This is a genomic window from Bradyrhizobium sp. 45 (assembly GCF_023073155.1).
Taxonomy (GTDB): domain Bacteria; phylum Pseudomonadota; class Alphaproteobacteria; order Rhizobiales; family Xanthobacteraceae; genus Bradyrhizobium; species Bradyrhizobium canariense_D.
The window spans coordinates 1-49,561 of the sequence record NZ_JADPIX010000097.1 but is presented as its reverse complement, the minus strand read 5'-3'; the positions used below and the strand labels follow the sequence as shown (position 1 = coordinate 49,561).

39 protein-coding genes and 1 pseudogene are annotated in these 49,561 nt (G+C 63.9%); 23 read left to right on the top strand and 17 right to left on the bottom strand.

The window, feature by feature from the left end:
• On the bottom strand, positions 1 to 3,009 hold a 3,009-nt coding region (locus IVB42_RS14625), incomplete at its 3' end, for a FecR domain-containing protein (RefSeq protein ID WP_247470517.1).
• Positions 3,010 to 3,738: 729 nt separating this feature from the next.
• Between IVB42_RS14625 and IVB42_RS14620 the strand changes: the two genes are divergently transcribed.
• Positions 3,739 to 4,470 carry a transglutaminase-like cysteine peptidase gene (locus IVB42_RS14620; protein WP_018458192.1) on the top strand — a complete coding sequence of 244 codons (732 nt, stop codon included), beginning with the start codon at positions 3,739 to 3,741 and terminating at the stop codon, positions 4,468 to 4,470.
• A gap of 100 nt (positions 4,471 to 4,570) precedes the next feature.
• Positions 4,571 to 5,695 carry a lysozyme inhibitor LprI family protein gene (locus tag IVB42_RS14615; protein ID WP_018458191.1) on the top strand — a complete coding sequence of 375 codons (1,125 nt, stop codon included), beginning with the start codon at positions 4,571 to 4,573 and terminating at the stop codon, positions 5,693 to 5,695.
• A gap of 162 nt (positions 5,696 to 5,857) precedes the next feature.
• On the opposite strand, the gene IVB42_RS14610 is transcribed toward IVB42_RS14615, so the two are convergent.
• The 6 genes from IVB42_RS14610 to IVB42_RS14585 all read right to left on the bottom strand — a co-directional run bounded on the left by IVB42_RS14610 (position 5,858) and on the right by IVB42_RS14585 (position 12,680).
• Entirely contained in the window at positions 5,858 to 7,057 is a 1,200-nt protein-coding gene (locus tag IVB42_RS14610; RefSeq protein WP_026233521.1) for an ABC transporter substrate-binding protein, read from the bottom strand.
• Positions 7,058 to 7,136: 79 nt separating this feature from the next.
• The gene (locus tag IVB42_RS14605) at positions 7,137 to 8,975 is read right to left on the bottom strand and encodes an AMP-dependent synthetase/ligase (protein ID WP_018458189.1); all 1,839 of its coding nucleotides are present in this window, start codon (positions 8,973 to 8,975) and stop codon (positions 7,137 to 7,139) included.
• A 125-nt stretch (positions 8,976 to 9,100) separates the two neighbouring features.
• Entirely contained in the window at positions 9,101 to 9,889 is a 789-nt protein-coding gene (locus IVB42_RS14600; protein ID WP_018458188.1) for an ABC transporter ATP-binding protein, read from the bottom strand.
• 4 nt (positions 9,890 to 9,893) lie between these two features.
• Positions 9,894 to 10,652 carry an ABC transporter ATP-binding protein gene (locus IVB42_RS14595; RefSeq protein ID WP_018458187.1) on the bottom strand — a complete coding sequence of 253 codons (759 nt, stop codon included), beginning with the start codon at positions 10,650 to 10,652 and terminating at the stop codon, positions 9,894 to 9,896.
• A complete protein-coding gene (locus IVB42_RS14590; protein WP_018458186.1) occupies positions 10,649 to 11,800 on the bottom strand; it encodes a branched-chain amino acid ABC transporter permease in 1,152 nt (383 codons plus the stop codon). The genes IVB42_RS14595 and IVB42_RS14590 overlap by 4 nt, the downstream gene beginning before the upstream one ends.
• 4 nt (positions 11,801 to 11,804) lie before the next feature.
• On the bottom strand, positions 11,805 to 12,680 hold the full coding sequence (locus IVB42_RS14585) for a branched-chain amino acid ABC transporter permease (RefSeq protein ID WP_018458185.1): 876 nt from the start codon (positions 12,678 to 12,680) through the stop codon (positions 11,805 to 11,807).
• 263 nt (positions 12,681 to 12,943) lie between these two features.
• On the opposite strand from IVB42_RS14585, the gene IVB42_RS14580 reads away from it, so the two are divergent.
• The 5 genes from IVB42_RS14580 (at position 12,944) to IVB42_RS14560 (ending at position 17,900) form a co-directional block, all read left to right on the top strand.
• On the top strand, positions 12,944 to 13,693 hold the full coding sequence (locus IVB42_RS14580) for an ABC transporter ATP-binding protein (protein ID WP_026233520.1): 750 nt from the start codon (positions 12,944 to 12,946) through the stop codon (positions 13,691 to 13,693).
• Complete coding sequence (locus tag IVB42_RS14575; protein WP_018458183.1) at positions 13,690 to 15,216, top strand: hypothetical protein; 1,527 nt, start codon at positions 13,690 to 13,692, stop codon at positions 15,214 to 15,216. The genes IVB42_RS14580 and IVB42_RS14575 overlap by 4 nt, the downstream gene beginning before the upstream one ends.
• Positions 15,217 to 15,337: 121 nt before the next feature.
• Positions 15,338 to 16,150, top strand: coding sequence for an MBL fold metallo-hydrolase (locus tag IVB42_RS14570; protein WP_018458182.1), 813 nt, complete (start codon positions 15,338 to 15,340; stop codon positions 16,148 to 16,150).
• Positions 16,151 to 16,212: 62 nt separating this feature from the next.
• Positions 16,213 to 16,734 (top strand): hypothetical protein, encoded by a 522-nt coding sequence (locus IVB42_RS14565; protein WP_018458181.1) that lies wholly within the window; start codon positions 16,213 to 16,215, stop codon positions 16,732 to 16,734.
• Between the two features lie 116 nt (positions 16,735 to 16,850).
• Complete coding sequence (locus IVB42_RS14560; RefSeq protein ID WP_018458180.1) at positions 16,851 to 17,900, top strand: amidohydrolase family protein; 1,050 nt, start codon at positions 16,851 to 16,853, stop codon at positions 17,898 to 17,900.
• Between the two features lie 96 nt (positions 17,901 to 17,996).
• Here IVB42_RS14560 and IVB42_RS14555 read toward each other — a convergent pair whose 3' ends face one another.
• Positions 17,997 to 18,452, bottom strand: a complete 456-nt coding sequence (locus IVB42_RS14555) for a cupin domain-containing protein (RefSeq protein WP_018458179.1) — start codon at positions 18,450 to 18,452, stop codon at positions 17,997 to 17,999.
• Positions 18,453 to 18,686: 234 nt separating this feature from the next.
• Between IVB42_RS14555 and IVB42_RS14550 the strand changes: the two genes are divergently transcribed.
• The gene (locus IVB42_RS14550) at positions 18,687 to 19,079 is read left to right on the top strand and encodes a hypothetical protein (protein ID WP_026233519.1); all 393 of its coding nucleotides are present in this window, start codon (positions 18,687 to 18,689) and stop codon (positions 19,077 to 19,079) included.
• Here IVB42_RS14550 and IVB42_RS14545 read toward each other — a convergent pair whose 3' ends face one another.
• Together IVB42_RS14545 and IVB42_RS14540 are read right to left on the bottom strand one after the other, a co-directional pair.
• The gene (locus IVB42_RS14545; protein ID WP_018458177.1) at positions 19,080 to 20,336 is read right to left on the bottom strand and encodes an aminopeptidase; all 1,257 of its coding nucleotides are present in this window, start codon (positions 20,334 to 20,336) and stop codon (positions 19,080 to 19,082) included.
• Positions 20,337 to 20,449: 113 nt separating this feature from the next.
• Positions 20,450 to 21,811 (bottom strand): adenylosuccinate lyase family protein, encoded by a 1,362-nt coding sequence (locus IVB42_RS14540; RefSeq protein ID WP_018458176.1) that lies wholly within the window; start codon positions 21,809 to 21,811, stop codon positions 20,450 to 20,452.
• 420 nt (positions 21,812 to 22,231) lie between these two features.
• Here IVB42_RS14540 and IVB42_RS14535 point away from each other — a divergent pair, with 420 nt between their 5' ends.
• The gene (locus IVB42_RS14535) at positions 22,232 to 23,791 is read left to right on the top strand and encodes a winged helix-turn-helix domain-containing protein (RefSeq protein ID WP_018458174.1); all 1,560 of its coding nucleotides are present in this window, start codon (positions 22,232 to 22,234) and stop codon (positions 23,789 to 23,791) included.
• A gap of 43 nt (positions 23,792 to 23,834) precedes the next feature.
• On the opposite strand, the gene IVB42_RS14530 is transcribed toward IVB42_RS14535, so the two are convergent.
• Positions 23,835 to 24,257: a GFA family protein gene (locus IVB42_RS14530; protein ID WP_247399477.1), complete on the bottom strand. Its 423-nt coding sequence runs from the start codon at positions 24,255 to 24,257 to the stop codon at positions 23,835 to 23,837.
• 229 nt (positions 24,258 to 24,486) lie between these two features.
• Positions 24,487 to 25,272, bottom strand: coding sequence for a methanethiol S-methyltransferase (gene mddA, locus IVB42_RS14525; RefSeq protein ID WP_018458172.1), 786 nt, complete (start codon positions 25,270 to 25,272; stop codon positions 24,487 to 24,489).
• Positions 25,273 to 25,406: 134 nt separating this feature from the next.
• Between mddA and IVB42_RS14520 the strand changes: the two genes are divergently transcribed.
• The 5 genes from IVB42_RS14520 to IVB42_RS14500 all read left to right on the top strand — a co-directional run bounded on the left by IVB42_RS14520 (position 25,407) and on the right by IVB42_RS14500 (position 32,291).
• Positions 25,407 to 26,957 carry a winged helix-turn-helix domain-containing tetratricopeptide repeat protein gene (locus tag IVB42_RS14520; RefSeq protein ID WP_026233517.1) on the top strand — a complete coding sequence of 517 codons (1,551 nt, stop codon included), beginning with the start codon at positions 25,407 to 25,409 and terminating at the stop codon, positions 26,955 to 26,957.
• Between the two features lie 265 nt (positions 26,958 to 27,222).
• Entirely contained in the window at positions 27,223 to 28,773 is a 1,551-nt protein-coding gene (locus IVB42_RS14515; RefSeq protein ID WP_026233516.1) for an ABC transporter substrate-binding protein, read from the top strand.
• 91 nt (positions 28,774 to 28,864) lie between these two features.
• Complete coding sequence (locus tag IVB42_RS14510; RefSeq protein WP_018458169.1) at positions 28,865 to 29,836, top strand: ABC transporter permease; 972 nt, start codon at positions 28,865 to 28,867, stop codon at positions 29,834 to 29,836.
• A complete protein-coding gene (locus IVB42_RS14505) occupies positions 29,833 to 30,672 on the top strand; it encodes an ABC transporter permease (RefSeq protein WP_018458168.1) in 840 nt (279 codons plus the stop codon). The genes IVB42_RS14510 and IVB42_RS14505 overlap by 4 nt, the downstream gene beginning before the upstream one ends.
• 2 nt (positions 30,673 to 30,674) lie before the next feature.
• A complete protein-coding gene (locus tag IVB42_RS14500) occupies positions 30,675 to 32,291 on the top strand; it encodes an ABC transporter ATP-binding protein (protein WP_247296259.1) in 1,617 nt (538 codons plus the stop codon).
• Between the two features lie 18 nt (positions 32,292 to 32,309).
• Here IVB42_RS14500 and IVB42_RS14495 read toward each other — a convergent pair whose 3' ends face one another.
• Positions 32,310 to 32,579 (bottom strand): hypothetical protein, encoded by a 270-nt coding sequence (locus IVB42_RS14495; RefSeq protein WP_247470513.1) that lies wholly within the window; start codon positions 32,577 to 32,579, stop codon positions 32,310 to 32,312.
• Positions 32,580 to 32,925: 346 nt separating this feature from the next.
• Here IVB42_RS14495 and IVB42_RS14490 point away from each other — a divergent pair, with 346 nt between their 5' ends.
• Together IVB42_RS14490 and IVB42_RS14485 are read left to right on the top strand one after the other, a co-directional pair.
• A complete protein-coding gene (locus IVB42_RS14490) occupies positions 32,926 to 33,090 on the top strand; it encodes a hypothetical protein (protein ID WP_018458166.1) in 165 nt (54 codons plus the stop codon).
• Positions 33,087 to 33,296, top strand: a complete 210-nt coding sequence (locus IVB42_RS14485) for a hypothetical protein (protein WP_007605116.1) — start codon at positions 33,087 to 33,089, stop codon at positions 33,294 to 33,296. The genes IVB42_RS14490 and IVB42_RS14485 overlap by 4 nt, the downstream gene beginning before the upstream one ends.
• Positions 33,297 to 33,430: 134 nt before the next feature.
• Here the strand turns inward: IVB42_RS14485 and IVB42_RS14480 are convergent, their stop codons facing one another.
• Positions 33,431 to 33,721 carry a hypothetical protein gene (locus IVB42_RS14480; protein ID WP_018458165.1) on the bottom strand — a complete coding sequence of 97 codons (291 nt, stop codon included), beginning with the start codon at positions 33,719 to 33,721 and terminating at the stop codon, positions 33,431 to 33,433.
• 207 nt (positions 33,722 to 33,928) lie between these two features.
• On the opposite strand from IVB42_RS14480, the gene IVB42_RS14475 reads away from it, so the two are divergent.
• The 6 genes from IVB42_RS14475 (at position 33,929) to IVB42_RS14450 (ending at position 44,004) form a co-directional block, all read left to right on the top strand.
• Positions 33,929 to 34,249: a hypothetical protein gene (locus IVB42_RS14475; RefSeq protein ID WP_027570057.1), complete on the top strand. Its 321-nt coding sequence runs from the start codon at positions 33,929 to 33,931 to the stop codon at positions 34,247 to 34,249.
• A 222-nt stretch (positions 34,250 to 34,471) separates the two neighbouring features.
• The gene (locus IVB42_RS14470) at positions 34,472 to 35,197 is read left to right on the top strand and encodes an outer membrane beta-barrel protein (protein ID WP_018458163.1); all 726 of its coding nucleotides are present in this window, start codon (positions 34,472 to 34,474) and stop codon (positions 35,195 to 35,197) included.
• Positions 35,198 to 35,362: 165 nt separating this feature from the next.
• Positions 35,363 to 37,516 carry a methyl-accepting chemotaxis protein gene (locus tag IVB42_RS14465; protein ID WP_018458162.1) on the top strand — a complete coding sequence of 718 codons (2,154 nt, stop codon included), beginning with the start codon at positions 35,363 to 35,365 and terminating at the stop codon, positions 37,514 to 37,516.
• A gap of 95 nt (positions 37,517 to 37,611) precedes the next feature.
• Positions 37,612 to 38,673 carry an MBL fold metallo-hydrolase gene (locus IVB42_RS14460; RefSeq protein ID WP_018458161.1) on the top strand — a complete coding sequence of 354 codons (1,062 nt, stop codon included), beginning with the start codon at positions 37,612 to 37,614 and terminating at the stop codon, positions 38,671 to 38,673.
• A 201-nt stretch (positions 38,674 to 38,874) separates the two neighbouring features.
• A complete protein-coding gene (gene hemA / locus IVB42_RS14455) occupies positions 38,875 to 40,104 on the top strand; it encodes a 5-aminolevulinate synthase (RefSeq protein WP_018458160.1) in 1,230 nt (409 codons plus the stop codon).
• 390 nt (positions 40,105 to 40,494) lie between these two features.
• Complete coding sequence (locus IVB42_RS14450) at positions 40,495 to 44,004, top strand: hybrid sensor histidine kinase/response regulator (protein WP_026233515.1); 3,510 nt, start codon at positions 40,495 to 40,497, stop codon at positions 44,002 to 44,004.
• A 10-nt stretch (positions 44,005 to 44,014) separates the two neighbouring features.
• Here IVB42_RS14450 and IVB42_RS14445 read toward each other — a convergent pair whose 3' ends face one another.
• The 3 genes from IVB42_RS14445 to IVB42_RS14435 all read right to left on the bottom strand — a co-directional run bounded on the left by IVB42_RS14445 (position 44,015) and on the right by IVB42_RS14435 (position 46,125).
• Positions 44,015 to 44,518, bottom strand: coding sequence for a cytochrome P460 family protein (locus IVB42_RS14445; RefSeq protein WP_018458158.1), 504 nt, complete (start codon positions 44,516 to 44,518; stop codon positions 44,015 to 44,017).
• A gap of 119 nt (positions 44,519 to 44,637) precedes the next feature.
• Positions 44,638 to 45,669 carry an alpha/beta hydrolase gene (locus tag IVB42_RS14440; protein WP_018458157.1) on the bottom strand — a complete coding sequence of 344 codons (1,032 nt, stop codon included), beginning with the start codon at positions 45,667 to 45,669 and terminating at the stop codon, positions 44,638 to 44,640.
• Between the two features lie 36 nt (positions 45,670 to 45,705).
• Positions 45,706 to 46,125 carry an organic hydroperoxide resistance protein gene (locus tag IVB42_RS14435; RefSeq protein ID WP_018458156.1) on the bottom strand — a complete coding sequence of 140 codons (420 nt, stop codon included), beginning with the start codon at positions 46,123 to 46,125 and terminating at the stop codon, positions 45,706 to 45,708.
• Between the two features lie 197 nt (positions 46,126 to 46,322).
• Between IVB42_RS14435 and IVB42_RS14430 the strand changes: the two are divergent.
• A pseudogene (locus IVB42_RS14430) lies at positions 46,323 to 49,161 on the top strand (winged helix-turn-helix domain-containing protein).
• The last annotated feature ends 400 nt before the right edge of the window (positions 49,162 to 49,561 follow it).

Here is a 49,561-nt window from a genome sequence, read left to right as displayed (position 1 = left end):
GCTGAGCGTGGCGCCATTGACTGTCAGCTTGCCGTTGGCATCGACCGTGACGTTACCGGCATTCGCGACCGTCGAGCCCTGGTCGATCGTCAGCGCGCCGTTCGCCAGCACTTCGATCGTGCCGGTGCTCGCATTCGTGACCGTCTCGTGGTCCAGCACGTTGCCGGTGCCGCTGACCTTAAAGACCGCGTTGTTGTTCAGGATGCTGCCGCTCAGCACCGCAGCGCCGGTGAGATCAATCTCACCGTTGCCGGTGACCGTGCCGGTGCCGCTGATCGTGGCGCCGTTGACCGTCAGCTTGCCGGTGGCGTCCACCGTGACGTTGCCGGTGTTGGCGACGCCGGAGCCCTGGTCGATCGTCAGCCAGCCATTCGCCAGCACCTTGATCGTGCCGCCGGACGTGTTTGCGACGGTCTCGTGGGCGAAATCCGCCGTGCCCTTGACGTTGACCGCCCCTGAATTGTTCAGCGTGCCGTTCTTGAGGACGCTGCTGCCGTCGAGTTCCAGCGTGCCGGCGATGGTGACCGTGCCGCCGCTGATGGTGGCGGTGTCGACGATCAGCGTCGTGCCGGCATCGGCCTTCAGCGTGCCGCCGGCATTGTTAATTCCGGCGAGCGTCTTCAGCGTGCCGCCGAACAGCTCGATCGTGCCGGAATTGGTGATTGTGGTGCCGTTGGCGAAATCGCCGCCGCCCTTGAGCGTCAGGTAGCCGGCATTGGTGAGGACGCTGCTGTCCAGGAACTCAGCCTTGCCACCAACCGAGATCGTGCTTGCCGTGAAATTGGTGAGCTTCGAATCGGCCTTGAGGCTGATCTCGCCCGCAATCGTCAACGCACTCTTGTTGATGACTTCCGGCGCCTTGTGGCCGACCGCGGTGTCGTAGTCGTTCATCGTGATCGACTTGGCAAAGGCTGCCGTGTCGATCGTCACCGGATAGGACGGCGTCAGCCCATGCAGCTGGTCGGTGATGACGATGACGTCGTCATTGATGGTCGGGACCGTGCCGGTTGCCCAGTTGGCCGCATCCTTCCAGAAGCCGCCCGAGGGAGCGCCGGGCTTGTCGGTCGCGATCCACACCACGGCGGGAGCGTCGGTGCCGGTGATCGTGACGGTGATGGTCTGCTGCGAGGTGGCGCCTTGCGCGTCCTTGAGCGTCACGGTGTAGACCAGCGTCAGCACCTCACCCTTGGGGATGAAGTCGGCGAGATAGACCGGCAGGTCAGCCAGCGACCAGTTGATGGTGCCGGTGCCGTCTCCGGTGCTATCGGCGCCCGCCGCGATCGCGACCGACATCGCGCTCTGGAACGCCGCAAGCGGCCCCGGCGGAACGGTGCCGTCAGGCAGGGTCGCGCTGCTCAACGCCACCGACACCGTATGCTTGTCGGTGAGATCGACGTCGTCGAAGCTCAGCGTGCCCGACGTGGGAACATCGCTGGTGAGCGGGCCACCCGGCACGCTGGTGCCGCCTTCGAAGATGATGGTCGGAACGCTGGTGGTGATCACCGGCTTGTCGTTGGTGCCGGTGATCGTGATGGTGATGTCGATGGTCGACGTTTCGGGATTGACCGAGAAATTATTGTTGACGCGGACCTTGTAGGTCAGCGTCAACGTTTCGCCCGCCGCGAGGAAGTCGAAGACGTGGTCGGGAATCGTGTAGGTCCAGACCGCCGAGCCGTTGTTGTTGTTACCGGCGGCTGCGGCCACGCTGAGCTGGATCTGCGTTGCCGCGATGTCCTGCTTCTGGAGCGCAGAGAGCGCGCCGGTGACATCCTGCTGGCCGGCGTTCTTGTAGACAAAGTTCGGCGCATCGCCGAGGTCTATGCTCACCGTTGGCAGATCGGCCAGGTTTTGATCGACGAAGGTGATGCGACCGGAGATGGTATCGTAATGAGTTGTGTCGCCGGTCGTGCCCGCGCGCTCGATCATCTCGAACGCCGTCTTCACATTGCCGTTGAGATCGAGGCTTTGACGAACGGGCGGGCCGGGAATGCGGGTGCTGGTCGACGGATTATGGCCGGTCCCCTGCGATCCCGGCTCAGGGAGATGCGTGAAGGTCGCGGTCGCGGTGGCACCGGTATCCGTCTTGATGAAGACAATGTTGCCGGTCTGCGTGATCGAGTCGGTGAAGTTCTGGGTCAGCTTGGTGTTGCTGTTGTTGTCCGTGAACTTCAGCGTGAACACGTCCGTGATCAGCTTCTGGATGTCCGGCGACATCAGCGCATTGGAGATCGAGACGTTGCCGCCGCTGATCTGGATCATCTGGCCGGCCTGGTTGACCGTCGCGATCGGCAGCAGCGTGACCTTGTCGAACAGGATGTAGGAGCCCGTCGTGCCGTTCGGCTCGACCAGCACCTGGAAGCTTGCCTGCGGCTGCGGATCGCCGCCGCCAGCGGGAACGACGAAGTTGATCTGGCTCAGCACCGCCGTACCGCGGATGCCCATGGTGGCGACCGGCGTGTCGACCTTCATGTCGCCGTGCTTAGCGGTCTCACCGGCAACGAAAGTGATGGTGCCTGCGACCAGACTGAGCAGAGAGGAATTGTTCGACCCGTTGGGGTCGTAGACCATATCGTTCAGCACCATCCGCGCATTGGAGGACAGGCCGAACACCGTGCCGTCGATGAACGTAATGCCGAGCGTCGAGTCGCCGCCGGTCGAGACCACGTCGCCCTTCTCGACGTTGTCGCCATTGTTCAGGATGACGGAGACGCCGTTACGGACCGCGGTCGCGCTGCCGGAGAGCTTGGTGACGTGGCCGATGACCTGCGCGGCGGCAATGCCTGAGGCGGCCTGCGCGTATTGCACATGGCCGGTGAGTGCGTTGACGACGTCGCCGGTGAGGTGCGCGCCGTCGGGCGAGGCGATCGCCGCGCGCTTGTCGCCCCTGAAATAATCGTGAACGACGAAATCGTGCCCATCATGAGACAGCACGAGATCGAGACCGGCGCGCTTGAAATCGCCGTTGAAGATCAGGTTCGGGTCGGGAACCACGAATGCGCCATCGGGCACGTGGCCGTGTGCCTTCGCAGTAAAGGAATCGACATGGCCATCGGCGGGCGATCGGGAACCCAAGCCGTCCAAGGAAATCGCGGCGTCAAATTTGCCAGCGTAATTCAATCCGGGCACCAAAAAAGGAGTTAAAATCTAAGTAAGTATCGCTCGCCTAAACTTGCATATCATTACCAAGTCCTTAGCGAAACCACCTATTGCTTGTGTGATTTCGCATCACCAAGCGGTCGATGCTCTCGGACGGCTGGGCACCTGCAGGGAAGCCAAAGTAATCTTTCAAATACTCATAAGTAAAGTAGCGCTTATTTTCGCTCATTTTCAGTAACCTCATGTATTTTATTGCAGAAATCTGGCAATAGATACTTCTGTCATCTTTTGTTCGTGGTGCCCCGCACCACCCTGCGGCAAATACGGGGCCAAATCTGTGATCCAGCTAACAGAACTCACGAAATAGCCAGCCGTTAGCCATAAGGCGCAGAATCAGTTCCACAACAACTTCTGCCTGCAATTGGTCCCTCTTCGCGGCAACTGCCGCCCTCCTAGCCGGCGAATCGTAAAATTTTACGCAATATGAGCAGGCCCGTTTCAGCCTGTTGCCCGGTTTTGGGACCCCAGGCCGGGCGCGTTAAGCAGAACAAAACCGCCCGCCTCGCACTATCTCCGCGAAAGCAACAAAGCCCGGCACGTGCAGGTCGAGGGGGACCTGGCGAAGCCGGAAGGGGATGTCAGATGGAGACCGCTGCTCGTTCGCGCGCTTGGCGCGCTATCCTTGTGCTGTGCGGATTGATCCTACTCGGATCGGCCGCCGAGCTTCGCGCTGGCACGCTACTATCGCCGGGAGCCGGCGTCCTCGTGCGCAAATCCGCCGAGCCGTTCGGCGTGTTCGCCTTCGCCATCTCCGCCGGCAGCCTGCAACAGAAATGGCTCGCCCTGAGGTCCAGGCTCGACGATGACATGGTGCAGCTCGCCCTGTGCGACGGCGATCGGGACAATTGCGCTTCGCCCGCTGCGCTGAAACTGCTCGCGATCGTCGACCAGGCCCGCAGCCGTGACGGCCGCGCCCGGCTGGGCGAAACCAATCGCGCCATCAACCTCGGCATCCGCGCCGCCGATGACGGTTCTGAGGACGTCTGGAGCTCGCCGCTCGCGACCTTCGCGCGTGGCGCCGGGGATTGCGAGGACTATGCCATTGCCAAGCTCGCCGCTCTTAAGCTCGCGGGCATTGCCGCGGAAGATCTCCGCATCGTCGTGGTGCGCGACCTCAGGGCCGGCGAAGAGCATGCGATTGCCGCTGCACGGCTCGACGGCCACTGGCTGATGCTCGACAACCGTCGCATGGCAATGGTCGAGGACGACGCTGCACGGAGCTACCAGCCGCTGTTCGTGCTCTACCAGTCGGCCGTGTTGAAATATGTCGACGAGCCCGTGCGGTTCTCGATGATCGCCGCCGAGGCGCGTTGATCTTGTTGTAGCCCGGTATAAAGTACGCTTACCCCACAAAGTCATTTCGCCGCGCGATTCGGGACGCTAGCATGCCCGCGGCTATGCGGGGGCGACTGGAATGCGGTTCATCGTGCTGACTATGCTTGCGCTGCTGGCCTTGCCGGCGGCTCCAGGCTTCGCGCAATCCAGCCCGTCCGACCGCTCCGTCGCCGACAGGCTGCCGCTGTTCGCCAGGAACAACTGCCAGCAGATCCGCGATCCCGGCAATCAATTGTTCTGCGGTGATGCCGAGCTTGCCGCCGCCGCCGAGAAGCTGAGCACGGGAATCGAGGCGCGGCTTGCCCGCCTGCCCGATCGCCTGCCCGGGATCGAGGAGAACGCGATCTGGATCCGCCAGCGCAATCTCGGTTGCGGCATCGTCGGCCAGACCGCGATCCGCGCCGAAGATTTCGACCGGGTGAAGGCATGTCTTCTCAAGGTGACCGATGAGCGCGCAGCGATCGTACGCGATCCGGATTTCGACTGTCTCGCCGCCAACACCGCCGCGGGCGCGCTGATCTGTGCGGACCCGTCGCTGGCGCTGGCCGAGACTGAGTTGAACAGCCAGGTTCTCGGCCTGATCGGCAAGCTCGATCCGACCGCGGCGCGCTTTGCCTTCGCCGAATACGGCCGGTGGACGCGGGAGCGCGATCGCAAATGCAATCTGGTTGGCAAGGAGAACGTGCCGCTCGGGGAGCTCGAGTCCGCGGAGGACTGTCTCGCCGGCTATCTGAAGCACAAGGCTGACGAGATTGGCACGGCGAAAGGCGATCCGAAGAAGGTGTTCGGCCGGCAGGTCGCAGCCCACTCGCCCGACACCGATGCCGTCGATTTCTGCGCCGCGCGAATCCACGCGGCCAATTCCTGCGGCAACTTCCTCCGCATCAACCGCGTCTACGCACTCGACAGCCAGGTGGGCGAGCAGGAAGCGCAGGTCACGGGCGAGATCGAGATGGCCGTGCTGGCGCCCTTCGCCACCTGCAGCAAGATCGCCACGACCTGTACGGGCACCTGCTGGGATGCCAGAACGGGTCGTCCGCAGCCCGGCGTCGGCAACAAGGAGCGCTCCACGGACGCCTTCAACGTCACACGCCGCCTGCGGATCCAGCGCACGTTTGCATTTGTCAAAGCCGCCGATGGCTGGCGCTGCCGGGAAGACGAACTGGCCCCGGTGAATTCAGGCACCGCAGGTGGGGGATCGTAGGGCTGTGTGCTCTCCCTCTCCCCGCTCTTCGCAGGGAGAGGGTTGGGGTGAGCGGCTGCTTCAGCGAATCCGGTGACAGTTAGACTCGCGGAGAGCCCCCTCACCGGGAAATTTGCTGCGCAAATTCCCGCCTCTCCCCGCATGCGGGAAGAGGCGAAGAAATCAAAACATCAGATTGTCCTTCACCAGAACCCAGCGGCCGCCCTTGACCTGCTGCACCTGGGTGATGGTGTTGGCGAGGTGGTCGGTCTTGGAGAATTTGGTCGGCGGCGAGTTGAAGATGTCGAGGAACTTGTCGCCCGATTCCAGCGCGTCCAGCATCTTCTGGCCGGTCAGATCCTTGCCCGCCTTGTTGGCGTAAAACGCGAACGTCATCACCGCATTGTAGCCAATGATGGCCTGCGTGTTGGCATCGGTGCTGAACATCTTCTTGTAGTTGACCAGCCAGTCCTTCACCTTGCCCTTTGCGGTGTCCTCATAGGGAATCTCGAATCCGGACGCAGCATAGAGGCCTTCGACCGCCTCCTTGCCGAGCATGGGCACCTCCATCACGTTGGTCGGCGTCGCGCCGAGAAAGGTGACCTCCCAGCCGAGCTTCTTGGCTTCCGTCATCGCGCCGATGGGCTCACGGAGCACAGCGCCGAGCACAACGAGGTCGCAGCTGTCGGACTTCATCTTGGCGATCTGCGCGCTGAAGTCGGAGGCACCGCGCTTGTAGCTCGTGATCGAGGCCGGCTGCACCTTCATGGCAGTAAGCTGCTGGTTGAAGCCGTCGAGCACGTTCTTCCCGTACTCGTCGTCCTGATGCATGATGCAGGGTTTCTTGAAGTTCTTCCACTCCATCATGTATTTCAGCGCCGCCCGCGTACTCTCGACATAGGGCAGCAGATTGTTGAACTTCAGCCGCTCCTGCGGCTTGGCGGGATCGAACTTGAACGTGAACTCCGCCGCCGTCAGCGGGAAGAGCTGAAGCACGCCGGCGTCGAGCAGGATATCCTGCGCCGCCAGCACGGTCGGCGAGCCCATTGGCCCCACCATCGCGAAGATCTTGTCGCGCTCGATCAACTTCTGCGACGCGAGCACGGCCTTCTTCGGATCGTAGCCGCTGTCCTCGACGACAAGCCGAATCTTCCGCCCCTGGACGCCGCCGGCGGCGTTGATCTCCTCGACCGCCATCTTCATGCCGTTCGAGACTGGCACACCCCAGCCCTTGATCGGCCCCGACAGATCCTGATGGGTGCCGATGACGATCTCGGAGGCCGAGATGCCCTCATTGGTGACCTTGGTCTGCGCCGCGGCAGGCAGACAGGTGAGCACCACCGCGCCTGCCGCAAAGCCGAACGTTTTCAACGATCTCGACATTGAAGTCTCCTCTCCTTGGGGCCCTTATGATGCGAAGGGTGGGGCCTTCACTCCTTCCCTGTTATTCAAACAAGATTGTTCAAGCCACCGCCCGCGCCGGATACATCGCGTCGATCTCGGCGGCATAACGCTTGTTCACGAAGCCGCGCTTCAGCTTCATGGTTGGCGTCAGCTCTTCGTCCTCCGGGGTGAGCTGGCGTTCGATCAGATAGAATCTCTTGATGGTCTCGACGCGGGCGAAATTGGCATTGACCGTTTCGATTTCGCGCCAGATCAGGTCCTGGATCTCCGCCGCGCGGCACAGGCTGGCATAATTGGTGAAGGGGATGTCGTGGTCCTGCGCGAATTTCTCGACATTCTCCTGGTCGATCATCACGAGGCAGGTGAGGTATGGCCGCTTGTCGCCGATCACCACGGAATCCGAGATGTAGGGCGAGAATTTCAGTTGATTTTCGATTTCGGACGGCGTGATGTTCTTGCCCCCGGAGGTGATGATGATGTCCTTCATCCGGTCGGTGATGCGGACGAAGCCCTCATTGTCGATGGTGCCGACGTCGCCGGTATGCAGCCAACCGCGATGGTCGATGGTCTCGGCTGTCCTCTCCGGCTGGTTCAGGTAGCCCATGAACAGGAAGTCGCCCCTGATCAGGATTTCCCCCTCGGGTGACAGCGCGACTTCGCCCCAGGAAACCGCCTTGCCTACCGAGCCGAGCTTGATCCGCTCCGCCGGCATCATGGTGGCGACCCCGCAATTCTCGGTCTGGCCGTAGACCTCGTGAATGTCGATGCCGAGCGCGAGATACCAGCGGATCAGCTCCGGCGCGATTGGCGCCGCGCCGGTGAAGGCGATGCGGCAACGGTCGAGCCCGATCATGCGTCGGATGTTGCGGAAGACGACCCGGTAAGCGATGCCGTTGGCGAGCCGCAACGGCAGCGGCGGCGGCTTGCCTTCAATCCTGCAATCGACCATGCGATAGCCGATGTCGATGGCGCGGCGGTAGACCCATTGCTGCAACCGCGTCGCATCCTTCAGCGCGATGGTGATCGCGGAATAGAATTTCTCCCAGATCCGCGGCACCGCGAGGAAGATGGTCGGCTGCACCTCGCGCAGATTGTCCGGCACAGTCTCCGGACTCTCGGCAAAATTCATCACCGAGCCAAGCGCGACCGAGATGTAATAGCCGCCGATCCGTTCGGCGACGTGGCAAAGCGGCAGGAAGATCAGCCGGTCCTCGTTCTCGCGCGCCGGAATGAAATCGTTGGCGTGCCGCATCTGGTGCGTGACGCTACGGTTGGCGTGCATGGCGCCCTTGGGCGGACCCGTGGTGCCGGATGTATAGACGAGGACCGCGAGATCGCTTGCGCTACGACTGTCGACCATCTCCTGCCACAGCGCCTCGCGGCCGGCCATGTGGTTGCGCCCGAGCGCGCGAAACTCGTCGAGCGACATCACCATTTCATCGGAGAAGCCGCTGAGGCCCTCCATGTCGAACACGATGATCTTTCGCAGAGACGGGCAGCGTGCGCGACAGGCCAGGATCTTGTCGAGTTGCTCCTCGTCCTCGGCGAAGATCACCTTCGTCCGGGAATCGTTGACGAGATATTCGACTTGGGATGAGGCATCGGTCGGATAGATCCCGGAAGAGACGCCGCCGGCGCACAGAATGCCCATGTCGACATGGACCCATTCCGGCACGGCGTTGGCGATGATGGAAGCAACGTCGCCGGGCCTGAAGCCGATGGCATGCAGCGCGTAGGCGACCTCCTTCGAGATCTCCAGCCATTCGCGCCAGCTGGTCGGCTGCCAGATCCCGAATTTCTTCTCGCGTATAGCCGGCCTGTCGCCCCGCGTCTCCGCGGCGCGCAAAAAGCTTTTCGCGATCGTGTCAGCGACCGTCAGCACCGCCGGTCGGGCCATGCACGTCTCCTCCCTGTCGCGTTCCCCTCCGCTGCCTGCCTTGCCGGCGGTCTATATTGGCGGATGGGCTTTGGTATTTAAGGCTTTTTCTAACGCCAAGTCTTCCCTTAACGCCAAGTCTTCCTCTAACGCCAAGTCTTCTTCTTTTTCCAGCGCCGCTCGCCTCGTGCGCCCGCTTCCTTGGCGCCAAGGTAGAATTCCTGGATGTCCTTCGAATGCATCAAGCGGTCGCAGCTGTCGTTCATCACGATCCGGCCGGTCTCCAGTACATAGCCATAATGCGCCGTCTCCAGCGCCACCTTGGCGTTCTGCTCGACCAGCAGGATCGACATGCCCTGCTCCTCGTTGACGCGCCGGATGATCGCGAAGATTTCCTTCACCAGGATCGGCGACAGCCCAAGCGAGGGCTCGTCGAGCAGCAACAGAGTCGGCCGGTTCATCAGCGCGCGGCCGATCGCGAGCATCTGCTGCTCGCCGCCGGAGAGCTGTCCGGCCGGCTGGTTGATGCGCTCCTTCAGCCGCGGGAAATAGCCGTAGACGCGCTCCAGATCGTCCGCAACGCCGTTACGATCCTTGCGCGGATAGGCCCCCATCATCAGGTTCTCGCGCACGGAGAGGAACGGGAACACCTCGCGTCCCTCCGGCACGTGGCTGAGGCCCAGCCGCACGATCCTGTCCGCCTCCATGCGTTGAATCGACTTGCCCATGAACTCGATGGCGCCCTTCTGCGGATCGAGAATGCCCGAGATCGTCTTCAGCACCGTCGTCTTGCCGGCGCCGTTGGCGCCCAGCAGCGTGACGATGCGGCCGCGCGGCACTTCGAGCGAGATGCCGCGGATGGCCATGATCGGCCCGTAATAGCTCTCGATGTTGGAGAGTTTCAGGATGATGTCTGGTGTTACCACGGCATCCATCGCGTCAGGCTCCCAGATAGGCGGCAACGACATCGGGGTGCTGTTGCACTTCGGCGGGCGAGCCCATCGCCAGCACCCGGCCGTAGTTCAGGGCGATGACGCGGTCGGAGACGCGGTTGACCAGCGACATATCGTGCTCGACCATGAGCACGGTGACGCCGAGCTCGCTCTTCAGGTCGCGGATCCAGAACGACATGTCGTCGGTCTCCTCCACGTTGAGGCCGGAGGACGGCTCGTCGAGCAGGATCAGCTTCGGCTCCGAGCACAGCGCGCGGGCCAGCTCGATCACCTTGCGCACGCCGTAAGGCAGACCCGAGATCAGCTTGTCGCGGTAGGGCTCGAGATCGAGGAATTCGATGACCTGTTCGACCCTGCGGCGATGCACCTTCTCGTCGGCGCGCACGCCCGGCAGGAACAACAGCTCCTGCCAAAGCTGCGTGGTCGAATGCCGGTGGCGGCCGACCAACAGGTTCGACAACACCGTCGCATTCTCGAACAGTTCGATGTTCTGGAACGTGCGGGCGATGCCGAGCCTTGCGATGTCGTGGGGCGGCTGCTCCGTGATGTCCTGGTCTTCGAAGAAGATGCGACCCGAGGTCGGGCGGTAGATCCGCGAAATCAGGTTGAAAATCGAGCTCTTGCCGGCACCGTTGGGCCCGATGATCGAGAGGATCTCGCCCTTCTCGACCGCGAACGACACCGCATCGACGGCCTTCAGCCCACCGAAATGCAGGGACAAGTTCTCGGCGCGAAAATAGCTCATCGGTTGCGCTCCGACTTCACGTAGATCTTCTGCCGCTTGAAGGTGGCGCGCTTGTAGAGCGGGAACAGCTGGAAGAAGAGTTTGATCTTGAGCCAGCGGCCGTAAAGCCCGAGCGGCTCGAACAGCACGAACAATACGATGATGATGCCGTAGATCGCGCCTTTCAGGCCGTTGAGCGAGGCAAAGGCCGCGACCTTGGACTGGACATTGGCTGCGGCTTGCGTGCCCGCTCCGAAGGTCGCTGCAATGCCGGCGATGATGCCGGGCATGTCGTCCTTGAGGTAGGTCAGGAACGGATCGATCATCACGATGAAGATTGCCCCCAGCACCGCGCCGTGCAGGCTGAAGGTGCCGCCGATCAGGATTACGATGATGAACTCGATCGAGAGTTGGAGCGTGAACATCTCCGGCGAGATGAAGGAGAGCTTGTGCGCAAACAACACGCCGGCGAAGCCGGTGATCGCCGCGGAGATCGCAAAGGACTTCACCTTGTACAGCGCGACATTGACGCCCATGCTGCGCGCAGCGGTCTCGCTGTCGCGGATCGCGACGAAGGCGCGCCCGGTGGGCGAACGCAGCAGATTGAGCGTACCGACGATGGTCAGCACCAGCACGGCGAGGCAGAGGAAATAGAAAGTGGGGCTGTCGCGCGGCACCGCAACGCCGAGCAGCGACAGCGTCTTCACCCGCATGCCCTCGTTGCCGTGGGTCACGCTCTCCCAACGCGCCAGGATCTCCTCGACGATCAAGGCGAAGGAGATAGTGGCGATGACGAGGTAGATGCCCTGGAGCCGCAGCGCGGGAAAGCCGACCAACGCGCCAATGCAACCGGACAGAAGGCCTGCGGCGAGGAAGTAGACCGGGAACGGCACGTTGTACGTCTGCAAGTACGCCGCCGTGTAGGCGCCGATCGCGAGGAACGCCGCGTGCCCGAGCGAGGCCTGCCCGGTGAAACCGGTCAGGATCAGCAGCGCCACGCCGACGGTCGCATAGATGCAGACGAAGACGAGCTGGCTCATCAGATAGCTGGAGAGCACATAGGGCGCGATCAGCAGCACGGCCAGCAGGAGACCGTATGAGACGTAATAGCCCGAATGCGGAAACAGCCTGATGTCGTCCTCGTAGTCGGTCTTGAACAGGAAGCGCATGCGTTCAGACCTTCTTGCGGACGTGAAGGCCGAACAGGCCTTCGGGCTTGAGCAAGAGCACGGCGAGCAGCACGATGTAGGGCGCGACGTCCTTCCAGCCCTCGGCCAGATAGAAGCCCGCCATGCTCTCGATGACGCCGATCAGGACGCCGCCGACCACGGCGCCGGGGATCGAGCCGAAGCCGCCGAGCACGGCGGCCGGAAACGCCTTGAGGCCGAGCACGAGGCCGACATTGGAATGGATGAAGGTGATCGGCGCCAGCAGCACGCCGGCGCAGGTCGCGACCGCCGCGCTGATCGCCCAGACGATCGACACCACGCGCTTGACCGGAATGCCCATGTAATAGGCCGCGAGCATGTTCTCGGAACTGGCGCGCATCGCAGTGCCGAGCGTGGTCTTGTTGAAGAACAGATAGAGCAGCGTGCACAGGATCATGGTCGCCGCGATCACCGAGAGCTTGTCGTAGGCGAGCACCAGCGGGCCGATGCGCAGCACGCCCTGGCTAAACGGCGTCTCGATCTTCAGATCATCGGTCCCCCAGATCATGCCTGCGATCGAGCGCAGGAAATAGCCGAGCCCGATGGTGGCCATGATGATGGAGAATTGCGGATAGCCGAGGATCGGCCGCACCACCACGCGCTCGGCCAGCATGCCGAACAGCGCCATCGCCGCCACCGCACCGGCAAAGCCGATCCAGTAGTTCAGCCCCATCATGCCGATGAAGGTGAAGGCAAAGAAGCCGCCCAGCATCATCAAATCGCCCTGGGCGAAATTGACGACCTCGGTGGCTTTGTAGACAAGCACGAAGCCGAGCGCGATCAGGCCGTAGACGCAGCCGAGCGCAACACCGCTGACCAGCTGCTGAACGAAATCCAGCATCGTCGCGCATCCTCCCGATACAACCGGCGGTTCTTCCTGACCGCCTTGCCGCATCTTGTGTTCAGTCGCTACGCAGTCGTTTCGCTGCGTTCGCGCCATTCGTCCCTTCACCAATTCAGCCTGAACCGCCAAGCGCTGTCAACAAACGGTGACTTGCCATTAGTCCAATCCGGATGACGGAATTTGCGGCAGCGCGATTCACGGTGCCGAAACATCTTCGGGGCATGGTCGCGAGCGATGCAAAACCGCAAGGTGTGGCCGTGATGAAGCGGGACGACTCGGCGCTCGAAGTCATGGGGTTAACGAAGTGTTTTGACCGTCTGGCGGTCGATAACCTCGATCTCACCATCCATGCCGGCGAATTCTATGCGCTGGTCGGCCCCAACGGCGCCGGCAAGACCACCACTTTGCGCATGGTTGCAGGCCTTTTGCGGCCCGATGCCGGCTCGGTCTCCATCTTCGGCATCGATGCGCTCCAAAACCCCGTCGCCGCCAAGCAGGTGATGGCGTGGGTCTCCGACGAGCCCATGATCTATGACAAGCTCACGCCGCTCGAATATCTCGAGTTCGTAGCCGGTCTGTGGGGCATCGCACCATCGGCCTCGGAACCGGTCGCCGCGGAGCTCCTGAACTCGCTCGGGCTCGAGCCGCACCGGCACGAACGCTGCGAGGGCTTTTCCAAGGGCATGCGCCAGAAGGTCGCCCTCGCCGGCGCCCTGGTGCACGATCCCCGCCTCATCATCCTCGACGAGCCGCTGACGGGACTGGACGCCGTCTCCGCCCGCCATGTCAAGGGACTCCTGAGCGAGCGCGTCCGCGCCGGCTGCACCGTCATCATGACCACGCATATCCTCGAGGTCGCCGAACGCATGGCCGACCGCATCGGCGTGATCGCAGCCGGCCGCCTGGTTGCCGAGGGCACGCTGACTGAGCTCCGGCAGCAAAACGGGCACGCCGATACCAGCCTGGAAGATCTCTTCATCGCGCTGGTGACCCTCCAGGAAGCCGCATGAGCTCGGCCACCGCGCTGTCCTGGTTCGCCCGCCACGAGCTCCGGCTCGCCTGGCGCGAATGGCTCGCCATGATGACCGGCGGGCGGCGCAATCGAACGCGTGCCGCGGTGATCGGCCTGCTGTTCTTCGCGGCGCTGCTGCACGTCCCGGCCTGGGCGGTGATCGGCCGCTTCGCCGACCTGCAATTGCCGCTCGACAAATCCTCGCTGATCGTGATTTCGGCGACAATTTTTCTGGCCTGGACGCTGATGCTGTCACAGGCGATCGAATCGGTGACGCGGGTGTTCTACGCACGCGCCGATCTCGACCTCATCATGTCCTCACCCGCGACGCTGGCCAATCTGTTCTCGGTGCGCATCGCCGCGATCGCGCTCGCCATCACGGTGATGGCGCTGCTGTTCTCGACACCCTTCATCGACGTGCTGGTGTTCGGGGGCGGCGCGCGCTGGCTTGCAGCGTTCGGCGTCGTCGTCGCGATGGGCCTGTCGGCCGCAGCGATCGCGATCGCCGTCACCATCCTGCTGTTCCGCCTGATCGGTCCGGCGCGGACACGGTTCGTCGCCCAGATCCTCGCCGCCATCATCGGCGCCGGCTTCGTGATCGCGCTCCAGGTGGCGGCGATCATGTCCTACGGCACGCTGTCGCGCTTCACCATCCTGACCTCGGGTAGCTTGGCCGCTTACGCGCCCGATGCCGACAGCATCTGGTGGTGGCCGGCGCGGGCGGCGATGGGGGATGCCGAAGCGCTGCTGCTGCTCCTGGCGCTCGGCCTCGTGCTGCTCGGAGGCGTCATGGCGATCTTCTCGGGCCGCTTTGCGGACACGGCGATCGATGCCGCCGCCTATGGCGCGTCCGGCCGTCGCAGCGCGAAGGAGCGCCCGTTCCGCGGCGGATCGCGGCAGCATGCCCTACGGCGCAAGGAATTTTCGCTGCTCTGGCGCGATCCCTGGCTGATCTCGCAGACGCTGATGCAGCTGCTCTATCTGGTGCCGCCGGCATTGCTGCTCTGGCGCAACTTTGCCGACAGCTCCGCGGCGCTGACGCTGATCACGCCCGTCATCGTCATGGCGGCGGGACAACTCGCCGGCGGGCTTGCCTGGCTGACGCTCTCGGGCGAGGACGCGCCCGACCTGGTTGCGACCGCGCCATTGCCGCCGTCCAGCGTCATCCGCGCCAAGATAGAGGTGGTGCTGATCGCGATCGGCGTCATCTTCTGCCCGCTGATCGCGGCGCTCGCTTTCGCCTCGGCGTTCCAGGCCGCGGTCAGCGCCGGTGCGGTCATCGTCAGTGCGGCCTCCGCCACCGCAATCCAGCTCTGGTTCCGGGTGCAAGCCCGGCGCAGCCAATTCCGCCGCCGCCAGACCTCGTCGCGGCTTGCGACCTTTGCCGAGGCGTTCTCCTCGATCGGCTGGGCTGCCAGCGCCGCGCTGGTGCTCACGCTGCCCATCGTCGGCCTCGTCAGCAGCCTGATCACCGCGAGCCTCGTCGCCCTCACCTGGAAGTTCAGCCCGCGGCGGGAGTAGTAAAGGCGCGAATCATAGGGCGGCGTGACGGTGCGACACTGACGCGCTGTTGATCGCGCGCTGTTGGCCACGCGCTGCATTGCAAGCTAGACTTTCCCCTGAAGTCATCGGGGATGAATTCATGCGACGACTGGTTTCGGCCGCTCTGGCGCTGTTCGGCGCATTCCTCTCACCTGCCATCGCCCAGCAGTCGCAGCGCAGCGAATGCTTGGCGATGGCGAATGCTGCGCCGCGCCTCATGTCGGTCGCGTTCAGGCAGGCGGCGGCTGCGCCCGAGGTCGAGATCACCTATGCCGGCCATTCCACCTATTTCATCGACACGCCCGGCGGCTTACGCATCGCCACCGACTATAGCGGGGCCTACCAGGTGGGCCGGCTGCCCGATGTCGTCACCATGAACCGGGCCCACAGCACGCACTACTCTTTATATCCCGACAAGCGCATTCCTCGTGTGCTGCATGGCTGGGGCGAGGACGGCAAGCCGGCCATCGTGTCGGAGCGCATCGGCGACACCTTCATCCGCAACGTCACGACCGACATCCGTCGCTATTTCGGCGACGATGCCGGCGCCGACATGATCCGTGACGGCAACTCCATCTTCATCTTCGAGGTGGCGGGCCTCTGCATCGGCCATCTCGGCCATCTTCACCACAAGCTCGATGACAGCCACTTCGCCCAGATCGGGCGGCTCGACATCGTGATGGTGCCGATCGACGGCACCTACACCATGTCGCTCGACGGCGTCTCCGAGATCACCAAGCGGCTGCGCGCCTCGGTGGTGCTGCCGATGCACCGCTTCGCCACCCCGCTCGACGATTTCATGCAACGCATCGGCCAGCAGTTCGAGATCGACCGGCGCATGGAACGAAGTTTCCGGATGTCCCGAGATGCGTTGCCGTCGAAGCCGACGGTGATCATCCTCGACGGGGTGTGACGCAATTTTCTCCAAGTCGGCTGCCGGCCGGTCGTGCTGATCTCCCGCAAAGGGAGATCGACATGACCGACTTTGCGAGATTATTGCACGCGGACGGACCGAACCCCCAGCACGCGGCGGCACTCCAGCTTTATGGCCGCTTCGTCGGCGATTGGGACGCCGAGATCACCGCCCATGGACCCGATGGAACGAAACACACCGCGCCCGGCGAAATCCATTTCGGCTGGGTGCTGGAGGGCCGCGCCGTGCAAGACGTCTGGATCATTCCGCGCCCGGCCGGCAGCCCGGCCTTGCCGATCGCCGGCAATTGGTACGGCACGACGCTGCGGGTCTACGATCCGACCATCGATGCCTGGCGGATTTCATGGTTCGATCCCGGCCGCTGCATATTCCGCCAGCAGATCGGCCGTCCACGCGATGCCGACATCGTGCAGGAAGGCACGACCGAAGCTGGCGACCTGACGCGCTGGAGTTTTACGGAAGTCACCGAGGATTTCTTCCACTGGCTCGGCGAGGTCAAGCCGGCCACCGCAACCGATTGGCGGCTGGTGGTCGATGTGAGGGCGAAGCGGCGCAAGGGTTGACGCCGGCGCCGCTGTACCGCGATGACGGGCGCGATTGCGCAACGCGCGTTGGTGCATGCGAGGACGAGGTGCTAGGCTCCCAAAACAAGAAGCATACATCAAGGGAGCGCACGCCGATGGCTGCAAGCGGTTTGCCCGCCAACACGAGCGGGCTATTCGTCGAGCCGCGCGAGGACTGGCTCGCGCTGCATCAGGAGGAGATCATCGATCCCTCACGGCCGATCGTCGATCCCCATCACCATCTCTGGAATCGCGGGCACCGCTATCTGATCGAGGAGATGGCGGCAGATATCGCCTCCGGCCACAACGTCATCGCCACCGTCTATGTCGATTGCCGCTCGATGTATCGCGCGCACGGGCCGGAGGCGTTCCGGCCGGTGGGCGAAGTCGAGTTCGCCAATGGCGTCGCCGCGATGAGCGCCAGCGGCGGTTACGGCAAGGCCGCGATTTGCGCCGGCATCGTCAGCCACGTCAATCTGCTGCTCGGCGATGCCGCACAACCCGTGTTGGAGGCCGAGATCGCGGCGGGCAACGGTCGCTTCCGCGGCATCCGGCATTCCTCGGCCTGGGACCAGGATCCTGCTGTCGCCGGCATGTATGCGAGCCGGCCGCAGGGATTGCTGCAGGACCCGACCTTCCGCAAGGGCTTTGCCTGCCTCGCGCCGCTCAACCTGAGCTTCGACGCTCGGCTGTTCCATCCGCAAATCGGCGAGCTGACCGAGCTCGCCCGCGCATTTCCCGACACCAGGATCGTGCTCGACCATTGCGGCGGCCCGGCCGGAATCGGCCGCTTTGCGGGGCGACGCGAGGAGGTGTTTCCGCAATGGCGCGCCTCGATCCGGGAGATCGCCAAATGCGAGAACGTGGTGGTGAAGCTCGGCGGGCTCGCGATGTGCCTGCTCGGCTACGACTTCCATTTGCGCGCGAGTCCGCCATCATCCAAGGAGCTTGCCGCGGCGTGGCGGCCTTACATCGAAACCTGCATCGAGGCGTTTGGACCCGAGCGCGCGATGTTCGAGAGCAACTTCCCGCCGGACAAGGGCCAGTGCAGCTACCAGGTGATCTTCAACACGTTCAAGCGTATCGCGGCGCCCCTGAGCGAGACCGAGAAGACGGCGTTGTTCTCGCAGACCGCGAGCAATTTCTACCGGCTCGATTTGCCTTAAAGGGATTGGCACCATGACGAGAACAGGGGCCGGGATGTTGATCCCGGCCCCTGTTCCGTCGTGACCGCTGGGAAGCGTCCTTGAACTGTTTGAACTCTAATTTGCGCCCATCAGCGAGGCCGGACGGCGCTCGCCGGTGGCGACGAAGATCTTCTTGAGCTTGTTGACGACGCGGATCAGGAAGCCGATCATCACGGGATTGGTCTTGCGGCAGAAGGCGATCTTCTTGACGTGGCCTTCGACATGCCATTTGGCATGCGCGCCGTCGCGGAAGAAGATGACGTCGCCCGGGCCGTAGCGCTTCGGCGGCATGCCGTCGCTTTCGAGCACGATCGATCCTTCCATGATCATGATCGTCTCGTCGATATCGTAGTACCAGTTGAAGCGCCCTTCGGTGCAGGCCCAGATGATGGTCGAAGCGGTGCCGTCGGCGCTGGTGGACAGGATGTGCGAGCGCGACACCGGATTGCCTTCGATAATCCAGGACGGCTCGATCGGCCGCAGCTCGAGATCTACATTGCAATGACTGATTTCAATCAATGTGCGCGACATCTGTTTCCTCGGGGGATAAAATATGACCTGCCCGGATCTCGGCCCGGATTGTTCAAAGATGGCGGGAACGCTAGTAGCCGATTTTTAATTCTTTCTTACGCAGGGCCCGACAATCAGCCGCAAGTTGCAGACGCGAAACGGTTAACGTCGCAATTTCCCTGCAATTTCGAGCACATGAACCCTTCTTTTCCGGGGTGCGACAAAGTGCGCGAAGCATCTGAAGGAGCCATGCCGATGCCCCTCACCCCGGAGGTTCTCAAAGCTCATGGCGAGGTCGTCGCCTGGCTCGGCAGCCTCGATGTCTCCTTCGCAACCGAAGAGGAGCCCTGGTTCACCGTTGACGGCATCGAAAGCCCCGGGCAGATCGGCGGTGACCTCCATGAGATGCTTCGGGCGGCGGATGCGCTCGAGGCGACACTCGACGACGAGGACGACGTCAACGAGGCCCCCGAGCAAATCCGCAGGGGCCTCGACCTGCCCGAGGCGAATGATCCGGTCGGTGCGCTCTACGATGCGGTGGCGGCCTCCGACGCCGTCGTGCGGGCCACCGACGGCAGCCCGTTCACGACGTTGTTCAACCGCTTCAGCATCGACAACAGCCCGATGCTGCGCAACCCGGCTGCGTAGTTACTTCGCCCATTCGCCCTTGCGAAACACCGGCACTTTGCTGCCGTCGGCGAGAATGCCGTCGATGTCGGTCTCGGCCGAGCCGATCATCCAGTCGATATGGATCAGGCTCTGGTTGCCGCCTTGCGCGGCGATCTGCTGCGGCGTGAGCTGCGCGCCGTTGACGAAGCACTTCGAGTAGCACTGGCCAAGCGCGATGTGCGAGGCAGCGTTCTCGTCGAACAGCGTGTTGTAGAACAACAGTCCGCTCTGCGAGATCGGCGAGGAATGCGGCACCAGGGCCACCTCGCCGAGACGGCGCGCGCCCTCGTCGGTATCGAGCACCTTGTTCAGTACCTCCTCGCCGCGCGAAGCCTTCGCATCGACGATCCTGCCGTCCTCGAAACGCACCGCGATCTTGTCGATCAGCGTGCCCTGGTAGGACAGCGGCTTCGAGCTCACGACATGGCCGTAGACGCGCCGGCAATGCGGCGTGGTGAAGACCTCTTCGGTCGGGATATTGGCGTTGCAGCTGATGCCGTTCTTGGAGAGCGAAGCGCCGCCTTCCCATTCATGGCCGTCGGCGAGCCCGATGGTGAGGTCAGTGCCCGGTCCCGAGTACTGGAGCGCGCGGAAACGCTGGCCGTTGAGCCAGTTGGTGCGCTCGCGCAGCACCGCATTGTGGCTCGCCCAATTGGCCGGCGCGTCGTCGCGATCGACGCGGGACGCCGCGAAGATCGCGTCCGCGAGCTTGCCGATCGCGACCTCTTCAGGATCGTTCGGAAAGACTTGCTTTGCCCAGGATGGGCTTGGATACGCAATGATGTTCCAGTTGGTATCGAAATTGACGATCTTTTCCAGCGCCGGCTGATAGGCCATGGAATTGGCCTTGCTGGCGCGCGCGACCTTGGAAGCATCTTCGCCCGACAGCAGCATCGGATTGTCGCCGACGATGGCGAGACGGGCGGTGTTGTTGGAGAACGCCTTGGCCATGCCCTCGTAGAGCCAGTTGGCGGCGCGATCGAAGCTGTCGTCGTGGCCGTGGCGGTAGCGCGCCAGCGTCATCTCTTCGTCGGAGAGAATGGGCGTCACGATGCCGGCGCCGGCCTTGTAGGCATGCACGGCAATCCGCCGCACCAGCGGCAACGCGATCGCAGGTGCCGTCAAGAGCAGATCCTGGCCCGGCCGCAAGCCCAGGCCCACCTTCACCGCCACCTCGGCCAGCCGGTCGAGCTTCACGGGATCGATGGGAGTGGAGGTGATGCGTTGATCAGTCATGCCGGGTCCTCTGCCGAACGTCTCTTGCTCAATTTAAGTCTAGCATCGCGAGACACAAGTGCGCGAGTGCCTTGCGACACCCCAAAGATACGCAGTTTCGCGCATTTTGGTTTTCAACGCGTTGCCGATTTCAGCACCCGGTCGACCATGGCGGGAGCAAGGCCGAGGTAATTTTTCGGTGATGTCAGCGCCTCGATCGTGGCACGGTCGATTCTGACAGAGACGCGGGCGTCGGAAGACAGCGCGTCCGCCAGCGTAAGACCTTTCTCATTGGCGAGCCGGCAGGCATCATAGACCACGTCATGGGCCTCCTGCCGTCCGATCTGCGGCGCAAGCCCCATCATGACGGCTTCGGCCACGATCAGACCGCGGCTGACGGCGAGATTCTCGTTCATCTTGCTTTCATCCACGATGAGGCCGGCGAGCGCGAATTTCGCCTGGTGCAACGCGCCGGCGGTCAGCACGAAGCTCTCGGGGATCGCCATCCATTCGGCGTGCCAGGGCCCGGTGGCGCGCTCGAAATCCTGCACCATGGCATCCAGCATGAGGCCGGCATGCTGGCGCACCGCCTTGGACGCCGCGAGCATGAGTTCCGAGGAGATCGGGTTGCGCTTCTGCGGCATGGTCGAGGAAGCGCCGCGTCCCTTGACAAAGGGCTCATAGACCTCGGCGAATTCGGTCGAGGCCATGATCATGATGTCGAGCGCGATCTTGCCGAGCGAGCCGGTGACCAGCGCCAGGAAATTCACGGCCTCGGCAAAACCGTCGCGTGCGACGTGCCAGGTCGAAGCGGGGACGCCGAGCCTCAGTTCGGCGCAGAGCGCTTCCTGCACCTCGAACCCCTTGTCGCCGAGCGAGGCCAGCGTGCCGGCGGCACCGGCGAACTGACCGACCAGGACGCGCGGCTTCAACTCACTGATCCGCTCGGCGTGGCGGTCGAACATCGCGAGCCAGATCGCGGTCTTGTAGCCGAAGGTGACCGGCAGCGCCTGCTGGAGATGGGTGCGGCCCGCCATCGGCGTGTCGCGGTAGCGCCTCGATAGATCGGCGAGGATCTTGCGCAAGCCCGCGATGTCCCGTTCGACGATCTCAAGCCCTGCGCGCAGTTGCAACACCACGGCGGTGTCCATGATGTCCTGCGTGGTCGCACCCCAATGCACATAGCGGCCGGCATCGCCGCATTGCTTCACCATCTGATGCACCAGCGGCAGGATCGGATAGCCGACGACATCGGTCTCCTGCCGCAACAGGTCGAAATCCAGCGCGGCAACATCGGTCCGCGCGGCGATCTGATCGGCCGCGTCCTGCGGAATCACTCCGCATCTCGCTTCCGCCTTCGCCAGTGCCACCTCGACCTCGGCATAGCGCGCGACCGTCGCGATATCGGAAAACACCTCCCGCACCTGCGGCGTGCCGAAGGCATCGCGGAACAGCATGGAATCGAGCACGGTGGTCGAGGCATGAAAAGCGGGCATGGGCGTTTCTTCGTGGTTGGTGTTTTGTGTGAGGGCAGCTTACGCACACGGAACTGTTCGGCAATGGACATTCACTATTCGTCACACATTCGATGCCGTCGCGAAGGCCAGGACAACGTCGGCAGCTGCCGCACGCCATTGCCTCAACACCGTCATTGCGAGGAGCCCTTGCGACGAAGCAATCCACGCTGGCTCCGCGGCGGCAGGCTGGATTGCTCGCAACGACGTGAGGAAATCGCGACAATCCGGCCGAAACGGCTTTATTCTAATCCAGGTTGCATTCCTCCCCGTAAACTGCATGCCTGCCATCACGCGATCGTGGTGAACCGGGCAGGCCCCTCGGCGGACTCACAGACATCAGCCGAAATCCGTTTTGCTTTCATTATTGCCCGATGTTGCCTTGAGGTCTGAGTTTTCGACGTGCAGTTTCTGTTCCGGGATCACCTGCTCGATACCGACTTGCGCGAGCTGAGCCGCGAGCAGGTTCCCGTTGCCGTGGAGCCACAGGTCTTCGATCTCGTCGTCCACCTCATGGAGAACCGCGATCGGGTGGTCAGCAAGGACGAGCTGATCGACAAGATCTGGCACGGGCGCAGCGTCTCCGAATCCACGCTGACCAGCCGGATCAATGCGGCACGCAAGGCGGTCGGAGACAGCGGCGCGAGCCAGGCGCTGATCCGCACCATCTCACGCAAGGGTTTTCGTTTCGTCGGCGACGTCGAAACCAAGCGTGGGGCAACCGCGCCGGAATCCGATTTCGAAGCGAAGCTTCTACGGGCCCCGCTGCCGCTACCGGACCGCCCCGCGATCGCGGTGCTGCCCTTCACCAACATGAGCGGCGACCGCGAGCAGGATTATTTCTCGGACGGAATCAGCGAGGACATCATCACCGCGCTGTCGAAGCTGCGCTGGTTCTTCGTCATCGCGCGCAACTCCTCCTTCGTCTACAAGGGCCGCGCGGTGCACATGAACGAGGTCGCGCGCGAGCTCGGCGTGCGCTACGTGCTCGAAGGCAGCGTGCGGCGGAGCGGCGATCGCGTGCGTATCTCCGCGCAGCTCAACGACGTCTCGACCGGCAGCCATCTCTGGGCCGAACGCTACGACCGCGAGCTTGCCGACATCTTCGCGGTGCAGGACGAGATCACCGAGGCGATCGTCGCCGCGATCGAGCCGCAGCTCTATACCGCCGAGAGTTTTCGCGCCCAGCAGAAGCCGCCGGGAAGCCTGGATGCCTGGGACCTTGTGATGCGCGCATTGTCGCATTACTGGCGCATCACCCGCGAGGACAATGCCGCCGCGCAAGGACTGCTCGAAGAGGCCGTCGCGCTCGATCCCGCCTATGGCAAGGCACTCGGCCTGCTCGCAACCAGCCACATCTTCGGCGCGCATATGGGCTGGTCCGACATGGCCCCGACCGTGCCGGTCGCCGAGCGCGCCGCGCTCGCGGCGGTGGAGGCCGATCGCGAAGATGCCTGGGCTCATCATGGTCTGGCGTATGCTTATCTATTCCGCCGCCGCTTCGACGACGCGCTGGCGGAGTTCGAACTGGCGCTGAACCTCAATCCGAACTTTGCGATGGCGCACGCCTTCTATGGCGTGACGCTGTGCTACGCGGGACGATGGCAGAACGGCGATGTCGCGGCGCGCCGCGCGCTGCGGCTGAGCCCGCGCGACCCGCTCGCAGCAATCTATTGCGGCGTCGCGGCCTATGCCCGGTTCATCGGCCGCGATTACGAAGGCGCCGCACAGATGGCGCGCGAGTCGATGCGGCAGCGCGCCGATTTCGTCGGCGCGCATCGCGTGCTGACGGCCGCCGCCGGTATGTCAGGGGATTCCGCGCGCGCGGCTTCCGCCTTGGAAGGCTTGCGCCGCGCCCAGCCCGGCATCTCGCTGGCCTGGATCACACGCGAGCTGCCGATGCTGCGGGACGAGGATCGCGAGCATTATCTCGAGGGATTGCGGCGCGCGGGGATGAGGTAGCTAATTTCTCGTCTCCCGCTTGCGGGAGAGGAGAAGGGCGCCGCTACTCCTGCATCATCTCGCCGCTGCCGCCGTATTCGGCCGGGAAATCCTTGAGCTTGGGCAGTCCGTCGCGCATTGGCAGCACCGTCTCGGCGTAATTGACGTGGACGCCTGGTGCAAACGCGAGGGTGGGGATGGTGGCAGTGAAGACGTCGATCAGGCCGAGCGGCGGATGGTTGGTCATGAGATGACCGCCGCACTTCTTGCAATATTTGCGCTGGCTGAGCGGCGTCTTCGCAAAGGTCTCGACATTCTCTGCACCTTCGCTGATGCGCACGGCTTCGGGCTTCCACAGGCTGAAGGCGTTCACCGGACCGCCCGACCACGAGCGGCACGAGCTGCAATGGCAATAGCCCATCGCCTCCGGTGCACCTGTGACCTCGATCGTGACTGCGCCACAGAAGCAGTTTCCAACATGTTTCATTAGGTCGTCTCCGTTGATGATGGTTTAGATTCCTCCCCCCGCTCCTGTTTGCCGAGAACTCGGCAAAAACGAATGCGGGGTCGCGACGAGCTTTGCTCGCACTGATAGCGTCGGGGTGAGGGGGATTCACCCCGAGAAACGTTGAAGGTTGCGTCCGGCACGATCCGTTACGCGCCTCGGCGCCGCCGCGCATCCTCCTTTCGGCGGACGCGACGGAACGACGCGCAAGCTATACCGACTTGCGCCAGGGAATAAGCATCGACACCCGTTGTTTGTACTGCCGGTACTCGTCGCCGAAGAGATCGACGAGGTCGTGCTCCTCCAGCGCGATGCCGACGAAGATGTAGGCCGTGGTCACGGCGGCGAACAGCAGATGGCCCGCGGTCATGACCGGCGCCGCCCAGAACGCGATGATGAAGCCGAGATAGATCGGATGACGGACAAACTTGTAGAGCAGCGGCGTCTTGAATCGCGGCGGCGACGCCTCCTTGCCGACGAGATGATTGGTCACCTGATGCAAGCCGAACAGCTCGAAGTGATTGATGATGAAGGTCGAGGTGAACACCAGGACCCAGCCCGCCAGCGACAGCGTGACGATCGTCACAGCGATATCCGGATTCGCGACGTCCCATATGACCGTGGGCAGCGGACGCCACTGCCAGAACAGGAGGAGCAATGACAGGCTCGCAAACAGCACATAGGTGCTGCGCTCGACCGGCTTGGGGACGTACTGCGTCCACCAGGCCTTGAATTGCCGGCGCGCCATTACGCTGTGCTGGACCGCAAACAGGGCCATCAGGAGCAGATTGATGATGATGGCCTCGGCCACGGGCGTGTCGGTCCCGGTATCGATGGTCTTCGGCACCACCAGCCCCATGACGAAACCGATGGCGTAGAGAATGGTGATGAAAAACACGAGATACGCCGCAATTCCGTACAGAAAGGCGATGAACTTGAAAATGCGTGAGCCCGCAACCGGGCCGATAGGATGAACCTGATGATCAATTTGGGTCATAAACAGCTCCGTTGTGCCAAAACGCCGGCACTTCATTGGTCGCTGCACCATGCCGCACCGGAGGTCCCAAGACTTTCGCGGACGGTTGATTTTCGCCTGAGACGACTTTGATTTTTGCTTGAGACGACAAAAACGTGCGATTTTGCTTTGAAAACAACGTGCTCGACGGCGACCTGCGGGAACTCACTTGCAGCGGAGCCGCTGTGCCGTTGCAGCCGCAGGTGTTCGATCTCCTGCTCTATCTGGTGGCGCAGCGCACGCGTGTGGTCAGCAAGGATGACCTGATCAGCCAGATCTGGAGCGATCGGATCATCTCGGATTCCGCCCTGAACAGCCGGATCAACGCCGCCCGCAAGGCGCTCGGCGACGATGGCGCAAGCCAGCGGCTGATCAAGACCATTCCGCGCAAGGGTTTTCGTTTCGTCGGCGAAGTCCGGGAAGAAGTGGCAGCCACGACTGCGCCCGCGCAGCCCGTCGCTGCCCTGCCGCGCGTCCTGACGGACCGTCCGGCGGTCGCGGTGCTCGCTTTCGAGAACATGAGCGGCGATCCCGCACAGGACTATTTCGGCGACGGCATCAGCGAGGACATCCTCACCGCGCTGTCGAAGCAGCGCTGGTTCATGGTGATCGCCCGCAACTCGTCCTTTACCTACAAGGGACGCGCGGTCCACATCCGGCAGATTGCCGAGGAACTGGGCGTCCGCTACGTCGTCGAAGGCAGCGTGCGCAAGTCGGACAACCGGGTGCGCATCACCGCGCAGCTCAACGACGCCACGACGGGCAGCCATCTCTGGGCCGAGCGCTACGACCGCGAGCTGGTCGACGTGTTCGCCGTGCAGGACGAGATCACGAATGCGATCGCTGCGGCGATCGAGCCGCAGATCCATGCGGCGGAAAGTTTTCGCGCCCATCGCAAGCCCCCCGCGAGCCTGGATGCCTGGGATCTCCTGATGCGGGCGCTGTCGCATTACTGGCGCGTGACGCGGCGGGATCACGAGACCGCACGGGCGCTGCTAGAACGCGCGGTGGGGATCGACCCGAACTACGGCCAGGCGCTGTCGGTGCTCGCGGCGAACCACATGTTCGGCGTGCATCTCGGCTGGGCCGAGCTTGCCATGGTGGCGCCAGCGGCGGAAGCCGCCGCGCTCGCCGCGGTGCGCTGCGACCATGAGGATGCCTGGGCGCACGCCGCGCTCGGCAGCGTCTACTTCTCGACGCGAAGACTTGCCGACGCACTGTCCGAGTTCGAGCAGGCGCTCGCACTCAATCCGAACTTCTCGCTGGCGCAGGGCTATTACGCACTGGCGCTGTCCTATGCCGGGCGGCCGAAGGATTCATTCGAGGCAGCGCAGAGGGCAATGCGGCTGTCGCCGCGCGATCCATCCCTGGCGATCTATCACGGCATCGCCGGCTATGCCCGCTTCACCGAGCGGCGCTATGCCGAGGCCATCGCGCTCGCGCGCGAGGCAATCCGTCATCGCGGCGACCTTACCGGCGCCTACCGCGTGCTCGCGGTTTCTGCCGGCATGACCGGAGACGGCGTGCTTGGGGAGATGGCGCTGGGCGAGCTCCGCCGCACCCAGCCCAACATCTCGCTGCACTGGATTTCGACGCAATTGCCATGGGCCAATGAGGCCGACCGCGAGCACTATCTGGAAGGATTCCGGCGGGCGGGCTTGCGCTAGACGATCCTCACGCCGGGTCCGCGTCGCGCTTGCGGCGCAGATGGACGGATCGCGCGGCGCTGCGGCGCCGGATTGGCTGCCAAACGCCATAACAGGACGCGCTGTACATTTTTTGTGCGAACACTGTCGAGACTTTCATCTTGCGGCGCCGAACGAGACTGTGTGAGCCTCGATCCCGGATGGGGACTGGGATGGGCCGGCCATAGCTTTGCGCGCCATGACGTGCGAAGCGTTTGCGGCTGGTCTCGCTTGAGAAAGATACGACATGTCAAAACGAGTGTTGCTTGGTGTCCTCCTGGCTTGCGGTCTCGCGGCCCCGGCGCTGGCGCAAGACCCGAAAGCGGGTGGAGCGATCAATGCCGTGATTCAGCCCGAGCCGCCCGGCCTGATGCTGGCGATGGTCCAGAACGGCCCGGTGCAGATGGTGTCGGGCAACATTTTCGAAGGCCTGCTTCGCTACAGCCCCAAGCTCGAACCGCAGGCCGAGCTCGCCGAGAGCTGGAGTGTCAGCGAGGACGCAAAAACCTACACATTCAAGCTCAGGAAGGGCGTGACCTGGCATGACGGCAAGCCCTTCACCGCCGCCGACGTGCTGTTCTCGCTCGAGATGCTGAAACAGACCCACGCGCGTGCCCGCAACAATCTGGCGCAGGTCGACAAGGTCGAGGCTCCCGACGACTACACGGTGGTGTTCACGCTGAAGCAGCCGTTCGGCCCGTTCCTGGGCATCTTCGAGGTCGGCTCAATGCCGATGGTACCCAAGCATCTTTATGAAGGCACCGACTGGAAGACCAATCCCTACAATAACGCCCCTGTCGGCACCGGCCCCTTCATGTTCAAGGAATGGCAGAAGGGCTCTTTCATCCGCCTGGTCAAGAACCCGAACTATTACGAGAAGGGCAAGCCCTATCTCGACGAGATCTACTGGCAGATCATTCCCGATGCCGCGGCGCGCTCGGTGGCGTATGAGACCGGCAAGGTCGACGTGCTGCCCGGCGGCTCGGTCGAGAATTTCGACGTGCCCCGGCTCTCCAAGCTGAAGGACACCTGCGTCACCGGCGCCGGCTGGGAGTTCTTCTCGCCGCTGGCCTGGCTGTGGCTCAACAACCGGCAGGGTCCGCTCGCCGACAAGCGGGTGCGGCAGGCGGTCATGTTTGCGATCGACCGCGAGTTCGCCAAGGACGTGATCTGGAACGGGCTCGGCAAGGTCGCAACCGGCCCGTCGGCCTCGACCATCAAATACTACACCGACGACGTGCCGAAGTACCCTTACGATCCCGCCAAGGCCAAGGCGCTGCTGAAGGAAGCCGGCTACAAGGGCGAGAAGATCCGCCTTCTGCCGCTCGCCTATGGCGAGACCTGGCAGCGCTGGGGTGAAGCCGTGAAGCAGAACCTCCAGGACGTCGGCATGAACATCGAGACCATCGCCACCGACGTCGCCGGCGGCAACCAGAAGATCGGCGACTGGGACTACGACATCGCCTTCACCTACCTCTACCAGTACGGCGACCCCGCGCTCGGCGTCGGCCGCAATTACGTCTCCAGCGCGATTGCCAAGGGCCAGGTGTTCAACAACGTCGAGGGTTACTCCAACGCTGAGATCGACAAGCTGTTCGCCGAGGGCGCGGTGGCAACGCCGGACTCCAAGCGCAAGGAGATCTACGAGAAGGCGCAGAAGATCCTGGTCGAGGACGTGCCGGTGGCCTGGATGCTCGAGCTGCAATTCCCGACCATCATGCGCTGCAAGGTCAAGAACCTGATCACCACCGGGATCGGAGTCAACGACGGCTTCAAGGATGCATGGCTCGACAAGTGAGGGCTACCTCCGTCACCTCTCCCCGCTTGCGGGGAGAGGTGGGCGCTCCGTCTCTGTCGCTCCAGGTCACACCACCGATATGATCCTCTAGATGCTCTCCTTTGTCGCTCAGCGTGTCGCGAAGGGCGTGATCGTCCTGCTTGCGATCGTCGTCCTCAATTTCTTCCTGATCCGGCTCGCGCCCGGCGATCCCGCCGTCGTGATGGCGGGCGAGGCCGGCGCCAGCGACCAGATCTTCGTCCAGCAGCTCAGGGAGAAGTTCGGCCTGGACAAGCCGCTGCCCGAGCAGCTCTTCATCTACGTCAAGGGCATCGTGACCCTCGACCTCGGCTTCTCCTTCCGCCAGCAGGCGCCGGTCGCGAAGCTGATCGGCGAGCGGCTGCCGGCGACATTGCTGCTGACGCTGACGGCCTTCGCGATCTCGCTCGTGCTCGGCATTCTCTTCGGCACCTTCGCCGCGCGCTTTGCCGGAACCTTTCTCGACACCGCGATCACCGTCTTTGCGCTGATCTTTTACGCCATGCCGATCTTCTGGGTGGCGCTCATGAGCATCCTGCTGTTCTCGGTCACCATGGATTGGCTGCCGAGCTTCGGCTACGAGACGGTCGGCGCCAACCTTTCCGGCCCTGCCCATGTGGTCGACGTCGCAAGGCACCTGATTATGCCGGCGATGACGCTCGGCCTGTTTTTTATGGCGACGTATACGCGCATGACGCGAGCCTCGATGCTCGAAGTGAAGCGTCTCGACTTCGTCAAGACCGCGCGCGCCAAAGGCCTGTCCGACGCCGTGATCCAGCGTCGCCACGTCCTGCGCAACGCGCTACTGCCCGTCGTGACGCTCGCCGGAGTCCACTCCGGCACCCTGATCGGCGGCGCCGTCATCACCGAGACCGTGTTCGCCTGGCCCGGCATCGGACGCCTGATGTACGACGCCCTGCTCCAGCGCGACTACAATCTGCTGCTCGGGGTCTTCGTGATCTGCTCCGCCATTGTCCTGATCTTCAACCTCATCACCGACCTGGTCTATCGCCTGGTCGACCCGCGCATCGAATTCTCCATATGAAACAGTTCTGGAAATCGATGTTGAGGAGCCCGAGCGGCGTCATCGGGCTCATCATCCTGCTCCTTGCGATCTCAGTCGCCTTGTTCGGTCCGATGCTGTTCCCGAACTCGCCCTGGCGCATGGTGCAGCGGCCGTTCCTGCCGCCGTTCACGCTCGCGACCGTGCCGCTCGGCACCGATGCACTCGGCCGCGACGTGTTCGCCGGCATGATCTTCGGCGCACGCGTCTCGCTGCTCGTCGGCATGGTCTCCACCCTGGTTGCGCTGGTCGTCGGCGTTCCGATCGGCGCCATGGCCGGCTATTTCGGCGGCAGGGTCGACGACGCCCTGATGCGTTTCACCGAGTTCTTCCAAACCATTCCGAGCTTTGCGCTCGCGATCGTCCTGGTCGCGATCCTGCAGCCCTCGATCTATTCGATCGTCGCCTCGATCGCGCTGGTAAGCTGGCCGCCGGTCGCGCGCCTCGTCCGCGGCGAGGTGCTGTCGTTGCGCACGCGGGAGTACGTCCAGGCCGCGGTGGTCACGGGCCAGAGCAACACCTGGATCATCCTGCGCGAAATCCTGCCGAACACGCTGTCGCCGGTGATCGTGCTGGCTTCGCTGATGGTGGCGACCGCGATCCTGCTGGAATCCTCGCTGGCGTTCCTCGGCCTCGGCGATCCCAATCTGATCTCCTGGGGCTACATGGTCGGTGCCGGCCGCACCGTGATCCGCCAGGCCTGGTGGATCACCGTGTTTCCCGGCGTCGCGATCCTGATCTCGGTGCTCGGGCTCAATTTGATCGGCGAAGGCCTCAACGACGCGCTCAATCCGCGGCTGTCGCGGGAGGGCCGCTGATCATGACCGCACCGCCCGCCGTCTCCGTCAAGAATCTGCGGATCGCATTGCCCAAGGGCGCCGAGCGTCCCTTCGCGGTCGACGGCATCTCGCTCGATTTGCGGCCCGGCAAGATCGTTTGCGTGGTCGGCGAATCCGGCTCCGGCAAGTCGATGTGCGCGCATGCGCTGATGGGCCTGTTGCCGGACACGGTCACCGTCACCTCCGGCGAGATCCAGTTCGAAGGACGCGACCTGCTCAAACTCGACGACGAATGCTGGCGCGATCTGCGCGGCCGCCGGCTTGCGATGATCTTTCAGGAACCGATGACCGCGCTCAATCCGTTGATGCGGATCGGCGACCAGATGGCGGAGATGTTCGAGGCGCACGGGCTGCTCACGCCGAGGGAGCGGCGCGCAAAGGCGCTATCGCTGGCGCGCGAAGTCGGCCTCCCCGACCCCGAGCGCATCGTGCGCGCCTATCCGCACCAGCTCTCCGGCGGCCAGCGCCAGCGCGCCATGATCGCGATGGCGCTCGCGCTCGAACCGGCGGTGCTGGTCGCGGACGAGCCGACCACCGCGCTCGACGTCACCACGCAAGCGCAGATCCTGAAACTGATCCGCAACCTCCAGCGCAATCGCAACATGGCGGTGATGTTCATCACCCATGATTTCGGCGTGGTCGCCGACATCGCCGACCAAGTCGTGGTGTTGCGCCATGGCAAGGTGGTCGAGGAAGGCCCCGCCTCGGCGGTCTTCAACGCGCCGCAACACGACTACACCAAGGCGCTGCTCGCCGCCGTGCCCTCGATGGACCCACCCGCCCGCAGCCCCCTGGACGACCAGGCCAAGGCGGTCGAGGTGATCGGACTGGACAAGACCTACGTCACCTCGGGCGGCTGGTTTCGCGAGGACCGCCGCGTCGATGCCGCGCGCGGGGTTAATTTCAACATCCTCAAAGGCGAGACGCTCGGCCTGGTCGGCGAATCCGGTTCTGGCAAATCGTCGGTGGCCCGCCTTGTGATGCGGCTGATCGAGGCCGACCGCGGCACCGTGCGGATCGGCGAGACCGATCTCACAAAGCTCGCGGGCAAGGCGCTACGCGCCGAGCGCCCTCGCATCCAGATGATCTTCCAGGATCCGTTCGCTTCGCTCAATCCGCGCCGCAAGGTCGGTCATATCATCGCCGACGGCCCGATCGCGGCCGGCACCGATCCGAAAGTGGCGTTCGACCGCGCCCGCGATCTCCTCAAGATGGTCGGGCTCGATGCCGGCGCGCTCGAACGCTATCCGCATGAATTCTCCGGCGGCCAGCGCCAGCGCATCGGCATTGCGCGCGCGCTCGCGCTCGAGCCCGAGATCATCGTCGCGGACGAGGCCGTCTCCGCGCTCGACGTCTCCGTGCAGGCGCAGGTCCTAAGGCTGCTCGAAGACCTCAAGGCCCGCCTCGGCCTCTCGATGCTGTTAATCACCCACGACCTGCGAGTCGCAGCGCAAATCTGTGACCGCATCGCCGTGATGCAGCGCGGCGTCATCGTCGAGCTGAAGCCGACCGCGCAGCTGTTCGCCGCGCCCGAGCATGCCTATACACGCGAATTGCTCGCAGCAGTCCCGGGGCAGAGAGAGCGCGCGCCGGCGTAAGTCAGCCGACCGCGGTTTCTACTTCGTTCGAGGATTCGTGTTGTTCCAGGTGGGGACTGAGTTTGTTACGCCGACGGAGGGCTGGTTGGACGTTCCGATCGACGGCGCCGTCACCGTCCCGACGGTCAGCCCGGAACTTCCGATGGTCCCTTGCTGCACCGGCGCTCCGGTGCGTCCGCTCGTGCTGCCTGGTGTACCCGTCCCCGATGTTTGTGCGTTTACAGCAAGTGGCGCGGCGGCCAATCCGAGAGCAATAAGTGCAGCAATGGTGCGTTTTGTTCTTGTCATGGCTGATCCTTTCGGGCGCGGTCTCTCAATCGCAATGCCGTTCGTCGAGGCGCCCGTGCACTGACTGACCTTACAACTCCACGCGCGAGAAAATGTGCCGCAGTGCCATCATCCCGTGGGCTCAACTCTTCATCACGATGCTACGAAGCGGTCCCCGCCGAACGGATGCGCCGTGCCATCGGCGCATCGCTGAAGGTACCCCGTTCCACCTCAGGAACGGAATAGTCACGGGCTTTTTATCCCTCGTGGCCGCCCGCATGGCTGCAAAGCCGAAGCCGGCACCCCACATCCGCATGAAATGATTTCCATCATGTGATGGTGGATTGAAGATCTAATTGGAGCCGACATGGGCCAGATTATTCAGTTTGTCTCGAAATCCGAGCGCGAGCGCATTCGCCTCATCCAGGAAGCGCGCGCGATCTACGACAGCATCTTCCCGCCGACTGATCCGATGAGCGAGAGATCAGGCGGAGCCGCCGCACGTCGCAGCGACGGGGGCAACCTCGCGTGATCAAAATCATCGCCGTGCTCTGCAACCTCGCCTCTCCGGCGAACTGTCATGAGCAGACCGTCACCACATCCGACTTCGCCGACGTCTCGATGCAATCTTGCCTGATGGGCGCGCCGCAACTCGCCGAATGGATGAACCAGCATCCGGCCGAGCGCCTCGCCGGGTGGCGCTGCGTGATCGGCCAACAGGCCGGGCGGGGAATTTAGGATCGGACGGGCTCTCCCTGAACGATCCGCAATGTCTGGTCCACCGCCATGATCATTGCTGGTCGCACTTTATCATCTTCTTTGGCCTTGCGACCGTCACAGGTGACCGGCATTGGCTCGCCAGACAGGCGCGCCTACCTGACCGGCGGGTTGGTGTTGCTCCAGGTCGGGACTGCGTTGGTCACGCCGACCGACGGCCAGTTATACGTACCGACCGACGGCGCCGTGACCGTCCCGACCGACTGTCCGCTCGACCCGTAGGCTCTGGGCTGTGCTGCCAACGATCCGGCGCTCCCATAGCTCGGAGCCACCACGCCGGTGCTGTAAGCTCGGCTTGACCGGTGCTTCTTGGCCTCAGCCGCGATCGGCGCGGCAAGCAACCCGACGGTGACTAGGGCGGCAATGGCGGGTTTGATGCTTGTCATGGCTGATCCCTTCATTCGCTGTGGGCCCCTTGCCATCTGTTCATTCAGCCGCGGATTTCCATAGGCAGCCGTTCATAACTCCGTGCGCGGGCGGAGGCGCCGGGGAGCGGTCGCACGACTAGCACGCCCGCTCGCGTGCCTCGCCTTCGGATGGACCCGAATCAGCGCTAGTGCATTCACCTCATCGACTTCGCGTATTGAGGCGACATGACCGGTCCCGAACTGAAGCAACTCCGCAACGATCTCTCGGAGGTCCTCGAGCGCAAGCTCACCGCGGCCGACATGGCCCGGCTTTGCGGATTGCCGGAGAAGGGCGGCGCCGACACCATCCGGCGCTGGGAAGTGAGCGGCCCGACACCGTCGGCGACCAAGGTGCTGCGCGTGCTCGCGATGGCGAGCGAGCGCTATCCGATCCTGGAGAAGTTCGACGTCTTCGATCGTCATGACGTGCGCGAGGAAGACCGGCCCGCAAAGCGCGCTGCATTCCGCGAACAGATGCGCGATGAGGCGCGGCGCCGTCTTGGTTAATGAGATGCGCGCGCAAGTTACCCTGATAACGCCGAGTTAAGCTTTCCTTCAGCACTTCTTAAGCCGACATTAAGCACAAAAATCATTTACAGCCCAATAAGTTACGTTGGCTGCCGCTGTGCCATGGATGTGACAGCATTTTCGTCAAAAGCGAGCTATCTGCAAACCAACGACGGCGCGGAAAGCGCGACTGCCGGGGACTTAAGTGTTGGAGTTTGGACTATGAAGAAGATTCTGTTTGCGACCGTTGCGCTGCTCGTGGTGGGCGCTGCCGCACCGGCGGTCGGTGCCGATCTCGGTAACCGCAACTATTATAAGGCGCCCGCGCCCGCCTATGCCGCCCCGATTTACAACTGGACCGGCTTCTATATCGGCGGCCATGTCGGCGGCGCGTTCTCCAGCGACAACAATTTCAGCGGCCTCTCCACCGGCAATAACGGCAACGGCCGTTTCCTCGGCGGTCTGCAGGCCGGTGCGGACTGGCAGTTCAACCCGAACTTCGTTGTCGGCGTCGAAGGCCAGTATTCCTGGCTCTCCGGCAGCGTCGGCGCGGTGTTCCCAGCCGGCGTCGCCTACACCAACGACCAGCGCGGTCTCGGCTCGATCACCGGCCGCGTCGGCTACACCTGGGGTCCGGGCCTGCTCTACGTGAAGGGCGGCTACGCCTATTCCGACAACAACGAGAAGGTGACCGTCGGCGGCGTGCCGACCGGCTTCATCATCAGCGGCGACCACCGCAACGGCTACACCGTCGGCGCCGGCCTCGAATACATGTTCGCGCCGAACTGGTCAGCCAAGGCCGAGTACCAGTACTACAATTTCGGCGACGCCCACTTCACCGCGGGCCCGCTGGCGGGAACCGGCAACTTCACCACCGACGACCACACCATCAAGGCGGGCGTCAACTACCGCTTCAACTGGGCCAACTCGGCGGTCGCGCGCTACTGAACGGTTATCAAAGCCTTATCATGATGAAGGGCCGGCATCGTTGCCGGCCCTTCTTTTTTCGCTGTGCGGAACGCAACGCAACCAATTGAGCAACTTGCGATTTTTTAACCTGCCCCGAGGATACTCCGCCGCGAAAACATAAAGATCATGCGTGGGGGAATTTCGATGGCGATCCGTCTGGGCCTTGGCCGTTTGCTTGGTGGTATCCGGCCTCGTTTCAAAATGCCGACATGGGGCGTGCGCGGCAGCCTGTTCACGGCCTTCGCAGTGATCGCGGGCATGGGTCTCGTGATCGCGGCCGGCGCCGGCTTCGTCTTCAACCATCTCGGCAGCACTATGATGGACCTGAGCGGCCGCGATATCCCCCGCCTTTCCGCAAGCCTTCAACTCGCATCGCAAAGCGCAACGCTCGCGGCGCAGGGGCCGGGCCTGCTGGCGTCGCCGTCCGACGAGGCGCTGAACGAACGCACCAAGAAGGTGCAGGAGATCCAGCAGCTTGCCATGGCCAAGCTTGGCGAGATCATCGAGCTCGGCGCCGACAAGCAGATCGCAACCGCGTTGCGCGACACCGCCAAGAGCATCGACGAGGCGACCCAGAGCCTGGTGTCAGCCGCGCGCGAGCGGCTCGATACCGGCGCGCTGCATGACAAGCAATATGAAGCACTCCGCAAGGCGCAGCTCACCTTCGTCGGTGCGGCCGGTCCTGCCATGCTGGATGCGCAGACGCGTCTGAACGCGATCCTCGGTGCGGCGGAAGTTTCCGCTGACGATGCCACCGAAGCCGCCCGCACCGTCTCCCAGGTCGCGACCATCTCCGCCAACGGCAATCTGATGGCCGCCGACATGATGGCGGCGCTGTCGGCCAACAACAGCGATACGCTGGAGGCGATCGAGAAGGAGTTCAAGGCGACGCGCGACCGTGTCAAGTCGAACCTCGAGGACCTGCCGAACATGGCCTCGATGCAAGCGGTGCGCGACACCGTGCAAAAGCTGTTCGCCTTCGGCGAAGGCAAGTCCGGCGTGTTCAAGATCCGCCAGAAGGAGCTCGACGCCATCGACTACGGCCAGACCATCCTGGACGAGACCCGCAAGCTCAATGTCGGCCTCGGCATCAGCGTGCAGCAGCTGGTCGAGGGTGTGCAGAAGGAGACCAACGCGTCGACCTTCCAGGCGCGGCAGGAGATCTCGCTCGCGACCACCGCGATGCTGGCGCTCGGCGCACTGACGCTGGTCGGCTCGGCGCTGTTCGTCTGGCTCTATGTCGGCCGCAACATCCTGCGCCGCATTCGCGAGCTTCAACGCGCCATGCAGTTGCTCTCGGCCGGCGACCTTGACACCGAGATCGTCCGCTCCCGGCAGAACGACGAGATCGGCGCGATGAAGGAAACGCTGACGGTGTTCCGCGACAGCATGATCGAAGCCCGGGCGCTTGCGAGCGAGCAGGACAGGGATCGCATCGCCAAGGCCGAGCGTGCGGCGCAGATGGAGGCGAAGATCGCCGGGTTCGAGAGTACGGTGCGCTCCGCACTCGACAATCTCGCGCAGTCGGCCAATTCGATGCAATCGACCGCGCAGAGCATGTCGACCACGGCAGACCAGTCCAATGCGCTGGTGAACGCGGTTGCCTCCGCAGCCGAAGAGACCTCGGTCAACGTGCAGACCGTATCGTCAGGCACCGAGCAGCTCTCGTCCTCGATCGAGGAAATCAGCAAGCAGGTCGTCACCTCGGCCGCGATCGCCAGGAAGGCGGTCGACGAAGCGGGCGCGACCGACGCCACCGTGCAGAGCCTCGCCGACAGCGCGAGCCGCATCAGCGTGGTGGTCGACCTGATTCAGACCATCGCCTCGCAGACCAATCTGCTGGCGCTCAACGCCACCATCGAGGCGGCGCGCGCGGGCGAAGCCGGCCGCGGCTTCGCGGTGGTCGCCTCCGAGGTGAAGAGCCTCGCGAGCCAGACCGCCAAGGCCACGGAGGAGATCCGTAGCCAGATCGCCAGCATGCAGTCAGTGACGACGTCGGCGGTCGGCGCCATCCAGGGCATCGGCCGGATCATCGGCGAGATCAACGACGTCACTACGACGATCGCCGCCGCCGTCGAGGAACAGGGCGCGGCGACACGCGAGATCGCCCGCAACATCCAGCATGCGGCCGGTGGCACCAGCGAGGTTTCCAGCAACATCGTCGGCGTCTCCACGGCTTCGGCGGAAGCCGGCGCAGCGGCGAACGAAGTGCTCGGCGCCTCCGACGCGCTCCGCCGCGAAGCCGACATGCTGCGCGGAGAGATCGACGCGTTCCTCAACAACATGCGGGCTGCGTAAGGCGCCGTTCCGTAGCCCGGAATGACCGCTATGCAGGCCGCGCCAGCGTTCTTTTTCGGCTGGCGCGCCGTGACGGGCGGGTTTAAGCCGGTAGGATGAACGCAAAGACCGACACCGTGCAGTCCTCCGCCGACGCCCTGCGCTATCCCTGGGAACAGCATCCCGGCCCCGAACAGGTCGTCGAGGTGAAGCCAGGAGTGTTGTGGGCGCGGCTGAAGCTGCCGTTCCGCCTCAACCATGTGAACATCTACCTGCTCGCCGATGGTGACGGCTATGCCATGATCGATGCCGGCTTCGGCAATGAGGAGACGATCGAAGCCTGGACGAAGCTGTTCGACGGGCCGCTGAAGGGCGTCAACATCACGCGCCTGATCGTGACCCATTCCCATCCCGATCATGTCGGTCTGGCCGGGTGGATCGTCGAGCGGTTCAACTGCCCGCTCGTGATGTCGCAGGTCGAATATCTGCAATCGGTCTATCACCAGAACCGCGGCACCGAGGAGCGGCAGGAGGCGCAGCGGCTGTTCTTCCGCCGCCATGGCATGGACGAGTCGCTCACCGAAAAACTGCTCGGCCGCGGCCAGGACTATCTCAAGCGCGTCTCGGTGCTGCCGCCGTCCTACCGCCGCATCTCGCATGGCGATGACGTCGTGATCGGCACGCGCCGCTTCAAGGTGATCACCGGCGGCGGTCACGCGCTCGACCAGGTGATGCTGTACTGCGCCGACGACAAGCTGTTCCTCTCGGCCGACCAGGTGCTGAGCAAGATCTCGCCGAACGTCAGCGTGTGGGCGGTCGAACCCGACCAGAACTCGCTCGGCGAATATCTGGCCTCGCTCGCCCGCCTCACCACGACTCTCCCCTATGACGTGCTGGTGCTGCCTGGCCACGGCGTGCCGTTCTACGGGCTCAAGACCCGCATCAAGCAGCTCGCCGATCACCATGAGGAGCGCTGCCGCCTGATCGCGGAAGCCTGCCGCGAGGTGCCGCAGACCTCGCGCGCCCTGGTGCCCGTGGTGTTTAACAAGCACGTTCTGGACGAACATCAGATGGGTTTCGCTGCCGGCGAACTGGTCGCCCACGTCAATTACATGATCGTCGAGGGCCGGCTGACGGCCGAGACGCAGGACGGCGTGTTGCAGTTCAGGACGACCTGAGCGCTGACTTCAATTCAGCGGATGGTGCAGAGCAACATTGCATCTCGCGCGAACTTGATCCGGATCAAGTTTCAAATCGCACGATAGGGCATTTTGCCCAAATGCCCCGCAGGTCCAAATGTGGGATAGCGCATAGACATTGGAGCTGGAAAAGCTCTAAGGATATGCGGGTCTTTGGTCGGTTCCGCTGCAGGTTTGACGATGGATTACGCCCAGTTTTTCAATTCCGCCCTTGATCGTCTCCACACCGAGCGGCGCTACCGCGTGTTCGCCGATCTCGAGCGCATTGCCGGCCGGTTCCCGCATGCGCTCTGGCACTCGCCCAAGGGCAAGCGCGACGTCGTGATCTGGTGCTCCAACGATTATCTCGGCATGGGCCAGCACCCGAAGGTGGTGGGCGCGATGGTCGAGACCGCGACCCGCGTCGGCACCGGCGCCGGCGGCACCCGCAACATCGCCGGCACGCATCATCCGCTGGTGCAGCTCGAGGCCGAGCTCGCCGATCTCCACGGCAAGGAAGCCTCGCTGCTCTTCACGTCCGGCTACGTCTCGAACCAGACCGGCATCGCGACCATCGCAAAGCTCATTCCGAACTGCCTGATCCTGTCCGACGAGCTCAACCACAATTCGATGATCGAGGGCATCCGCCAGTCCGGCTGCGAGCGGGTCGTGTTCCGCCACAACGACCTCGCCGATCTCGAAGCACTGTTGAAGGCTGCGGGCCCGAGCCGGCCCAAGCTGATCGCCTGCGAGAGTCTTTATTCGATGGACGGCGACATCGCCCCGCTCGCTAAGATCTGCGACCTCGCCGAGAAGTACGGCGCGATGACCTATGTCGACGAGGTCCACGCCGTCGGCATGTACGGCCCGCGCGGCGGCGGCATCGCCGAGCGCGACGGCGTGATGCATCGCATCGACATTCTCGAAGGCACGCTGGCCAAGGCGTTCGGCTGCCTCGGCGGCTACATCGCCGCCAACGGCCAGATCATCGACGCCGTGCGCTCCTATGCGCCGGGCTTCATCTTCACCACCGCGCTGCCGCCGGCGATCTGCTCGGCCGCGACCGCCGCGATCAAGCATCTGAAGACGTCAAGCTGGGAGCGCGAGCGTCACCAGGACCGTGCCGCCCGAGTCAAGGCGATCCTCAACGCCGCCGGCCTGCCGGTGATGTCGAGCGACACCCACATCGTCCCGCTGTTCATCGGCGATGCCGAGAAGTGCAAGCAGGCTTCCGACCTCTTGCTCGAACAGCACGGCATTTACATCCAGCCGATCAACTATCCGACGGTCGCCAAGGGCTCCGAACGCCTGCGCATCACGCCCTCGCCCTATCACGACGACGGCCTGATCGATCAACTCGCCGAAGCCCTGCTGCAGGTGTGGGACCGCCTGGGTCTGCCGCTCCGCGAGAAGTCGCTGGCGGCGGAGTAGGCTTCTTCGCCTTCTCTTTCGATCTAAGTTTCACCGTCCCGGAGCTACCCCCTCCCCACCGTCCCCCAAGGGGGAAGGGAGCGAGAGAGTTGCGCCTCCCTTAGGTCGGCGGAGCCGCACAGCGTAGCGGTCGGTCTCGAATTTCCTGCAACGCGGACGGTCTCTCCGTTCCCTCCCCCTTGTGGGGGAGGGTCAGGGAGGGGGTACCACGCGGGGACTCTCTCGGGGAGCCAGAAGCAGCGCAGCTTTAAGGCAGCCGCTTAACGACAACTCCGGTTCCCGCCGTGGCACGGCATTTCGCTGTCGCCTCCACCCGTCCAACGCGCTAGATTTACAGGGAAAATGAGATCGGGCGCGGCCAGCGCGCGCCCCGGGAGAAGCACGCTCGCCATGCTGCACGATTGGGGCGTGATCGCCGCCGCCTTCGGCTATATCGGCTTTCTGTTCCTGGTGGCGAGCCATGGCGACCGCCGCTCGCCGGCCGGGCGCGGCCGCGCCTCGGGGCTGATCTATCCGCTGTCGCTGGCGATCTACTGCACCTCCTGGACCTTCTTCGGCTCGGTCGGCTTCGCCACCCGCACCTCCACCGACTTCCTCGCGATCTATGTCGGCCCGATCCTGATGATCGGACTCGGAGCCGGCGTGCTGCGCCGCGTGATCCAGCTCGCGAAGGCCCACAACATCACCTCGATCGCCGACTTCATCGGCGCGCGCTACGGCAAGAGCCAGGCAGTGGCGGCAACCGTCGCGCTGATCGCCATCATCGGCTCGGTGCCCTACATCGCGCTCCAGCTCAAGGCGGTCGCCTCCTCGCTCGAAACCATCCTGAGCGAAGACCAGGCCTTCTCCCACATCCCGATCATCGGCGACGTGGCGCTGATCGTGACGCTGGCGATGGCGGCCTTCGCGGTGCTGTTCGGCACGCGGCAGACGGACGCCACCGAGCACCAGCACGGCCTGATGCTGGCGGTCGCAACCGAATCCATCATCAAGCTCGTCGCCTTCCTCGCTGCGGGCACCTTCGTCACGTTCTGGATGTTCTCGCCGCACGAACTGATCGAGCGCGCGATGAAGACACCGGAGGCGGTGCGCGTCATCAACTATTCGCCGTCGATCGGCAACTTCCTGACCATGACGCTGCTGTCGCTGTGCGCGATCATGCTGCTGCCGCGCCAGTTCCACGTCAGCGTGGTGGAGAATTCCTCGGACGCCGAGGTCGGTCGCGCGCGCTGGCTGTTTCCGCTCTATCTCGTCGCCATCAATCTGTTCGTGATCCCGATCGCGCTCGCCGGCCTCGTCAGCTTCCCGTTCGGCGCCGCCGATCCTGACATGTACGTGCTGGCGCTGCCGATGGAGGGCGGCGCGGATCTGCTCAGCGTCGCCGTCTTCGTCGGCGGGTTGTCGGCGGCGACCGCGATGGTGATCGTCGAATGCGTCGCGCTCTCCATCATGGTTTCGAACGACCTCGTGGTGCCCCTGGTGCTGCAACGACGGCCGGAGGGGCGCACCGGCGGTGCCGATTTCAGCGACTTCCTGTTGCGTTCGCGCCGGCTCGCGATCTTCGCCATCATGGTGATGGCCTATTTCTACTACCGCGCGCTCGGCAACACCCAGCTCGCGGCGATCGGCCTGCTGTCTTTTGCCGCCATCGCCCAGCTTGCACCAAGCTTCTTCGGTGGACTGCTGTGGCGGCGCGCGACCGCGCGCGGCGCGATCGGCGGCATGCTGGTCGGCTTCGCAGTGTGGCTCTACACGCTCTTCATCCCGAGCTTCATGGATACCTCGACGGCGGGCATCCTGCTGCTCCAGCACGGCCCGTTCGGGATCGAGGCGCTGCGGCCGCAGGCGTTGTTCGGCGCCGATTTGCCGCCGCTGATGCACGGCGTGGTCTGGTCGCTGTCGCTCAACATCCTCACCTACGTGCTGCTGTCGCTGGCGCGCCGGCCGTCTTCGATCGAGCTGGTCCAGGCCGATCTGTTCGTCCCCAACACGCTCGCGCCAATTTCCCCGAATTTCCGCCGCTGGCGCACCACGGTCACGGTGCAGGACATCCAGACCACGGTAGCGCAATATCTCGGGCCTGACCGCGCGCGGCATTCGTTCGAGGCCTTATCCGCGCGGCGCAATGTGCGGCTGGAGTCCGGGGCGCCCGCCGATTTCGAGCTGCTGCAGCACGCCGAGCACCTGATCGCCTCCTCGATCGGCGCAGCCTCCTCGCGTCTCGTAATGTCGCTGCTGCTGCGCAAACGGACGGTCTCCGCCAAGGCTGCGCTAAAACTGCTCGACGATTCCCATGCGGCGCTGCATTTCAACCGCGAGATCCTCCAGACCGCGCTTAACCATGTGCGCCAGGGCATCGCGGTGTTCGATGCCGATCTGCAACTGATCTGCTCCAACCGGCAGTTCGGCGATCTCCTCAACGTTCCTCCGCATTTCATCCAGTTCGGCACGCCATTGCGTGAAATCCTGGAATTCATGGGCGTGAGCGAGCCGGCCGATCCGATCGAGCGCGAGGCCATGCTGGAGCGCCGGCTGGTGGCTTACACCACCGACGGCGAGCCTTATCTCGAGCGCCTGCCCGACCGCCACATGGTGATCGAGATCTTGACCAACCGCATGCCCGGCGGCGGCTTCGTCATTACCTTCACCGACGTCACGCCCACGTTCGAGGCGGCCGAAGCGCTGGAGAGGGCCAATGCGACGCTGGAAAAGCGGGTGCGCGACCGCACCGAGGAGCTGACCCGGCTGAATTCCGAGCTGGCGCTGGCCAAGAGCGCGGCCGAAGACGCCAGCATCTCCAAGACCCGCTTTCTCGCCGCCGCAAGCCACGACATTCTCCAGCCGCTGAACGCGGCGCGGCTCTATGTCACGAGCCTGGTCGAGCGTCAGCACAGCGGCGAGGAGACACGGCTGGTCGAGAACATCGACGAATCGCTCCAGGCGATCGAGGAAATTCTCGGCGCGCTGCTCGACATCTCCAGGCTCGACGCCGGCGCGATGACGACCTCGATCTCGAGCTTCAAGATGGCCGATCTGATGCGCTCGCTGGAGATCGAGTTCGCGCCGATCGCACGCGCGAAGAATCTGGCGCTCGTGTTCGTGCCGTGTTCGCTGCCCGTCGAGTCGGATCGTCTCTTGCTGCGGCGGCTGCTCCAGAACCTGATCTCCAACGCGATCAAATATACTCCACGCGGGCGCGTGCTGGTCGGCTGCCGCCGCCGCGGCGCCACGCTGAAGATCTGCGTCTACGACACCGGCGTCGGCATCCCGACGGTCAAGCGCGGCGAGATCTTCAAGGAATTTCACCGCCTCGAGCAGGGTGCGCGGATCGCCCGCGGCCTCGGCCTGGGCCTGTCGATCGTCGAGCGGCTGGCGCGCGTGCTCAAGCACGACATTGCCATCGATTCCAATGTCGGCGGCGGCTCGGTGTTTTCCGTGACGGTGCCGACGGCGAAGGCGATCACCCACACCGCGGCCGTGACCAGTGCGACGCCGCTCGCACGCACCTCGATCTCGGGTACCCTGATCGTCTGCATCGAGAACGACGCCGCGATCCTCGACGGCATGCGCACGCTGCTGAAAGCCTGGGACGCCGAAGTGATCGCGGTCGCCGATCCCGAGGCCGCGATCGCCGCAATCGAGACTGCGGGCCGCCGCGTGACCGGCCTGCTGGTCGATTACCATCTCGACCGCGGCAACGGCATCGCCGCGATCCGCGACATCCGCCGCCGCTTCGGTGACGGCATCCCCGCGATCCTGATCACCGCCGACCGCAGCCCCGCCGTGCAAATGGCTGCGCGCGACGAAAAGGTTGCGGTGCTCAACAAGCCGGTCAAGCCGGCTTCGCTGCGCGCCCTGCTCGGCCAGTGGCGCACGCAGCAGATGGTGGCTGCGGAGTGAAACTCCGCACTCAGGGCGCAAGCCTTGTAAACACGTAGTCGCGACACTTCACACGAGCTTCGTGGCACGCGAAGCAGGTGCGATGCTGGGCCTCGTCGACCGGCTTGCCGTTGATGAAGCGACCAAATCCCCAGCCGCCGGTCGAGGCATATTTTTTGGAATCCTTGACCATCACCTGGACGGTGGTGGCTTCACCGGGAATCGTCGCGGACGCAAATTCGGGCGACTGTTTCCGCTTCCAGGCCCGCTTGACCAGAATTGTGCCGTCCGGGAACGGAAGCTTGTTGTCTTGATAAGCATCGATCGCGGTCCTGTTGCCGACGACGGCACGCAGCTCGTCCAGGGGAGCCGCCTCCTCGGCCGGCGCGATCAGCTCCCACTGCTTGTAGCCCTCCGGCACAGTGACGCCGAAGATGGGCGAGGCATCCGCCGGGCCCTGCGCGAAAGCGATCGTGACCAGATAGGGCACGCAGGTCAGGACAACGACGAGGAGGAGCACGGCAAGCACGATCATCGTCGTAGAAGACGGAACTTTTGACTTTTCGGATTTCATTTTCGCTGACGCTTCATTGAACTGCGTTCGCATGTCAGGCCTCGGTCCGGCCTTGCCGGACCGAGGCGCTGCCAAAATCCTCAGGCGCCGCCGTCGGCGTCGATGACGGCCTTGGCAAAGGCTTGCGGTGCTTCCTGCGGCAGATTGTGGCCGATGCCCCCGGTGATCAGGCGATAGTCGTACCGGCCCGAGAATTTCTTGGCATAGGCGCTTGGATCGGGATGTGGCGCGCCGTTGGCATCGCCTTCCATCGTGATCGCCGGGACGCTGATGACGGGAGCTGCGGCAAGCTTCTTTTCGAGCTCCTCGTACTTCGCCTCGCCCTGGGCGAGTCCGAGCCGCCAGCGGTAATTGTGGATGGTGATCGCGACGTGATCCTTGTTGTCCAGCGCCGCCGCGCTGCGCTCGAAAGTGGCGTCGTCGAACTTCCACTGCGGCGAAGCGAGCTTCCAGATCAGTTTTGCGAAATCATGCGTGTACTTCTCGTATCCGGCGCGGCCGCGCTCGGTCGCGAAATAAAACTGGTACCACCATTGCAGCTCGGCCGACGGCGGCAGCGGCGCGTTGCCCGCGGCCTGGCTGGAGATCAGATAGCCGCTGACCGAGACCAGCGCGCGGCAGCGCTCCGGCCAGAGCGCGGCGATGATGTCGGCGGTGCGCGCGCCCCAATCAAAACCGGCGACCACCGCTTTCTTGATGTCGAGCTTGTCCATCAGCGCGATGATATCGGCTGCCATTGCCGCGGGCTCGCCGTTGCGCGGCGTCTCGGCGGAGAGGAAGTGGGTCGAGCCGTAACCACGGAGATAGGGAATGATGACGCGATAGCCGGCCTTTGCCAGGATTGGCGCGACGTCGACGAAGGCGTGAATGTCGTAGGGCCAGCCGTGCAGCAGGATCGCGACGGGGCCGTTCGCAGGACCGGCCTCCGCGTAGCCGACGTTGAGGACGCCGGCATCGATCTGCTTGATCGCGCCGAACGACGCATTCCTTGCGGAAGAGCGCGTCGCTTGCGATTCGGCGCGGGCGAGGCCGATCACGCCGAGGCCGGCGGCGACAGTTCCCGCGGCGATGCCGAAAAACTGGCGGCGGTGCTGATCGATGATCTGTTTCATGATGCTGCTACCTTTCTGATAGTTGGAGGTGGTGCGTCAGATCAGTGCGACCGTGACGTCGATGTTGCCGCGGACGGCCTTGGAATAGGGACAGGTCTGATGCGCCTCATCGACGAGGCCGCGCGCGATCTCGCGATCGAGGCCGGGCAGGCTGACATCGAGGCGTGCCCTGAGCGAATAGGCGCCCTCGTCGAGCACGAGGTCGATCTCCGCATCGATCGCACATTTCCTGGGGAGCTCGATCTTCCGCTTGCGGGCCGCGATTTCCATCGCGCCTTCGAAGCAGGCCGACCAGCCGGCCGCGAACAATTGCTCGGGATTGGTACCGATGCCGTTGCCGCCCGGCGGCGACAGCTTGACATCCAGACGGCCGTCGGAACTGCGCGATATCCCGTCCTGCCGCCCGCCACTGGTGCGGGTCCGGGCCGTGTAGAGCAATTTTGCCGCTTGGGTCATGAATGTCTCCTTGCCATCGCGCAACTCACTAGCAGCGGCTGCCGCGACACACCCGTTGGGACTTGTGAGAAGTTGTGAGGTCTCGGTTCGCGCGCCTCACAGGACCTGCATCCGCGGTCCGATCGCGGCGTGGGACGGCCTTGCCGGATTGCGATCATCTGGCTATCCGGTCCGTTCCAAAAGATCAGGATTCCGCCATGACCGAGCCGGCCGGCACCGCAACGGGAACCCTCTCGTTTGGGCCATTCACTGTGACGCCGCACGAAAGACTCGTCATGCGCGACGGCGTCGCGCTGCCGCTCGGTGCAAAGGCCTTCGACACGCTGCTCGCGCTGATGTCGCGGCCGAACCAGGTCGTCAGCAAGTATGATCTGATGGCGCTGGTGTGGCCCGGCATGACAGTCGAGGACGCCAATCTGCGCTTTCACGTCGCGGCGCTTCGCAAGGCCCTTGGCGACGGCAGGGACGGTGCCCGCTACATCACGACGCTCTCCGGCCGCGGCTATTGCTTCGTGGCGCCGATCTCGCAGGCGGCTATCGCGGCAGATCGGCGCACCGTAGCGCGAACGGAATTGCCGCCCGTCAAACTGCCGAACCGGCTGCAACGAATGGTCGGGCGCGACGATGCGGTCGCCGCCGTCTCCGACAGGCTGATCCGCTCGCGCTTCGTCACGATCGTCGGCCCGGGCGGTGTCGGCAAGACCGCCGTTGCCGTTGCCATCGCTCACGATCTGCTCGCGACATTCTCCGACGCCGCACATTTCGTCGATCTTGCCGCGCTGAGCGATCCCGATCTCGTGATCACCTCGATCCTGCTGATGCTGGGCTTGCCGGCGCAAACCGACGATCCCCTGCCTGCGCTGCTCGCGCATCTCCGGGACAAGCGGATGCTGCTGATCCTCGACAATTGCGAACACGTCATCGCAGCCGCGGCCCCGCTGGCCGCCGAGATCTTCCACGCCGCACCGAATATCTACATTCTGGCGACGAGCCGCGAAGCCCTGCGGGTCGAGGGCGAGCAGGTGTATCGGCTGGCGCCGCTTGCCGTTCCGCCCGACCATCCCGGTCTGACGGCGGCCGCGGCGCAGACTTATCCTGCACTTCAACTCTTCCTCGAACGTGCCACGGCCGGTGGCGCGCAGATCGCGCTCGACGATGCCAATGCAGCGATCGTCGCCGGGATCTGCCGCAAGCTGGACGGCATGGCGCTGGCAATCGAACTCGCCGCCGGCCGGGTCGAAGCCTACGGCCTGGAGCAGACCGCGGCACTGCTCGACGAGCGCCTCAATCTGCTCTGGCAGGGCCAGCGCACGGCGCCGCCGCGACAGAAGACGTTGCAGGCGACGCTGGCATGGAGCTACGGGCTCTTGTCCGATATCGAACGTCTCGTGCTGCGCAGGCTCGCGGTTTTCGCCGGTCACTTCACTATCGACGCCGCACTCGAGATCGTGCCGGACGAACGCGTCGACCGCTCCCGCCTGTTCGATGCCATCGACGGCCTGGTGGCCAAGTCGATGGTCGCGGCGCGGCCGATTGGCGCCATGATGCGTTACCGTCTGCTCGACACGACGCGCGCCTATCTGCTCGAGATCGAACCTGATGACGCGGCGCTCGCCGCCCGCCACGCGACCTATTACCAGCAATGGCTGGAGCAGGCCGGCACGACATGGGCCACGGTGCCGAGCGCCGACGAGCGCGCGATCCACTTCTCCGCGCTTCACAACGTGCGCGCGGCGCTGGACTGGTGTTTTGGCACGGACGGCGATGCCAGCATCGGCATTGCACTGGCCGCAGCTGCAGCGCCAATTTTTCTCGCGATGTCGTTGCTGGTCGAGTGCCGGCGCTGGTCTGAACGGGCGCTGCTTGCGCTCGATCCTTCCTCGCGCGGCGGCGCCGAGGAAATGCACATCCAGCGCGCTCGGACTGACCTTGATGTTCACGCGCGGCGGCAGCGAAGCGGCGCGTGCCGCGTTGAGCCGAAGCCTTGCGATCGCCGAGGCGCGCGGCGACGCGCCGAACCAGCTCCAGCTGCTCGGGCGCATGCATATCTTCCACGAGCGGATGGGACAGTTCGACGCCGCGCTCGGCTATGCGCAGCAAAGCCTCACGGTCGCCGGGACACTCGGCGATGCCGCCTCCCTCGCCCTCGCCCATTCGCTCCTCGGTGTCTCCTTGCATCTTGCCGGCGAGCATCGCGACGCGTTGACGATGCTGGAGACCGCCTGGCATAAGCCGGGCACGGAACGGATCAGCACCGTCTATGGCTTCGATCACCGCAACCGGGCCGGCATCTCGCTCGCGCGCGAGTTTTGGTTGCAGGGCCGCCCCGCGGATGCGATGCAACTGGCCCGGCAGACGGTCGTCGAGGCCGCCCAGATGGACCATCCGATCACGCTCTGCATTGCGTTGATCTGGGCGGTCTCGATCGATCTCTGGAGCGGAGACCTCGATGCCGCGGAAGAGAACATCGACCGCTTCATCGCCCATGCCGAATCGCGCTCCATGGGGCCCTATCTTGCGGTCGGCCGCGGCGTCAAAGGCGAGCTGGCGATCCAGCGCGGCAATGCCGCCGAAGGCGTCGAGACGATCGGGACGTGTCTGCGTGAGCTCCACGATGCCGGTTACGAGTTGCTCACCACGACGTTCAACATCGCGCTTGTTCAGGGCTTGATGACGCTTGGGCAGATCGAGCGGAGCGCGCGCCTGCTCGACGACGCGATCCGCCTCGTCGAGCAAAGCGGCGATCATCTGTACATGCCCGAGCTGCTGCGCATGAAGGGCAGGGTTCTCTTGGCCAGAGCCCAGCCCGAGGCCGATCAAGCGGAAGCCCATTTCGTGCAATCACTGGCATTGAGTCGTCGCAAAGGTGCCAAGGCCTGGGAGCTGCGGGCCGCGATCGATCTCGCCGGTCTCCTTGTCGAACGCGGCCGGCGCGAGGAAGCGAAGCGGTGGCTTCAATTGGCGTATGAAGGCTTCGCCCAGGGCTCGGAAACAGCGGATATCAAGGCTGCCGAGAAGTTGTTGCAAACATTGTGACGCGGACTCTGGTGCGGAGTGAGGCGCGCACTCTCTCAAAGCGTCATTGCGAGCGCAGCGAAGCAATCCAGAATCTCTCCGCGGTAGGACGCTGGAACGCTTCGCTACGCTCGCAATGACGGAGCAAAGGGCAGCATCGCCATCCTCCAATTCAGGTTCAACTTGCAGACATGCCTTCGCGTCCTCGCGGCGCGTTTCGCCCGAGCTTTGCCTGGTCATTCCACCCTCAAAGCCAAGAGGGCGCAGGGAAGGCCGGGTGCCGGCTGGCACCCGCGGTCCGCTGCGCGAAAATGTAGCGCAAGGAAACCGCACAGCAGCATACAGGTGTAGCCAATCACTCGGCCTTCCCTGCGCGATGGTTGGACGGCTTATGCCGTGCTCTCCCGGGAGCCGAGTTCCT

Bases quoted from the DNA above. Each gene is read 5' to 3' on its own strand.
- hemA (WP_018458160.1), top strand. From the start codon at position 38,875: ATGGATTACGCCCAGTTTTTCAATTCCGCCCTTGATCGTCTCCACACC.
- IVB42_RS14480 (WP_018458165.1), bottom strand. From the start codon at position 33,721: ATGACAAGCATCAAACCCGCCATTGCCGCCCTAGTCACCGTCGGGTTG.
- IVB42_RS14500 (WP_247296259.1), top strand. From the start codon at position 30,675: ATGACCGCACCGCCCGCCGTCTCCGTCAAGAATCTGCGGATCGCATTG.
- IVB42_RS14440 (WP_018458157.1), bottom strand. From the start codon at position 45,669: ATGAAACAGATCATCGATCAGCACCGCCGCCAGTTTTTCGGCATCGCC.
- IVB42_RS14595 (WP_018458187.1), bottom strand. From the start codon at position 10,652: ATGAGCTATTTTCGCGCCGAGAACTTGTCCCTGCATTTCGGTGGGCTG.
- IVB42_RS14465 (WP_018458162.1), top strand. From the start codon at position 35,363: ATGGCGATCCGTCTGGGCCTTGGCCGTTTGCTTGGTGGTATCCGGCCT.
- IVB42_RS14570 (WP_018458182.1), top strand. From the start codon at position 15,338: ATGCGACGACTGGTTTCGGCCGCTCTGGCGCTGTTCGGCGCATTCCTC.
- IVB42_RS14435 (WP_018458156.1), bottom strand. From the start codon at position 46,125: ATGACCCAAGCGGCAAAATTGCTCTACACGGCCCGGACCCGCACCAGT.
- IVB42_RS14510 (WP_018458169.1), top strand. From the start codon at position 28,865: ATGCTCTCCTTTGTCGCTCAGCGTGTCGCGAAGGGCGTGATCGTCCTG.
- IVB42_RS14545 (WP_018458177.1), bottom strand. From the start codon at position 20,336: ATGACTGATCAACGCATCACCTCCACTCCCATCGATCCCGTGAAGCTC.
- IVB42_RS14515 (WP_026233516.1), top strand. From the start codon at position 27,223: ATGTCAAAACGAGTGTTGCTTGGTGTCCTCCTGGCTTGCGGTCTCGCG.
- IVB42_RS14560 (WP_018458180.1), top strand. From the start codon at position 16,851: ATGGCTGCAAGCGGTTTGCCCGCCAACACGAGCGGGCTATTCGTCGAG.
- IVB42_RS14555 (WP_018458179.1), bottom strand. From the start codon at position 18,452: ATGTCGCGCACATTGATTGAAATCAGTCATTGCAATGTAGATCTCGAG.
- IVB42_RS14495 (WP_247470513.1), bottom strand. From the start codon at position 32,579: ATGACAAGAACAAAACGCACCATTGCTGCACTTATTGCTCTCGGATTG.
- mddA (WP_018458172.1), bottom strand. From the start codon at position 25,272: ATGACCCAAATTGATCATCAGGTTCATCCTATCGGCCCGGTTGCGGGC.
- IVB42_RS14505 (WP_018458168.1), top strand. From the start codon at position 29,833: ATGAAACAGTTCTGGAAATCGATGTTGAGGAGCCCGAGCGGCGTCATC.
- IVB42_RS14460 (WP_018458161.1), top strand. From the start codon at position 37,612: ATGAACGCAAAGACCGACACCGTGCAGTCCTCCGCCGACGCCCTGCGC.
- IVB42_RS14470 (WP_018458163.1), top strand. From the start codon at position 34,472: ATGAAGAAGATTCTGTTTGCGACCGTTGCGCTGCTCGTGGTGGGCGCT.
- IVB42_RS14565 (WP_018458181.1), top strand. From the start codon at position 16,213: ATGACCGACTTTGCGAGATTATTGCACGCGGACGGACCGAACCCCCAG.
- IVB42_RS14610 (WP_026233521.1), bottom strand. From the start codon at position 7,057: ATGTCGAGATCGTTGAAAACGTTCGGCTTTGCGGCAGGCGCGGTGGTG.
- IVB42_RS14580 (WP_026233520.1), top strand. From the start codon at position 12,944: ATGAAGCGGGACGACTCGGCGCTCGAAGTCATGGGGTTAACGAAGTGT.
- IVB42_RS14445 (WP_018458158.1), bottom strand. From the start codon at position 44,518: ATGATCGTGCTTGCCGTGCTCCTCCTCGTCGTTGTCCTGACCTGCGTG.
- IVB42_RS14530 (WP_247399477.1), bottom strand. From the start codon at position 24,257: ATGAAACATGTTGGAAACTGCTTCTGTGGCGCAGTCACGATCGAGGTC.
- IVB42_RS14540 (WP_018458176.1), bottom strand. From the start codon at position 21,811: ATGCCCGCTTTTCATGCCTCGACCACCGTGCTCGATTCCATGCTGTTC.
- IVB42_RS14450 (WP_026233515.1), top strand. From the start codon at position 40,495: ATGCTGCACGATTGGGGCGTGATCGCCGCCGCCTTCGGCTATATCGGC.
- IVB42_RS14620 (WP_018458192.1), top strand. From the start codon at position 3,739: ATGGAGACCGCTGCTCGTTCGCGCGCTTGGCGCGCTATCCTTGTGCTG.
- IVB42_RS14600 (WP_018458188.1), bottom strand. From the start codon at position 9,889: ATGGATGCCGTGGTAACACCAGACATCATCCTGAAACTCTCCAACATC.
- IVB42_RS14590 (WP_018458186.1), bottom strand. From the start codon at position 11,800: ATGCGCTTCCTGTTCAAGACCGACTACGAGGACGACATCAGGCTGTTT.
- IVB42_RS14475 (WP_027570057.1), top strand. From the start codon at position 33,929: ATGACCGGTCCCGAACTGAAGCAACTCCGCAACGATCTCTCGGAGGTC.
- IVB42_RS14490 (WP_018458166.1), top strand. From the start codon at position 32,926: ATGGGCCAGATTATTCAGTTTGTCTCGAAATCCGAGCGCGAGCGCATT.
- IVB42_RS14615 (WP_018458191.1), top strand. From the start codon at position 4,571: ATGCGGTTCATCGTGCTGACTATGCTTGCGCTGCTGGCCTTGCCGGCG.
- IVB42_RS14575 (WP_018458183.1), top strand. From the start codon at position 13,690: ATGAGCTCGGCCACCGCGCTGTCCTGGTTCGCCCGCCACGAGCTCCGG.
- IVB42_RS14585 (WP_018458185.1), bottom strand. From the start codon at position 12,680: ATGCTGGATTTCGTTCAGCAGCTGGTCAGCGGTGTTGCGCTCGGCTGC.
- IVB42_RS14550 (WP_026233519.1), top strand. From the start codon at position 18,687: ATGCCCCTCACCCCGGAGGTTCTCAAAGCTCATGGCGAGGTCGTCGCC.
- IVB42_RS14605 (WP_018458189.1), bottom strand. From the start codon at position 8,975: ATGGCCCGACCGGCGGTGCTGACGGTCGCTGACACGATCGCGAAAAGC.